This is a genomic window from Streptomyces sp. NPDC005151 (assembly GCF_053599875.1).
This window is the reverse complement of record NZ_JBSFYR010000017.1, coordinates 1-41,236: the sequence shown is the minus strand read 5'-3', so window position 1 is coordinate 41,236 and position 41,236 is coordinate 1. Positions and strand designations below refer to the sequence as shown.

The window sequence follows — 41,236 nt, the reverse complement described above, 5'->3', positions numbered from 1 at the left end:
CGACGCTGGAAACCACCACGGTCACCACCGCGGTCGCCGCCGCGGTACCCACCACGGTCGCCGCCCCGGTCGTCCCGGCGGTCGCCGCCGCGGTTGTCCCGGCGGTCGAAGTTGCCGCGGTCGTCGCGACGGTCGTCGCGCGCTGTGGGCTGCTCCGGTACGGAGACGGCGGCCTCGATCGCGGCCTCCGCCTCGGCGGCGACCTCGGCGACTGCTGCCTCGGGGTCCTCGCCCCGCTCGCGCGCGGCACGGGCGACCAGGCGGTCGGCTTCCTCGCGGAGCTCACCGGCGCGGCGCTGGACGCGCTCCAGCTGCTTGGTCAGGTCGGCGACCTCGCGCTCCGCCTGCTTGGCGGCGTTGTTCGCAGAGTCGGCCTGGACCTCGGTCAGCGAACGGGCACCGGTGATCTCGGCGACCTCCGGCTCGAAGACGCCCGCGCCCTGCACGATGTGGCGGGAGGCGTCGACGCCCGCGTCCTCCATCAGGCGGAAGATCTGGCGGCGCTGGTGCGGCAGCGCCAGGGAGACGACGACACCGGACTTGCCGGCACGGGCGGTACGGCCCGAGCGGTGCAGGTAGTCCTTGTGGTCACCGGCAGGGTCCACGTTCAGCACCAGGTCGATGCCGTCGACGTGGATACCGCGGGCGGCGACGTCGGTCGCGACGAGCGCGTTGACGTAACCCTTCTTGAAGTCCTCAAGAACGCGGGTGCGGGCGCCCTGCGTCATGCCGCCGTGCAGCGCGTCCGCCTTCACGCCCGCCTCGACGAGCTGCTCGGCGATGCGGTCGGCGCCCAGCTGGGTGCGGACGAAGATGATCGTGCGGCCCTTGCGGGCAGCGATGGCGGAGGTGACCGGCGCCTTGTCCTTCGGCTTCACGACGAGGACGTGGTGCGTCATGGTCGTGACGTTGCCCTGGGCGCTGTCGACCTCGTGGCTCACCGGGTTGCTCAGGTAGCGCTTGACCAGCGTGCCGATCTCGTTCTCCATGGTGGCGGAGAAGAGCATGCGCTGACCGCCGGCCGGAACCTGGTCGAGCAGCTCGGTGACCTCGGGCAGGAAGCCCAGGTCGGACATCTGGTCGGCCTCGTCGAGGACGGCGACCTGGACGTTCTCCAGCGAGCAGGCGCCCCGGTTGATGATGTCGCGCAGCCGGCCCGGGGTGGCGACGAGGACGTCGACACCGCGCTCCAGCGCGTAGATCTGGTTACCCATCGACGTACCGCCGCAGACGACCTTCATCTTCAGGCCGAGCACGTCGCCGTAGGGCTGCAGCGCGTCCGCGACCTGCATCGCGAGCTCACGGGTCGGGGTGAGGATGACCGCGCGGGGCTTCTTCTTCTCGGTGTGACCGCCGGCCAGCGTGGCCAGGGTCGGCAGACCGAAGGAGAGCGTCTTGCCGGAGCCGGTACGGCCGCGGCCCAGGATGTCCTTGCCGGCCAGCGCGTCCGGAATGGTCGCGGCCTGGATCGGGAAGGGCGCGGTCACACCGTTCTGCGCGAGCTTGCGGACAATGCCCTCGGGCAGGCCCAGGTCGGCGAAGGTGATGGTCGGCTCGGCGTCGGTGGCGGAGTCGGTGGTGGCCTCGGTGGAGCCGGTGACGTCGACGGACTCGGCCGTCTCGACCGGCTCGGACACCTCGGCGGCCTCGGCCACTACGGCCTCGGCTTCGGTGACAATCTCGTCGTTCTCGGGCACAACGGTGTTGTCAGAGCTGAAATTGGACATGCGAAATGCGAAACCTTCCGGAGTCTCGGCACGCGCCCATAACTCCGTGATTCGCAATTTCGACCGCCTCAATGCGGTCCAGCCACGGCAAGGGAGAGTACGCGCCACACGGCGCTCTTCTGTGTCGGCGCCGGGCAATGGGATCAAACGATCTACTACCATACGCACTCTCACCCACATCGCGCAAACCACACGCTCCGGACCACCCGCTACACCGGCCCCACCTGCGGTGATGCCTCGGGAGTCCGCAGCGCCTCCATGCCATCCGGCACACTCATCGCGTCACTGCGGAACTGCGCGGCCGGAGACGCGGAGGGCACCGGGGGCGGACTGGAGGGTTCCGGATCGGGTGAGCTCGACGGCTCCGGGGTGACCGGCGCGGACGGCCCGGAGGGCACCGACGGCTCCGCGGACGGCACCGGCTGCTGCGACCCCCCGCCCACCGGCGGGGACGGCACCGGCAGATGCCCGCCCCGGGTCGGCAACGGATCACCGGACCCCACGCCAGCATGCGCGCCACCGGGTACGACCGAGGCGCGCGCCGACGCGCTCGGGCTCGGCGATTCGGCGGCCTCCCGGTCGGAGTGCGCCTCCGCGCCCCCTCCGGTACGGGCCCGTCCCGTATCCGCCACCGTGGCGCCTTCCGGTTCACCCGACGAGCCCTTCTGCTCGGCCGACCGCGACGGGGCCGGCTTCCCGCCGTCGTCGCTGATGCTCATGCAGCCGGTGGACGCGGCAATCGTCACTGCGGTGACGGCTGCCCATCGGACAGGGGATGGCAACTGACGCACGGCGGGCACCTCCGGGAGGCGGGGAGCGAACAAGGGCGGGAACGGACGGGGGCGCTGTGCCCAACTCCCGTTGCCCCGCATGGGACACGCCCCACGCACCATCGACCCCTTCACCGTCGGCCCCTTCGCCGCTGCTCTCCCGGGCGTACTCAGCCGTAACCGAGCGCGTGCAGCCGCTCGTCGTCGATGCCGAAGTGGTGGGCGATCTCATGGACGACCGTGATTTCCGTCTCGGCCACGACGTCCGCACGCGACTCGCACATCCGCAGCGTCGGCCCGCGGTAGATCGTGATCCGGTCCGGCAGCACCCCGGCGTACCACTCACCGCGATCGGTCAGCGGCGTGCCCTCGTACAGCCCGAGCAGCTCCGGATCGCCGGGGTCCGGTTCGTCCTCGACAAACACCGCGACGTTGTCCATCAGCCGCGTCAGCTCCGGCGGAATCCGGTCCAGGGCCTCGGCGACCAGTTCCTCGAACTCTTCGCGCGTCATCTCCAGCACCCCGCCATTGTCACGTACCCCCGCCCGACCGGCCCCGGACCGCCACTCCCTGCCCTGTCCCGCATATCCCGCGCCCCCGCACGGCACGCTGCCGCTGGTTCTCGCCGGCCATGTGCACCACCGGCAGAACGAACTTCTGAAGTTCGGCACCCGGCTCAAGGTCGAGGGCTCCACCGGCGGCGGCGGACTGCGCGCCGTGCAGAACAGGAAGCCGGAGAAGGTGCGCGCCTCGGTGCTCCGTCCGGACCGCGCGACTCGCCGTCTGCAGGCCTGGGACGAGATCACGCTCGGCGGTCTCGGTCTGACGACAGCCGAGGTCAGCCGCCATCTGCCGGAAGAAGACCCGGCCGGCCCAACCCCTTCGCCTATTCGGTTTGGCTGACACCGAAACGCCGTAGTACAGTCTCGGACGTGCCCAAGGGCGCCGGTCAGGGCTTGACCGTTCTGAGACCCCAGAGGTTGAAGGAGAAGCGGAACCTCTCGAGGGGAAGCACTAGCAGTTTTGCCCTCATCGTCTAGTGGCCCAGGACGCCGCCCTTTCAAGGCGGTAGCACGGGTTCGAATCCCGTTGGGGGCACGCACAACATCATGTGTCCGAATTTTTCGGACACTGAAGCTTGGTCCTGTGGAGCAGTTTGGAGTGCTCGCCACCCTGTCAAGGTGGAGGCCGCGGGTTCAAATCCCGTCAGGACCGCTTGCAGATCGCCTCGGCGAACTGCGTGGCTGGGTAGCTCAGTTGGTACGAGCGATCGCCTGAAAAGCGATAGGTCGCCGGTTCGATCCCGGCCCCAGCCACTGCGCTGAATGCGCCCCGGACATGCCGTCCGGGGCGTTTTCGTGGTGCCTGAAATGTCTCTTCCGGCCTGTAGAAGTGCGGCTCCTAAGGGGGCTGTGCGTGCTGAAACGGTGCCGACGTGTCAGCACCGAGCTGCCGTGATTCCTGACCGCGCGGCCCCATCAGCTCCCGCACAGAACCCGCGCTGCTGCGCGTGCGGCACGTGCCACCAGGGTGGTGTTCGCCCGCTCGCGTTGGTTCACGGCCGGGCGTCGGGGCTCCTGCCCCGCCGTCAAGCGCGCAGCAGCGTGACGGTGCGCCCGGAGGGTGTCCTCTGCTGGGAGAAGGCGGTGCGCTCGTGGACCGGTGCGGCCCTGGCGCCACGCCTTCAGCTCCAGCGCCTCGCGCTGCACCGCCCGCGAACCATCAGCGGCGGTGTACGGCTGGCGGATCAGCAGGTCGACCCGGCGGCGGCCGACCCCGTGCTCCCGGTCGATGAAGCCCGCCTCGTTCACGAACCGGTGCAGGTACGCCATCATCACCAACTGGGGGCTGACGGCATGACCTGCCCGGCCGTCGGCTCGCCCGGAAGGGCTGACCTGCCGCGTCACGCGGCGGAGTCATCGTCGAGCGCCAGCTCAGCAACCCCGTTCCGGGCGGCGGCGAGGTTCGGCGCGGTGCCGACCACCTGGTAGGTGAAGTCGTCCCACTCCTCCAGGACCCGTGGCTCGTCGGGCCGGAGGTGGCCGGCGCCGCCGTGCACCGGCCGGTGACGGCGCCAGATGTCCATCGGCGCCGGATGTGTCGCACGCTGCGGACCCCGTTGCTCAATTCTGACCGGTTGGTCCCACGGCGGTCCCGGCCGCCACAGGGTCCAGTCGGCGCAACGTGGCCAGCAGGCAGAGCTGGAGGCGGGAGAGCCCGCAGTGCTTCACCCGGAGGTTTGACACATGGAACTTCACAGTACGGGTCGTGATACCCAGGTGGGTGGCGATCTCCGCATTGGTCGGCCCACCCCGCAGCAGGTCGAGGACCTTCTCCTCGGTCTCGGTGAGAGGGGGATCGAGGGCGAGCGCGCGGAGGAGTAAGTCCGCGGCTGCCGAGGTACCACCGTCCCTGTCCAGCAAGCAGTCCCCGTCCACCTGGTCAACAGAACGCATGAATCCCCCCCCGGGGTTCAATAGCCGCACGGGTGGTCAGATCCCGCACAATCCTGATGCGACTGGATCGTAACTGATCGGATCAGCCGTTGAGTTGCGCTGCGAGGCGAAGCCGGTCTTGGGTCTGTTGCTTGAACAGGGCGAGGGTCTCGGCGTGCTCTTCCACCAGAAGCTTCTCGTACGCGCTCTGCACGGCGTAGCGGATGCCGATGTAGTTGACCTGGGTCTTGCAGGCGACGTCCGCCTTGGCGATGGTGATGGCCTTAGGGCTGGAGAGCTCGCCTGCCTTCAGGCCCAGGTCCGACTGGACGTTGTCGGGACTGGAGGTGGTGAAGCCGGAATCAGCCATGCACTGTGACCACTTGGTCGTGGCCTTCCTCACCCTGGAGTCCTCCAGCGCCCTGGACTCGGCCTCACCACCCAGATTGAAGACGAAGAGGATGTCGACGGCTTCCGGATTCGGGGCGTACAGCTTCAGAGCCGACTCGCGACCGCAGCCGCCGACGGGCACTTCCTCGCCGTTGACGATGATGCCGCTGCCCGGCGCCTTCTCCGCCTCGGCCTGCGACATGGGTTCATCGGTGGGGGCAGCTGCCTTGCCCTGTGCCTTCGCCTTAGCCTCGGCAACGGGGTCCACCCCGTTGAGCACCGTCTGGCCGGTCCTGCTGAGAAGGGCTGGCGACTGTCTCGTGGCGGGTGCCGGGTCGGTTGCTTGGCGAGGGCTCGCGTAGCCGAACTGGGCGGCATCCTCCGCGCTGGCCAGCCCGAAGACCCGTGATTTCGAGTCATCCCGGCTCGGAGGTGTCGGGGCGGGGAGGGCGTACTCGAAGCCGAAGCGGTTCATGCATTGCTCGATCAGACGATTCTGGGCCTTTTTCACCTGATACTGCTGATCGGAGGTGACCTCGTATGCTGCGACAGGGAACTCCAGGCCTTCGGTGCTGCTCAATTTCTCGATGCTGCCGATGGCCGGCTCCTTTCCCGCCCCGTCGGCTGCGGTCTCCTCGCCTGCGCAGCTGCTGAGGGTCAGCGCGGCAGCGCTCACCAGACAGGTGGTAGCCAGGAGTCGGGCTGGGAGAGCCATGGCGGGGATCCTCGCGGTCGCGGTGCGGGTAGCGTGGGGGAACCGCTGTCCCGCGCGATAACGGCGAGCGGGACAGCGGGCAGTGAGAGGTCGGGCGTGTGCCGCCCGGTGCGATCTAGTAAGGGGCGCAGTACTCGACCACCCAGCAGACCGACTCGATGTTGTTCTTGAAGTTGGCGGTCGCGTTACCGACGTAATAGGCGGGAATTTTGCCGTGGTACGTACCTCCACTGTTGGGGCCGGTATGGACGTACCAGTCATCGCCGCTGCGGTTCTTGTAGGAGGCGGTGTTGTTGCCGACGACCTGTCCCTTGCCGTTGCACGAGCCAGAGCTCGGGAAGGCCTTGAAATAGTCGTTGTTGAAGTTTTGGTCCTTGTCAAACAGGTCGAAGACGCAGCCGGCCTGGTCCGAGTTGTAGTAGAAGCCAATCTCCTCTGGGTCCAGGTAGCCGTCGTAGGCGACCTGCGCGGCTGCCGCTGTGCCGGCAGTAGCCAGACCGAAGCCGCCGAGGGCGGAGACGGCCAGTGCGACTGTGGCTACGCGGCGGGTGAGGTTGGTCATGAACAGAACTCCTAGCTGCTGAGGTGTTGTTGCGTGTGCACCTGTGCGAAGTGCCGCGTTATTACAGATCATCAGGCAAGCGCCGTCTACTGTCCCTGGGGCCAGTAGACGGCGGCTCTCACCACGTGGTGGGGTCAGTCACGCTTGGACCTGTTCTGCGGCGGACGATCCCGAGGGAAGACGGCTGGGCGTGATGTGCCGCAGAGCGGCTACGCCATCCCCCTCCTCTCAGCAAAACGGAGTTACTCATGCCGTTCCCCACTCGCGTCACGCAATCACTGTGTGCAGCACTGCTAGCAGCCGCTGTCCTGGTCGGATGCGGCGGTGCCGAGGAGGACAGCGCGGGCAGCGGGAGTGATTCCAGCACGAGGCCCGCAGCGGGTGGGAAGCCCTCGGCGGCCAGTGACTCGGAACGTGACTACTACGGGTGCCTGGAGGAGAACGGGGTCAAGATCGAGACCACCTCCGACGGTGAACTCCGTGTGGTCAAGGGCGGTGGGGACGAGGCGGTGCAGACCAAGGCCGTGAAGGAGTGTGCGGATCTCCTGCCTGCGCCGGACACCCCCGAGGACGAAGGTGAGACAGCGAAGGCAGACCCGGCCTTCGTCGCGTGCATGAAGGCCGAGGGCTTCACCAAGTACGACAGGGCCAAGAATGGCGATAATGACGCCCTCATCGCGGCCCTAAAGAAGTGCAGCCCTGGCAAGAACGACGACCAGGAGATCACCGTCGGCGGCTGACCGACCCCGGTAGGACACGGTGAAGCAGGTCTGCAGGGTGCGACGAGGAAATGTGATGAAGTGACCGCACAACCGGATGCTGGGGACGAACCCGTTGTAACGACGACCCAGGAGGTCGGGGACAGTGCCGCCGCGGACGGAGGTCCCGCCAGCGGGCTTGCGCGTAGGCGCCGTTGGATTGCCGCTGTCGCGGGTGGGGCGGTGTTGCTTGCGGGGGCCGGGGTGGTGGCATCCACGCTGATCAAGTCGCCTTCGCAGGCGGCGGCGGAGGCGGGGCCGCCGGAGCGGTCGGTGTTGACGTCACCGGTGGAACATCGGGTGTTGACGTCGTCGGTGATCGTGCGCGGGCAGGTCGTTGCCGGACAGAGTGTGGATGTGGCGCCGCAGGTGGCCGGCGGGGAGGACGGTGCCGCACCCGTCGTGACCAAGTTGCCGGTCAAGCAGGGTGATCGGCTGAAGGCCGGGCAGGTGCTGCTCGAGGTCTCCGGGCGGCCGGTGTTCGTCCTGCCCGGGCGGATACCCGTCTACCGCGATCTCAAGCCCGGCGCGACGGGCGACGACGTGAGGCAGCTGCAGGAGGCGTTGCAAGACCTGGGGCACGGCACGGGCGGCGATACCGCCGGGACCTTCGGAGCAGGGACCAAGGCCGCCCTCAACGCCTTCTACGCCGGGATAGGTTACGACCCGCTGCAGGCTGTGGACGACAACGGGGAAGGGCTGAAGGCGGCCGAGGATGCGGTGACGGCGGCTGAGCGGGCGGTGGAGGAGGCCGAGGACGCCGAAGGCGAGGGGTCGGCGCGTACGGTGCAGTATGCGCGGGATGATCTGGCTGAGGCGCAGGCTGATCTGGCTGCCGCGCAGGTCGCGTCGGGTCCTCGGCTCCCGGCCGGCGAAGTGGTCTTCCTGCAGGGCTTTCCCGCCCGAGTGGATGCGGTGCCGGGGCGGGTGGGTGCGCCCGTGGACGGGACGATGCTGACGGTGTCCGGCGGGAAGCTCGCGGTACAGGCCTATCTGCAGGAGCATCAAAAGGGCCTGGTGCGCAAGGGGCAGCGGGTGCAGATCTACTCAGAGCTCTCCGGCATCAAGGCGCAGGCGAAGGTGGGTTCGCTGGCCGATTCGCTGACCGCACCGGACAGCGGCAGCGGGGGTGGCGGCGGCGAGGGCGAGCCGGGCGGTGGGGTGCCGGCGGCGCCGGGGCAGAGCGGCTATCTGCTGCGGGTCGATCCGGACAAGGCGCTGGATGCCCAGTTGGCCGGGCAAGATGTGCGGCTGACCATCGAGGCGGCCCGTACCGACGGCAAGGCGCTGGTCGTGCCGATCACCGCGCTGACCGCGGGCGCCGACGGCCGGACCACGGTCACGGTGCTCCAGCCGGACGGCGAGCAGCGTCGGGTGGAGGTGCGCACGGGCACCGCGGGCGACGGCTTCGTTGCCGTGGAGCCGGTGGGGGCTGCCCGGCTGGACAAGGGCGAGCAGGTCATCGCGGGTGTGAAGAAGGGGGCGGTGGGGCAGTGACGCCGGTCATCGAGTTCCGCCAGGTCGGCCTCACCTATCCGGGGCCGCCGCCCGTGCCTGCCCTCAAGCCGTGTGAACTGCTCGTTGAGCCGGGGGATTTCGTTACCGTCGTCGGGCCTTCGGGCTCGGGCAAGTCCACCTTCCTCAACATAGCCGGGCTACTGGACGCCCCCACCCATGGCACGTACCTCCTCGACGGCTACGACACCGGCGCGCTGTGTGACGCCGATCGAACCGCGCTGCGCGGTCGTCGCATCGGCTTCGTCTTCCAGACCTTTCATCTGCTGCCGCACCGCTCGGCGTTGGAGAACGTCACCCTGGCCATGGTCTACAACGGCGTCCCCCACGCTGAGCGGGCCCCGCGCGCCCGCGACGCCCTGGTCCGCGTGGGCCTCGGCCACCGCATCGACTCGCTGCCCACCCGGCTCTCGGGCGGTGAGCGCCAACGCGTCGCCATCGCCCGGGCGCTGGTTGCCGGCCCCTCTCTGCTGCTGTGCGACGAGCCCACCGGCAACCTCGACACCGCCAACGCCGGGGCGGTCCTGGGGCTGCTGGACGAACTGCACGCCGATGGGATGACCATCTTGCTGATCACGCACGATCTGGAGGTGGCAGCCCGTGGTGCCCGCACCGTAGTCATCCGCGACGGTGTCCTTCGTGAGCAGCAGGTGGCCGCGTGAAGCTGCGCATCCGGCGTGGACGCGCCGCCGCCGGCGTCATACCCTCCGCCTTCGCCCCCCGCGACCTGCTCGCCGAGGCCACGGCCGGGATGCTGCAACGGCCCGCCCGCTCCGCGCTGACCGCGCTCGGCACGGTGCTCGGCGTCGGCACGTTCGTGGCGATCCTCGGGCTGACCGCGACCACCTCGTCCCAGATCGACGCCCGGTTCAATGCGCTGACCGCCACCGAGGTGACGATCGAGGAGACGGTGGACGACCCCGACCAGCTCACCGGGCCCGCCTTCCCCGCGGACGCCGACGCCCGGATGCGCAGGGTGAACGGGGTCAAGGCCGCGGGAGTCTACTGGACCGTACGAGACGACCGGGCGGGCAGCGCCCGCTCCGCGCCCATCGGCGACAATGCCGGAGGCGAGCGGATCGATGTTGTCGCAGCCTCGCCCGGCGTCCTGAAGGCCGCCGTGCCGACCCTGGCCGAGGGGCGGCTGTACGACGAGCGGATGGCCCAGGCCGGCCGGGTCGCCGTGATCGGCGCAGGAACCGCGAGCCGGCTGGGCATCACCACCCTGGAGACCCATCCTGCGCTGTTCATCGGCGAAGAGTCGTTCACCGTCGTCGGCATCGTCGACGATGTGGAGCGCAAGGCCGACCTGCTGCTTTCCGTCGTCGTCCCGCGCACCACCGCCGAGCAGATCTGGGGCGCCCCCGGCCCCACCGAGTCCGGCATGCTGATCGCCACCGAACTGGGCGCCGCCCAGCAGGTCGCCGCCGAAGCGGCCACCGCGCTGCGCCCCGACCACCCCGAGTACTTCAAGGCTATCCCGCCTCCGGACCCCAAGACCCTGCGCTCGACCGTGGGCTCCGACCTGAGTCAGCTCTTTTTGCTGCTGGCCGGGATCTGCCTGATCATCGGCGCGGTCGGCATCGCCAACACCACCCTGGTCGCGGTGCTGGAGCGGACCGGCGAGATCGGGCTGCGCCGCGCCTTGGGCGCCCGCGCCCGGCACATCACCGCCCAGTTCCTGGCCGAGTCCGGAGCCCTCGGCGCCCTTGGCGGCCTGGTGGGCACCAGCCTGGGCACCGTGACGGTGGTCGCCGTCGCTCTGGCCCGGGACTGGACGCCGGTCGTGCACCCCGCAACCGTCGCCGCCGCCCCGCTGATCGGGCTGGTCACCGGCGTGCTGGCCGGCCTCTATCCGGCCTGGCGGGCCGCGCGCATCCAGCCGGTGGAGGCCCTTCGGCGCTGACCGGTGAGGCCTGCGGACCCTACCCGGAATGCCGACCGCGCCCCTGAAGGTTCTACCCTTCAGGGGCGCGCCGCACTGGCGCTTTGCTCCCGCGAGGACGGGTGGAGGTGTCCAGCTCGCTTGTCTGGCATGGCATGCCATGTAGGAGCCTTGAAGGGAAGTCGGATTTTCTCCAGCACCGATCAGCGAGCCCGTGCTGACACGTCAGCACGGGAGCTAGATCCAGCGGGATCGAGCCGGATGCAGGAGGATGAAAACGGGGGCGTTTGTCCGGGTTATCCGGCGTTTTCGCAGGTCAGCAAGGTAACGATTTCGGGTTCGAATCCCGTTGGGGGCACGCACCACCTTGTGCGACACTTAGTCGCACAAAAGCTTGGTCCTGTGGAGCAGTTTGGAGTGCTCGCCACCCTGTCAAGGTGGAGGCCGCGGGTTCAAATCCCGTCAGGACCGCTGCAGCTCGTAAGTGCTGCGTGGCTGGGTAGCTCAGTTGGTACGAGCGATCGCCTGAAAAGCGATAGGTCGCCGGTTCGATCCCGGCCCCAGCCACCACCCGAAAGCCCCGTCCACCGGACGGGGCTTTCGCCGTGTCACGCCTCTTCCCGCTCCGCGGGGTTTGCATCCCGACGGCGCCGGGCCCGCACCCCCAGAATCAGCAGCGTCACCGTCACCACCGTCACCAGCGCGGCCGCGTCCGGCACCTGCTCGCCGATCCGCTGCGCCCACTGCTCGACGGCGAACGAATTGTCCACGTCCAGCAGTCCGGGCAGCTCGGTCGTCCCGTCGTACGCCAGGAACAGTGCGCCCAGCCCGATGAAGAACAGCCCCGACAGCGCAGTGGTGGTGTGCAGCTCGAAGCGGCCGAGCCGGAAGGCACGGCCGCGCAGCCAGGCGCGGCGCCCGAGGTCGAAGCGCTCCCAGACCAGCGCCAGCAGGAACAGCGGGACCGCCATGCCCAGGGCGTAGACGGCGAGCAGCAGTCCGCCGTAGACCGGGCTGGCGCTGACCGCCGCCACCGTCAGGACGCTGCCGAGGATCGGGCCGGCGCAGAACCCGGCCAGCCCGTAGACGGCGCCGAGGGCGTAGACCGACACGACGGTCGTCGGCCGGATCCGCCCGCTGAGGGCCGCGATCCGGCGCGAGGCGAAGCCGAGGCCCACGATCTGGGCCAGGCCGAGCCCGATGATCAGCCAGCCGGCGCCGAGGACCAGCTGGTCGCGGTGGCTGTAGAAGAGCCGTCCGGCGTACGAGCCTGCGGCGCCGAGCGGCACGAGGGTGGTGGCCAGACCGGCGTAGAAGATGCCGGTACGGGCCAGCAACCGCGAGGCCGAGTCGATGGAGTAGGCGAAGAAGGCGGGCAGCAACAGGGCGCTGCAGGGGCTGACCAGGGCCAGCAGTCCGCCGAGGAAGGCGGCGAAGTAGCCGATGTCCGCTGTCACTTGTCGGCGCCCCCGGCGTCACCGGAGCCCTTGGAGCCGCTCTCTCCCTTGGCGTCCTCGGTGTTGGCGGCCTTGTCGGCCGCCGCCTGGATGACCTGCTCGAAGACCTCCTCCGGCTGCGCTCCGGCCAGCGGGCGGCCGTTGATCAGGAAGGACGGGGTGGAGCTCGCGCCGATCCCGTACCCCTCCTCCTGGTCCTTGCTCACCGCGGCGGAAGCAGCCGCGCCGTCCGCGTCGCGTACGAACCGGCCGAGGTCCCGCACTCCCGCCTCCTTGGCGAGCGCCTTCACCCGGTCCTTGCCGAAGCCCTTCTCCTTGGCCCCTTCGGTGTAGGCGGCTGCGTGGAACTGCCAGAAGCGGCCCTGCTGCCCGGCGGCCCAGGCGGCGCGCGCGACGGCCTCGGATTCGGCGCCGAAGATCGGGAAGTTGCGCCACTCGATGCGCAAGGTGCCGTCGTCGACGTACTTCTTCACCAGGGCGGGTTCGGTGTCCCGGGCGAACTTGCCGCAGTAGCCGCACTTGAAGTCGGCGTACTCGATGAGGACCACGGGCGCGTCGACCGGGCCCTGCGCGAGTCTGTCGGCGGGGTCGCGGCGGGCCAGCCTCGCCAGTTCCGGGAAGACGCCGGCGTCCGGGTCGGCGGTGACATCGGCGACCGAAGTCGAGGAGGAGGAGCCGGAGCGGTCGGCGGGGGCGGTGGCGCGGTAGGAGACGAGGCCGAGCAGCGCGGCGGCGAGGACGACACCGGTGCCGTAGAGCAGCGGCTTCCTGGACGAGGAGGTTGTGGGCGTGGGCATGGCGAGACTCCGTGCTCGTGGTGCGGGAGAGGGGAAGGGGACGACTGGGTGGCGGGCATCCCCCTAAGAGCTCACGAAATGGGCGCCCAGCTCGCGACGCCTGGCATGCACGCACCGGACGCCGCGAGCTGATCGGACTCCCATTTTGTGAGCTCCTCTAAACCCGCAGTACGGAGAGTTCCACCGGGGACGGCGCGGCAGGCTCCCGCCCGCGCAGCCTGACGCGTGCGCGCGGCTCCGCGGGCTGCTGCCCGGGAGCGGCGCTCGGACCCCATTCGGCGAGACCGGGCGCCTGGTCGTGCGCGGCACGGGCCCGGACGGGTACGCCGGGCTCGGTGCCGTCGTGCGTCGTGCCGTTGCCGCAGCCGGGCACCCCCTGACCGTCGACGGCCGGGGCGGCCACCGCGGTGCCGGAATCCCCGGACGCGGTCGCCGCCGTCACCGCCGTGGCGGGCCCGCAGAACAGCCCCAGCGCGACCGCGAGCACCGACACCAGGCAGCACCACTGCGTACGGGACACGGACGAGGGCCTTTCCACTGCGGTATGAAGATCAGTTGCCCGAAATGGTACGTGCTGTGATCAGGAGCTCCCCCGCAGTCATCGCGGCCGTGACGCAGACCGCGCGAAATAGGTTCGCCGTTCCTCGGGCCCGGGTGCGATCCTGGGAGCCGTATGTCTACTTCCTTTGCCGATCTCCAGTCCCAGTTCGGACACGTCTCGCTCCGCGACGCGCACCGACTCGGCCGCCGCCTCGAAGGGGCGCGCCGGATCCGTAAGCCCGAGGCCCGGCAGGCCGTGCTGGACGAGATCGCCACCCAGGCCGGGAAGGCAGCCGAGCGGCTCGCGGGGCGCGCCGAACGGATGCCCGCTCTCTCGTACCCGGAAGAACTTCCGGTCAGCCAGAAGAAGGACGAGATCCTGGAGGCGATACGCGACCACCAGGTCGTGATCGTCGCCGGTGAGACCGGCTCCGGCAAGACCACGCAGATCCCGAAGATCTGCATGGAGCTGGGGCGCGGCGTCCGGGGCATGATCGGGCACACCCAGCCGCGCCGGATCGCGGCCCGTACGGTCGCCGAGCGCGTCGCCGACGAGCTGAAGACCCCGCTCGGCGAGGCGGTCGGCTGGAAGGTCCGCTTCACCGACCAGGTGAACCCGGACGCGACGTATCTGAAGCTGATGACGGACGGCATCCTGCTGGCCGAGATCCAGACGGACCGCGAGCTGCTCGCGTACGACACGATCATCATCGACGAGGCCCACGAGCGGTCGCTGAACATCGACTTCCTGCTGGGCTATCTGGCCCGGCTGCTCCCCAAGCGCCCCGACCTGAAGGTCGTCATCACCTCGGCGACCATCGACCCGGAGCGCTTCGCCCGGCACTTCGGTCATGCGCCGATCGTCGAGGTCAGCGGGCGTACGTACCCGGTCGAGGTGCGCTACCGGCCGCTGCTCGAGGAAGAGGGCGAGGACTCCGACCGCGACCAGATCACCGCGATCTGCGACGCCGTCGACGAGCTCCAGGCGGAGGGCCCCGGCGATGTCCTGGTCTTTCTCTCCGGCGAGCGCGAGATCCGCGACACCGCGGACGCCCTGAACAAGAAGAACCTCCGCCACACCGAGGTGCTCCCCCTCTACGCGCGCCTGTCGCACGCCGAGCAGCACCGGGTGTTCCAGCGCCACACCGGCCGCAGGATCGTTCTGGCGACGAACGTCGCCGAGACCTCGCTGACCGTCCCCGGCATCAAGTACGTGATCGACCCGGGCAACGCCCGCATCTCCCGCTACAGTCACCGCACCAAGGTCCAGCGGCTGCCGATCGAACGGATCTCGCAGGCCAGCGCCAACCAGCGCAAGGGGCGCTGCGGCCGTACCTCGGACGGCATCTGCATCCGGCTGTACTCCGAGGACGACTTCCTGACCCGCCCGGAGTTCACGGACGCGGAGATCCTCCGGACGAACCTGGCGTCCGTCATCCTCCAGATGACCGCGGCCGGCCTCGGCGACATCGAGAAGTTCCCCTTCATCGACCCGCCGGACCACCGCAACATCCGCGACGGTGTGCAGCTGCTCCAGGAGCTCGGCGCACTCGACCCGGACGAGAAGGATCCGAAGAAACGGCTGACGCAGCTGGGGCGGAAGCTCTCGCAGCTGCCCGTCGACCCGCGCCTCGCCCGCATGGTCATCGAGGCCGACCGCAACGGCTGCACGCGCGAGGTCATGGTGATCGCCGCCGCGCTCTCCATCCAGGACCCGCGCGAGCGGCCCTCGGACAAGCAGACGCAGGCCGATCAGCAGCACGCCCGCTTCAAGGACGAGACGTCGGACTTCCTGGCGTTCCTGAATCTGTGGCGGTACATCCGCGAGCAGCAGAAGGAGCGCGGCTCGTCCAGCTTCCGCCGGATGTGCAAGCAGGAATATCTGAACTACCTGCGCATCCGCGAATGGCAGGACATCTATGCGCAGCTGCGTACGGTCGCCAAGCAGATGGACATCCACCCCAATGAGGAGGATGCGCCGGAGCAGGCGGTGCACACCTCGCTGCTGGCCGGGCTGCTGTCGCACATCGGGCTGAAGGACACCGAGAAGAACGAGTACCTGGGCGCGCGCAGCGCCAAATTCGCGATCTTCCCCGGGTCGGCGCTCTTCAAGAAGCAGCCGCGGTTCGTGATGTCGGCCGAGCTGGTCGAGACGTCCCGGCTGTGGGCGCGGGTCAACGCCAGGGTCGAGCCGGAGTGGATCGAACCGCTGGCCCAGCATCTGCTGAAGCGCACCTACAGCGAGCCGCACTGGGAGAAGGACCAGGCGGCGGTGATGGCGTACGAGCGGGTCACGCTGTACGGCGTACCGATCGTCGCCCAGCGCAAGATCAATTTCGGCCGGATCGACGCCGAGACGTCCCGCGATCTCTTCATCCGGAACGCACTGGTCGAGGGCGACTGGCGCACGCACCACCAGTTCTTCCATGACAACCGCACACTCCTCGGCGAGGTCGAGGAGTTGGAGCACCGGGCGCGGCGCCGCGACATCCTCGTGGACGACGAGACGCTCTTCGACTTCTACGACCAGCGGATCCCGGAGCACGTCGTCTCCGGCGCGCACTTCGACTCCTGGTGGAAGGACAAGCGCCGCGACGAGCCGGAGGCGCTCGACTTCGAGCGCTCGATGCTCATCAACGAGAAGGCCGGGGCCGTCACCAAGGACGACTACCCGGACTCCTGGCGGCAGGGGAAGCTCAAGTTCAAGGTGACGTACCAGTTCGAGCCCGGCGCGGACGCGGACGGTGTGACCGTCCACATCCCGCTCCAGGTGCTGAACCAGGTCACCGCCGAAGGCTTCGACTGGCAGATCCCCGGCCTGCGCGAGGACGTGGTCACCGAGCTGATCCGCTCCCTGCCCAAGCCGATCCGCCGGCACTACGTCCCCGCGCCGAACTACGCGGGCCGGTTCCTGGACCGGGCGGTGCCGCTGCAGGAGCCGCTGCCGGTCACCCTCGCGCGTGAGCTCCAGCAGATGGTCGGGGTCCCGGTCTCCGCCGACGACTTCGATCTCTCCCGGATCCCGGACCACCTCGAGATCACGTTCCGGATCGTCGACGAGCGGCGCCGCAGGGTGGCCGAGGACAAGGACCTGGAGGCGCTGAAGCTCCAGCTGCGCCCCAAGGCCCGTCAGGCCCTCTCCAGGGCTGCTGCGGCCACCGCGGGGCCCTCGGGTGAGTCCATCGAGCGTTCGGGGCTCACGGACTGGACGATCGGCACGCTGAACCGGGTCTTCGAGACCCGGCGGGCCGGCCAGCCGGTCAAGGCCTACCCGGCGCTCGTGGAGCAGGAGGGAGCCGCGGCGGGCACCGTGGCCGTACGGCTCTTCGACACCGAGGCCGAGCAGCAGCAGGCGATGTGGCGCGGCACCCGGAAGCTGATCCTGCTGAACATCCCGGTGAACCCGGCGAAATTCACCTCGGACAAGCTGACGAACCAGCAGAAGCTCGCCCTGTCCCGCAATCCGCACGGCTCCATCCAGGCGCTGTTCGAGGACTGCGCGACCGCTGCCGCGGACCGGCTGATCGGCGCCCACGGCGGGCCGGCCTGGGACGAGGAGTCGTTCCGGAAGCTGTACGACAAGGTCCGCGCCGATCTCGTCGCGCTGACCGAGCACACGGTCGCCCAGGTACAGCAGGTGCTGGCTGCCTGGCAGTCCTGCGAGCGGCGCCTGAAGGCCACCAACAGCCTGGTCCTGGTCAACAACGTCACCGATGTACGGAACCAGCTCGCCGCCCTCGTACCGCCGGGCTTCGTCACGAGGACAGGGCTGCGCAGGCTGCCCGACCTGATGCGCTACCTGGTCGCCGCGGACCGCCGGCTCCAGCAGATGCCGACAGCCGTCCAGCGCGACACCACGCGCATGGAGAAGGTCCACGAGATGCAGGACGAGTACGCCTGGCTGCTCGAACAGATGCCGCAGGGCAGGCCCGTTCCGCAGGAGGTCCTGGACATCCGCTGGATGATCGAGGAGCTCCGGGTGAGCTATTTCGCGCACGCCCTGGGCACCGCGTACCCCGTCTCGGACAAGCGGATCGTGAAGGCGATCGACGCCGCGGCTCCGTGATCGGGCGCCCCGCGGGGGCGTAACGGTCTCCCCCGCGGTAGGGAGTGGATCAGCGAGCGGCGTCATGCGGCTTCGATGGCAAGGCGGAGGACGGAATCGACGCGGAGCGTCGGTGACCGACGCTCCGCAAGCGGAGTCGCAGGGCGCCGGGAGCCCACTCCCTGTCGTGGGGGAGACCGTAAGGGAGCCACCACCAGGAGTGAAGTCGACCGGAGCCGCCAATCTCCTGTACAGTCTGGTTTCGCAGGCAGCCGCAAGGAAGCCGCGAAAACCTGGTCCTGTGGAGCAGTTTGGAGTGCTCGCCACCCTGTCAAGGTGGAGGCCGCGGGTTCAAATCCCGTCAGGACCGCAGTAACGAAAGCCCGGATCCTCTTGGATCCGGGCTTTCGCGTGTCTTGACTCCGGCAACTGCCGACGGGTACTCAGACAGCAGGGGCCGCCCCTGTTCCTCGGCGCGGGGCGGCGCGGTCCACCGGGAGGTGGCGCGGATGGCTGCGCCCGCGGCGAGGCACGAGACCCACGCGCTACTGCGCGCCCATCTGGCGGCCGCTTCCGGCTACCGGCATCTCACTCGGTACTGCCCGATCTGCCACCTGCTCCTGAGGCTCGCCATGGAGCCCGTGACAGCCTCCCGGCCCGTCCCGCCCCCCGAACCGCCCGCGTCATCCGGCAGGGCTCCAGCGGCCGTTCAGGAGGCCACCGCGCTCGCCGCCCCCACGACCGCCCCCGAAGAACAGAACTGCGCCGACAGGACCGAGGACGAAAGTCCTGCCGCCACGTGACCAATGGCGAGGACATCCGCCTCCCGGCAGTGGCAGGCTCGACCTTGGCAAGACTCGGGCTATGTGACGGGTGTCACTGAATGAGTTTTGAGAAAGGGTGACTTTACACCCTTCCTACAACTGGCGAATTTAATATGTGCAATTGCACTCCTCGGAAGACGCTTCCGCGGGGAGGCCCACGGGCAGCCCACGCGCCCCGGGCGACCCCCCGGGAGACCCGCCCGTCCGGGTCGGATGCACCCGCGCAGCACTCCACGCGAAGCCGGCGCCCGGGCCCGTCGGCCGCCCCGCGGGCACAAAAAAGATCGCGCTGGACTCGGCGGAGTCCAGCGCGATCGAACGACGTACCCCGTATTGCACAGGTATGGCGCCCGTTGGGGCGGGCGCCCGTCGTGTGGAGCTATGGGTGGGCGAACGCGGGTTGGGGGACCCGGGCAGCCCGGTTGTGACGCGGCGACAGGGGTGTGTCAGGCCTCGCTGCGCTGCTGCGGAATACCCGCAAGCAGTGCGCGGACCTCTGCCTCGCGGTACCGGCGATGTCCACCGAGCGTGCGGATGGACGTGAGCTTGCCTGCCTTGGCCCAACGGGTGACCGTCTTCGGGTCCACGCGGAACATCGTGGCAACCTCAGCCGGGGTCAGCAGCGGCTCGGCATCAGGGGTGCGAGCGGTCATGAGCGGCCTCCTCGGGAGAACCGAACCATCTCGGTTCTTTCCTCTAAATTCTGCACCTTGACCCGCGTTGCCCGAAATGGCGGACGCGGGCCGAGTCGGTTATAGGACGAACGGCTTGTCCTCGGCACTACAACTACACCATCCGTCCAGCCGCGTCGGCCAAACCGATGGAATTGCCCTCCCAGGTGTTCATCAGCGACGGAAGCCGATGGACCATGCCATAGCGGACAGTCACACCACCGTGACGATCAGTCACAGAGCGATCAGGGGCCACCAGACCCCCCATAGCGTGCAATGCAGAGCAATCCGCCCTTATTTGGACGGATGGAGTCCTCCCCGGACTCCTTGTCCTATTTTGGCACGAGGAGTGGGGAAGGGCGCAAGGGCCCAGTTAGTGCTATCCGTCACCCTTGAGGCAAAGGCCCGGTTCGGGACGTAGGTCCTAGGACCACATGAGTACGCTCCCGTCACTTTGCCCTCACCGCTCTCATGAGTCACACAGACGAGCCGCAGGGGAGACCGGTTCCTGGCCCCGCACCGCCGGACTCAGCTGGCGAACTGACGGTCCCTCACGGCCCGCCAGCGCTCCGCCAGCCGCCCGTACGCCTCACTCGCCCCTTCGGTGTCACCGGCCCGCAGCGCCGCGATGCCCTCGGCGACATCCGCGGCCGACCGGTCCCCGGCGAGCTGCTCGGCCGACAGCGCGTGCACCAGACCGCCGTAGTCGAGCTCGACCAGCGCGCGCGGATGGAACTCCTCCAGCCACCGGCCGACGTCCACCAGGCCCTCGGTCAGCGGCCCCTCGTCGACGGCCTCCCTCAGCGTCCTCAGCGACCTGGCCAGCCGGCGGCGCGCCTGCACCATCGGGGTCCGGTAGCGCAGCACCGGCGCTCCCCCGCCGTCGGCCGCCTCCGTATGCTCCCGTTCCTCGTCCGAGAAGAGGACGAACCAGCGCACCGGTACCTGCCACACCGCGGTCCGGATCCACGGCCGGGCGTCCGGATTGCGCTCCGCCCACTGCTCGTGGTCCGCGAGCGCCTGCCCGCGCACCACCGGCGGCAGCACCGCGTCGAGCACCGGGGCCGGGAACATCTCCGCCAGCTCCTCCAGCGCCAGCCAGCCGCGCAGCCGGGTCCGCCACGGACAGACGCACACCACGCCGTCCACCTCGGCGACGAACGCGTCCCCGCTCTCGTGCACCGGCACCCCGACCGGCGGGGTGGCCGCCAAGTCGGCAAGCGAACGCCGGAGTTCGTCCTGCGCCGTGGGGATGCGGTCGCGCCCCGCGTAGCGGGCCCAATGGGCCCGCTCCGGCTCCGGAAAGGCGGCCAGCGGTTCGTACACCCGGAGGTAGGACGCGTAAGGGACGAGCACCGAAGACACCACCGACATGCCTCAGATCGTGTCACGCCCGTACTCCGCCGGGGGGTGATCCTTGGCACTGGAACAGATCTACGCCCCCGTAGGACTTACGCTCGTGCCCAGTCGGACCGTCCGTGCCGGTCGGTCCGGGGCCCTCCCCACCTTCAGGAGGGCCTTCCGCCGCTTCGTACTTGGGAGTCACCACCGTGACCGATGTGACCGACGGCGTCCTGCACACCCTGTTCCACTCGGATCAGGGGGGACACGAGCAAGTCGTGCTCTGCCAGGACCGTGCCAGCGGCCTCAAGGCCGTCATCGCCATCCACTCCACCGCCCTGGGCCCGGCCCTCGGCGGCACCCGCTTCTATCCGTACGCCTCCGAGGAGGAGGCCGTCGCGGATGCGCTGAACCTGGCGCGCGGCATGTCGTACAAGAACGCCATGGCCGGTCTCGACCACGGCGGTGGCAAGGCCGTCATCATCGGCGACCCCGAGAAGATCAAGACCGAGGAACTGCTGCTGGCCTACGGCCGGGCCGTGGCCTCGCTCGGCGGGCGCTACGTGACCGCCTGCGACGTCGGCACGTACGTCGCCGACATGGACATCGTCGCCCGCGAATGCCGGTGGACCACCGGCCGCTCCCCGGAGAACGGCGGCGCCGGCGACTCGTCCGTCCTCACCGCGTTCGGTGTCTTCCAGGGCATGCGGGCCTCGGCCCAGCACCTCTGGGGCGACCCGACGCTGCGTGGCCGAAAAGTGGCGGTCGCGGGCGTCGGCAAGGTCGGCCACCACCTCGTCGAACATCTGCTGTCGGACGGCGCCGAGGTCGTGGTCACGGACGTCCGGGAGGAATCGGTACGCCGGATCACCGATCTCCACCCCGAGGTCGCCGTCGCCGCGGACACCGCCGCGCTGATCCGTACCGAAGGTCTCGACATCTACGCCCCGTGCGCGCTCGGCGGTGCGCTGAACGACGAGACCGTCCCGGTGCTCACGGCCAAGGTGGTGTGCGGCGCGGCCAACAACCAGCTGGCGCACCCGGGCGTCGAGAAGGACCTCGCGGACCGTTCGATCCTGTACGCCCCCGACTACGTGGTGAACGCGGGCGGCGTCATCCAGGTCGCCGACGAGCTGCACGGCTTCGACTTCGACCGGTGCAAGGCGAAGGCGTCAAAAATCTTCGACACCACGCTGGCAATATTCGCACGTGCGAAGGAAGACGGCATTCCGCCGGCCGCGGCGGCCGACCGGATCGCCGAGCAGCGGATGGCCGAGGCGCGGCGCGCCTGACCGCTCGTCACCGACGGTTGCGGCGCCTCACCGGGCGTCGCGGCCGTTCCTCGGACCGCTGCCCCGTCGACCGGCGAGACAAGACTCACGCCGGTCGGCGGGTCGCATGCCGAGAAGAGGTTAAAATCGCAGTTGACCAGCGAGGACGGGGCTTCTCGTTGGTCCTGTTCCGGGGCGTGTGATGCGGGCGGCGTACCGTATGGCCACGGAAGCAGGTACCGTTAAAGCCCTACGGGCACGGTCTCTCTGCCGAGAGTCCGTCCTGAAACATGAACGCGTGTCAAGACTCTGGGGCCGTCGAGCCCCGTCACCGAGGGGGTCGAGCCATGGGGCGCGGCCGGGCAAAGGCCAAGCAGACAAAGGTCGCCCGCCAGCTGAAGTACAGCAGCGGCGGGACTGACCTGTCGCGTCTGGCCAATGAGCTGGGCGCATCGCCTTCGAGTCAACCACCGAACGCAGAGCCGTTCGAGGACGACGACGAGGAAGATGACCCGTACGCACAGTACGCGGATCTGTACAACGATGACGAGGACGAGGACGAGGACGACCAGTCCGGTCCGTCGTCACAGCGCCGCGGCGCTTGACCTCGCGCTGACACATCAACCCGGTCCGGGCCTGCCCGGACCGGGTTCTGTGTTGCGCTTTTCGGGTCCCGATCGGCAGCGTGATCCTGCCCTTCGACCAAGGGCAGGACGCTCGCCGGACGGTACCGGTGCGCCCTGCCCCCGCCGCGTGTCCTACCGCGCGTACGCGCCGACCAGCTCGGCACCCGAGCCGTGCGTACCGCGGTCCGTGATCTCGCCGGCCACCCAGGAGTCGACCCCGCGGTCGGCCAGCGTCGTCAGAGCGGCATCCACGGATTCCGCCGGGACGATCGCGATCATGCCGACGCCCATGTTGAGCGTCTTCTCCAGCTCCAGCTGCTCGACCTGACCGGCCTTGCCGACCAGGTCGAAGACCGCGCCGGGCGTCCACGTGGAGCGGTCGACGGTGGCGTGCAGGGCGTCCGGGATGACCCGGGCCAGGTTGTTGGCGAGACCGCCGCCGGTGACGTGGCTGAAGCCGTGCACCTCGGTCGTACGGGTCAGCGCCAGGCAGTCCAGCGAGTAGATCCTGGTGGGCTCCAGGAGCTCCTCGCCGAGCGTGCGTCCGAACTCTTCGACGTCGCGGTCCAGGGCCCAGCCGGCCCGGTCGAAGAAGACGTGGCGGACGAGCGAGTACCCGTTGGAGTGAAGACCGGACGACGCCATCGCGATGACCGCGTCACCCTTACGGATACGGTCCGGGCCGAGCAGCCGGTCGGCCTCGACCACGCCCGTACCGGCGCCCGCGACATCGAAGTCGTCGGGGCCGAGGAGGCCCGGGTGTTCGGCGGTCTCGCCGCCGATCAGGGCGCAGCCGGCCAGCACGCAGCCTTCGGCGATGCCCTTCACGATGGACGCGACACGCTCGGGGTGCACTTTGCCGACGCAGATGTAGTCGGTCATGAAGAGCGGCTCGGCGCCGCAGACGACCAGGTCGTCGACGACCATGCCGACGAGGTCGTGGCCGATGGTGTCGTACACGCCCATCTTGCGGGCGAGGTCGACCTTCGTGCCGACACCGTCGGTGGCGGAGGCGAGCAGCGGACGCTCGTAGCGCTTGAGGGCCGAGGCGTCGAAGAGGCCGGCGAATCCGCCCAGGCCGCCAAGGCCCGCGACCTCTGGGCGCTGCGTCTTCTTCACCCACTCCTTCATCAGCTCGACGGCACGGTCGCCGGCCTCGATGTCGACGCCCGCTGCCGCGTAGGAAGCACCTGTTGTCTCAGACATTGCCTGGGATCTTTCGTGTGGAAATACGGGGCTGGTGGCAGGGCTGGTGTGCGTGGCCGGTCACGGACGACGCAGTGCGTCGGCCGCGGCGGTCGCCGCAGGGCCTGCCGCCAGCTCGGTCTCCAGCAGCTGCTTGCCGAGCAGCTCCGGGTCCGGGAGCTCCATCGGGTACTCACCGTCGAAGCAGGCGCGGCACAGGTTCGGCTTGGCGATCGTGGTCGCCTCGACCATCGCGTCGAGCGAGATGTACGCGAGCGAGTCGGCCCCCATCGACGTGGAGATCTCGTCGACCGTCATGCCGTTGGCGATCAGCTCCGCGCGGGTCGCGAAGTCGATGCCGAAGAAGCAGGGCCACTTCACCGGCGGGGACGAGATCCGGATGTGGATCTCGGCGGCACCGGCCTCGCGGAGCATCCGGACCAGTGCGCGCTGGGTGTTGCCGCGGACGATCGAGTCGTCGACGACCACCAGGCGCTTGCCCTTGATGACTTCCTTGAGCGGGTTCAGCTTGAGGCGGATGCCCAGCTGACGAATGGTCTGGGAGGGCTGGATGAAGGTCCGGCCGACGTACGCGTTCTTGACCAGACCGGCGCCGAACGGGATGCCGCTGGCTTCCGCGTAGCCGATGGCGGCGGGCGTGCCGGACTCCGGAGTCGCTATGACCAGGTCGGCCTCGACCGGGGCCTCGGCGGCCAGCCTGCGGCCCATCTCCACGCGGGAGAGATACACGTTGCGCCCGGCGATGTCGGTGTCGGGGCGGGCCAGATAGACGTACTCGAAGATACAGCCCTTGGGCTTCGCTTCCGCGAAGCGCGAGGTGCGCAGGCCGTTCTCGTCGATGGCGACGAGCTCGCCCGGCTCGATCTCGCGGACGAAGCTGGCACCGCAGATGTCGAGGGCGGCAGACTCGGAGGCCACCACCCAGCCACGCTCCAGCCGGCCGAGGACCAGCGGGCGGATGCCCTGCGGGTCACGGGCTGCGTAGAGGGTGTGCTCATCCATGAAGACGAGCGAGAAGGCGCCCTTCACCTCGGGAAGCACCGCGGCGGCGGCCTCCTCGATGGTGAGCGGCTTGCCGTCGTCGTCGGTCTGGCCGGCGAGCAGAGCGGTCACCAGATCGGTGTCGTTCGTCGCGGCGACCTGGGTGGCGCGGCCGTCCTTACGGGGAAGGTCGGCAACCATCTCGGCGAGCTGGGCTGTATTGACCAGATTGCCGTTGTGACCCAGGGCGATCGAGCCGTGCGCGGTCGCACGGAACGTCGGCTGCGCGTTCTCCCACACCGAGGCACCGGTGGTGGAGTAGCGGGCATGACCGACCGCGATATGGCCCTGGAGAGATCCCAGAGACGTTTCGTCGAAGACCTGCGAGACCAGTCCCATGTCCTTGAAGACCAGGATCTGGGACCCGTTGCTCACTGCGATGCCCGCGGACTCCTGTCCACGGTGCTGCAGGGCATACAGTCCGAAATAGGTGAGCTTGGCGACCTCTTCGCCCGGAGCCCAGACACCGAAGACGCCGCAAGCGTCCTGGGGGCCCTTTTCTCCGGGGAGCAGGTCGTGGTTGAGTCGTCCATCACCACGAGGCACACCACCGAGTGTAGGCGAGATCGACCACTGGTCCGAATTGGGGATACCCCGTCGGAACACCGGGGAAGAGGCCCGAAGCGCAGTTCCGGAGGCCGCGTGCGCGGTCACGGGCAGTGACCGAATTCGGCTGCCGGTGGGGGGCGGAGGCGGGGCAGGATCCGCCACAGGGCGTCTGAGGCCCGGCCTACCGGCGGGATACCGGCTACTTCAAGCCAGGGGGTGTCCCCGGGGGTGCCGGGCCCGGTGACGGCGCTCGGTGAGTCCGCCGACGGGACGCCGGAGGCGCTGGCCGAACGCTCGTTTCGTGGCGAGCCTCACACCGGGCGCGGGCCGCCGAGGTCGGTATGCGGCTTCTCTGCACCGGCGGTGTCACCGTCGGGTCCGCTGTGCGCGCGCCGCTGGTGCGCCGCGCGCGCGGGGTCCCCGGTGCGCCTGGCCCCGGCGTCCGGAGTGCGAGACCGGCGCATGCCGCCTTGGCAGGCTCCTGGCCCATGCAGCCCCTCGGTGACCGCTCGGTCACGGGAGCGGGCGCTGCGGCGCGGCGACTGGAAGTACTACCGGGGCAAGACACCGGCGCTGACAGCCATACGTTGTCTGAGCATGGCCATGTGACGGTACGAAGGGCCGGTCCGGTTCCCCTCAGCGGAGCAGCGGCAGCAGCTCGCCGAGATCGGCCCGCTCGCCGCCGGCACTGACCTCTGCCGCATCGAGCGCCGCCCGCCATTGCGTACGCCCGGTCGCGAGCCGGATCCAGGTCAGCGGATCGGTCTCGACGACGTTGGGCGGCGTACCGCGCGTGTGCTTCGGGCCCGGGACGCACTGGACGACGGCGAACGGCGGAACGCGCACCTCCACCGAGCCGCCGGGCGCCTTCTCCGCGAGGGCGTCGGCGAGCAGCCGGGTGCAGGCGGCGAGTGCCTGCCGGTCGTACGGGATGTCGAGACCGGTCGCCGCGCTCAGGTCGTCCGTGTGCACGACGAGTTCGACGGTGCGGGTGACGAGGAAGTCACCCAGCCGCATCACACCGACCCGGGTCGGCAGCAGCCGGTCCTCGCCCACGCCCGGCACCACCGCGTCGAACCGGTCGGCGACCTCCGCGTACAACGCGTCGAGGTCGGGACGGTCCGCGGCGAGCGCCCTGGTGTCGTCGGCGATCCGGCCGGCCCGCCCCGCGGTCGAGAACGGCCACTCCAGCAGGGAGACCTCGGGCTTGTCGCCGGGCGGCTCGGGCAGCTCCAGGTTCCGGCAGACGTTCGAGACCGCCATGGTCAGATGGGCGGCCAGCTCCCGCACCGTCCACTCCCCGAGCCGGGTCGGCAGGGCGAGCTGATCGGGCGTCAGCGTGCTGACCGCTGACCGGACATGGGCGAACTGTGCCTGTACGGCGGTGCGGGTCCGGGTGAGGTCGTAGCGGCGGGCGCGCTTCTGGGACGGCGGCATGGGAGCGAGCCTACGGGGTGTCCCCATGACGAAGCCCCCGCCCGGCGGACCGGGCGGGGGCTCAGAGCCTGTCGGGTGACCTCTGATCGGGCGGCCACGCCCTGGCACGCACGCTTCCCGCGTTGCCGAAACGCCCTAGTAGCTCCTTCCCCAAGCTCTCAGCTTCGTTCGAGCAGGGGAGACCCCATCCGAGGGCCTTCCGGCGCCTTGGAATCGCACGCACCAGACCGCATCCGCTTTCCGATCGAAGGTCACCCGACAGGCTCTCAGACGTCACGCAGTGGAACAGCGCGTCCGGCTCAGGCGAGCAGACCGGGGATCGTCGCCTCGTGGGCCGTGCGGAGCTCGCTCAGCGGGATGCTGAACTCCCCCTGGACCTCGATCTCCTCGCCGTCCACGACACCGATCCGGGTGACGGGCAGACCCCGCGCCCCGCACATGTCGTTGAAGCGGAGCTCCTCGCTGCGCGGAATCGAGACGACCGCGCGGCCCGCAGACTCGGAGAAGAGGAACGTGAACGCGTCCAGACCGTCCGGCACGACCAGCCGGGCACCCTTCCCGCCGCGGAGGCAGGACTCGGTGACCGCCTGGATCAGGCCGCCGTCGGAGAGGTCGTGCGCCGCGTCGACCATGCCGTCGCGGGACGCCGAGATCAGGATCTCGCCGAGCAGCTTCTCGCGGCCCAGGTCGACCTTGGGCGGCAGCCCGCCGAGGTGGTTGTGGACGACCTCGGACCAGGCCGAGCCGCCGAACTCCTCACGCGTGTCACCGAGCAGGTAGAGGAGCTGGCCCTCTTCCTTGAAGGCGACCGGCGTACGCCGCGTCACGTCGTCGATCACACCGAGCACGGCCACGACCGGCGTCGGGTGGATCGCCGTCTCACCGGTCTGGTTGTACAGCGACACATTGCCGCCGGTGACCGGGGTGCCGAGCTCCAGGCAGCCGTCCGCCAGACCGCGGGTGGCCTCGGCGAACTGCCACATGACGTCCGGGTCCTCGGGCGAACCGAAGTTCAGGCAGTCCGAGATGGCGAGCGGCTTGGCGCCGGAGGTGGCGACATTGCGGTACGCCTCCGCCAGCGCGAGCTGCGCACCCGTGTACGGGTCGAGCTTCGTGTACCGGCCGTTGCCGTCGGTCGCCATGGCCACGCCCAGGTTCGACTTCTCGTCGATCCGGACCATGCCGGCGTCCTCGGGCATCGCGAGCACGGTGTTGCCCTGCACGAACCGGTCGTACTGGTCCGTGATCCATGCCTTCGAGGCCTGGTTCGGGGAGGCGACCAGCTTCAGCACCTGCTCGCGCAGCTCGGCGGCGTTCGCCGGGCGGGCGAGCTTGTTCGCGTCGTCGGCCTGCAGCGCGTCCTGCCAGGACGGGCGGGCGAACGGGCGGTGGTACGTCGGGCCCTCGTGGGCGACGGACCGCGGCGGCACGTCGACGATCTGCTCGCCGTGCCAGAAGATCTCCAGCTGCGAGCCCTCGGTCACCTCACCGATGACGGTGGCGATGACATCCCACTTCTCGCAGATCTCCAGGAAGCGGTCCACGTGCTGCGGCTCGACGATCGCGCACATGCGCTCCTGCGACTCGCTCATGAGGATTTCCTCGGGCGAGAGGGAGGAGTCACGCAGCGGAACGGTGTCCAGCTCGACGCGCATGCCGCCGGAACCGGCGGAGGCCAGCTCCGAAGTGGCACAGGAGAGACCCGCGCCGCCGAGGTCCTGGATGCCCGCGACGAGCTTCTCGCCGAAGATCTCCAGGGTGCACTCGATGAGGAGCTTCTCCTGGAACGGGTCGCCGACCTGGACGGCCGGGCGCTTCGCCGGACCGGTCGACTCGAAGGTCTCCGAGGCCAGGACCGAGACGCCGCCGATGCCGTCGCCGCCGGTGCGGGCGCCGTACAGGATCACCTTGTTGCCGGGGCCGGAGGCCTGGGCCAGGTGGATGTCCTCGTGCTTCATCACACCGATGCAGCCGGCGTTGACGAGCGGGTTGCCCTGGTAGCAGGCGTCGAAGACGACCTCGCCGCCGATGTTGGGCAGCCCCAGGCAGTTGCCGTACCCGCCGATGCCCGCGACGACACCCGGGAGGACCCGCTTGGTGTCGGGGTGGTCGGCCGCGCCGAACCGCAGCGGGTCGACGACCGCGACCGGACGGGCACCCATGGCGAGGATGTCGCGGACGATGCCGCCGATGCCGGTGGCCGCGCCCTGGTAGGGCTCGATGTACGAGGGGTGGTTGTGCGACTCGACCTTGAAGGTGACCGCGTAACCCTGACCGACGTCGACCACACCGGCGTTCTCGCCGATGCCGACGAGCATCGCGTCGTTGACGGGGACCTTCTCGCCGAACTGCTTGAGGTGGACCTTGCTGCTCTTGTACGAGCAGTGCTCGGACCACATCACGGAGTACATGGCGAGCTCGGCGCCGGTGGGACGGCGGCCCAGGATCTCGCGGATCCGGGCGTACTCGTCCTCCTTGAGGCCGAGCTCCTTCCAGGGCTGCTCGACGTCCGGGGTCTCGGCCGCGTGCTTGACCGTATCCAGGCTCATGCGTTGACCAGCTTCTTGATGATCGAGGTGAAGAAACCGAGACCGTCGGTGCGACCGGTTCCGATCAGCGGCTCGACGGCGTGCTCCGGGTGCGGCATCAGACCGACGACATTGCCCGCGGCGTTGGTGATGCCGGCGATGTCGCGGAGCGATCCGTTGGGGTTCACGTCCAGGTAGCGGAAGGCGACGCGGCCCTCCGCCTCCAGCTCGTCGAGGACGCGCTCATCGGCGACGTAACGCCCGTCCATGTTCTTGAGCGGTACGGAGATCTCCTGGCCCGCGGAGTAGTCCGAGGTCCAGGCGGTCTCCGCGTTCTCGACGCGGAGCTTCTGGTCGCGGCAGATGAAGTGCAGGTGGTTGTTGCGCAGCATCGCGCCGGGCAGCAGGTGCGCCTCGGTCAGGATCTGGAAGCCATTGCAGATGCCGAGGACCGGCATCCCCGCCCTGGCCTGCTCGATGACGGTCTCCATGACCGGCGAGAACCGGGAGATGGCCCCGGCCCGCAGATAGTCGCCGTAGGAGAAGCCGCCCGCCAGGATGACCGCGTCGACCTGGTGCAGGTCCTTGTCGCGGTGCCACAGCGATACGGGTTCGGCGCCCGCGACCCGTACGGCCCTCAGGCTGTCCTGGTCGTCGAGCGTGCCCGGAAAGGTGACGACTCCGATACGAGCAGTCACTTCGGCTCCTCGGCCTTCTCCACCGTCACGGTGAAGTCCTCGATGACGGTGTTGGCGAGGAACGTCTCGGCCATCTCGTGAATGCGGCCGAGAGCGGCATGATCGACCGGCCCCTCGACCTCCAGCTCGAAACGCTTTCCCTGACGTACGTCCGCGATTCCCTCGAAGCCGAGACGGGGCAGTGCACGCTGCACCGCCTGTCCCTGCGGGTCGAGGATCTCCGGCTTGAGCATGACGTCGACTACGACGCGTGCCACTGGCACTCCCGGTGGTGGTGTGGTGCGGCTGTTTCTCCGGGGGGCTCCCCAGACCCCCGCAGGTCCCCTCAGCCTACCCGGCCAAAAATTCTACGCGGGTAGATATCACACAGGCTTGATCACGTGGAGATATCGGCCGCGACAACAGGCAGGAAAAGTCCCGCGAAGAGAAATCCTCACGGCACATACATAGAAGGTGGACACGCGGAGGCAATTGGCTGGGCTTCACAATGCGGTGCCTGTCGCTGTACAAATGATTACCGGGGAAAGCAGGATTGCCCCTAACCAGTCGACACCGGTCGACCCGCATCCGCCCAGCAGCCGGAAGGCCGGTCATCGGCGCATGCCAGACGCGCCGATGCCGTAGGAAAGGACCGATATCCGTGGCTCAGCGCGTAGTGGTCACGCTCTCCGACGACATCGACGGGGGAGCAGCGGCGGAAACGGTCACCTTCGCCCTGGACGGGAAGTCGTACGAGATCGACCTGAATCCGTCCAATGCAAAGAAACTGCGCAAGGTCCTCGCGCCGTACGTGGCGGCCGGCCGCAAGCAGACAAATGCCGGCAAGCGCGGCAAGACTCCCGTCTCGTACCGGCACATCTCACTGGCGCCCGACCCGGCGGCCGTACGCGCCTGGGCCCGCTCGCACCGGATGGAGGTGCCGGCCCGCGGCCGGATCCCCAAGAAGGTCTACGAGGCGTTCCGCGAGGCCAGTTGAACGACACCCGGCACAGGCCCCGCGGCGACACCCCGAGGCACCGACTTGCGCGACACCCCATCAGGTCGGCTAGAGTCTGGAGCACGCCGAGGGGCAAGGCCGAGGGGCCGGGCCTCAAGCAGCGTGCGGGTGTAGTTCAGTAGCAGAACATCCCCCTTCCAGGGGGAAGGCGCAGTGTGCAATTCCTGTCACCCGCTCTGCATCGCTCTTAACAACCACTCCGGTGGGTCGGGTAGAGTGGTGTTCGCACCGCCCAGTGAAAGCTGAGCGGCAGCAATGCGGACGTGGCTCAGTTGGTAGAGCATCACCTTGCCAAGGTGAGGGTCGCGAGTTCGAATCTCGTCGTCCGCTCTTGATCGAAGGCCCTGGTCGATATCGACCGGGGCCTTCGTCGTATTCCGGCACCCGTCACCCCCGACCCCGCATGACGTTTGTCATGGGCAGTGGTGACAGCTCGCACTGCTCCCCGCCGTGATCCGGCGGAAGTCTGAGGACATGACCGGCGATGAACGCGGCATCTCCTTCTCCGTGGCGCGCGGCGAGATCTTCGAGTGCGGCATCGAGGGGGTCGCCGGTGCGGGCCTGCCCGCGCCGGCGCAGTCGGCGCTCGGCTGGGTCGTACGGGAGGCGGCGCCCCATGCCGCTCGCCGACGACGAGCATCTGGTCCCGGGCGCGCCGGCCGCGCTGCTCGCGCTGGAGGACGACCTCGTCGTGGTCGCGGAGGCGGCGACCGGTCCGGAGGCGCTCGCCATGGCGCGCGCCCACCACCCCGATGTCGCGGTCCTCGATCCGGAGATGCCGCGTACGGACGGTGTGAGTGTGGCCACATCACTACGGGCTGAACTGCCCGGCTGCCGGACCATGATCGTGACGAGTCATGGCCGCCCCGGACATCTGAAACGGGCGCTCGCGGCGGGCGTGTGGGCGTTCGTCCCGAAGGCGGTCAGCGCCCGGCAGCCGGCCGGAATCATCCGTACCGTCCACGCCGGAAACCGCTATGTGGACCAGGAGTTGGCGGCCGACGCGATCTCCGCCGGGGACTCGCCGCTGACGGTGTGCGAGGCCGAGGTGCTGGAACCGGCGGCGGACGGGGCGCCGGTCGCGGAAATCGCGGAGCGGGCGTCGCCGTCGCAGGGAACCGTACGGAATTACCTCTCCGCGGCCGCTTCGAAGCTCGGCGCGGAGAACCGTCATGCGGCGGTGCGTCTCGCGCGGGAGCGCGGATGGGTATAGTAGGCATCGCGCTTCGGCGCATGCGAACGTAGCTCAGCTGGTAGAGCGCAACCTTGCCAAGGTTGAGGTCGCGAGTTCGAACCTCGTCGTTCGCTCCACAGAAGAAGGCCCCGGTCCTGTGACCGGGGCCTTCTTCATGTCCTACTGCCAGGTGCGGCCGGTGAGGAGTTCGTACGCCTCCAGGTACTTCGCCCGGGTCGCGTCGACGATCTCCTGCGGCAGCGCCGGGGGCGGCTGCTCGCTCTTCCGGTCCCAGCCGGAGGCCGGCGAGGTCAGCCAGTCGCGCACGAACTGCTTGTCGTACGAGGGCTGCGCCTTGCCCGGCTCCCAGGCAGCGGCCGGCCAGAAGCGGGACGAGTCCGGGGTCAGCACCTCGTCGGCGATGATCAGGTCCTCACCGTCGAAGCCGAACTCGAACTTGGTGTCGGCGAGGACGATGCCGCGCTCGCGGGCGATGTCGCGGGCCCGGGCGTAGACGTCGAGGGTGGTGCGGCGCAGCAGGGCCGCGGTCTCCGCACCTACCTCGCGGGCCACTTCCTCGTACGACACGTTCTCGTCGTGGTCACCGACGGCCGCCTTGGTGGCGGGAGTGAAGATCGGTGCCGGGAGTTCGGATCCGTCGACAAGCCCCTCGGGGAGGACGAGTCCGCAGACCGTACGGGACTCGTTGTACTCGACGAGGCCCGAGCCGGTGAGATAGCCGCGGGCGACGCACTCGACGGGGACCATCCGCAACGACGTGCAGATCAGCGTCCGCCCGGCCCAGTCGGCGGGGGCTCCGGCGGGGAGCTCCGTGGACAAAACATGGTTCGGGACGAGATCGGAGAGCTGGTCGAACCACCACAGCGAGAGCTGGGTGAGGACGCGGCCCTTGTCGGGGATCTCGGTGGGCAGGACCCAGTCGTACGCGGACATACGGTCGCTGGCGACCATGACGAGGTCGCCCGCCTCGTTCCGGTACAGCTCGCGCACCTTGCCGGTGTGGAGGTGGGTGAGTCCGGGGACCACCACCGGCTCGGGCTTTTCTACAAATCCGGACACGCTGCCTCCGCGTAGGTTGATCCAGGAGTCGTTCCGATTCTCCCGTATCCGGTGGGATGGGGTGGAGCGGGGGGTTGAGGACCACCCGCAGGTGACTCCGGACGGCCCTTCTCAGTCGCGTTTGCAGATGCGGTCGAGGAGATTGGCAGTGGCGCGCTGGATACGGGTGTCCACATGGCCGGGGCGGTCCAGGGCCGGGGACCAGGCGAAGGTGCCGGAGGCGAAGACGAGGGCGCCGGACGGGGCGCGGTAGAGGGACGTCTCCTGGTGGCGCGTCGCGCCTTCGCTGTCCTGGTACGGGGAGTGGGCGAGCAGAATGCGGCTGTCGTGCCCCGGGAGGGCGGTGCGCGGGAAGTAGCGGTCGGCCTCGCCGGCGACCAGTCCGTCGATCTCGTCGCCCTCGTCCGCCCCGGTCGCGTCCCAGAGCCAGTGCTCCGCGTTCCGTACGACCAGGGGGTGGGGGTCGGGAACCCGGCCCGCGTACTGGATGCCGAGGAGCTGCTGCTCGGCCCGGTCGACCTCGCGCCAGAGTGCGGGCCTGCCCGGGCCGCGGCGTTTGCGGCAGGTGAGCAGCCGGTCCGGGACACCGGACGGTGACGGGGAGAGGCTGACCTGCCAGTACATGGTGTTGGCGGAGAGGAAGACGAGCGAGGTGCCGCCGTCGCGCGCCGCCTCCACGGTGCGGCGCATCGGGACCGACCAGTACTCGTCGTGGCCCGGGAAGACCAGGCCCCGGTATCGGTCGGCGTCGATCCGGCCGGCGTGCAGATCGCGGGTGTCGGCGTACCCGATGTCATAGCCGTACCGCTCGGCCCAGCGGATGAAGTCGTAGGCATGACCGACGTGGAGGGGCAGCCCGGCGCCCGCGTACGGGCGGTCGAAGGAGACGGTGACCGCCGCGTCCTCCTCGCCGAGCAGCCGGCCCTGTTCGTCCCACGCGTGGTAGAGGCTGGCGCCGGTGCGGCCGTCCTCGGGGTAGAGGTTGTACGCCTGCCAGGTGATGTCCGGCAGGACGAGCAGCAGATCGGCCGGGTGATCGTCGCGGACGGTGAACGGGATGTGGGAGCGGTAGCCGTCGACCGTGGTGAGCACGGCGACGTAGGCGCCGATCGACCAGTAGGTGGGAATCTGCAGCCGCCAGGACTGCCACCAGTGGTGGCAGGAGACCGTGCGGTCGGCGGCGAGCGGGGCAGGCTGGACGATGCCGGAGAGCCGCGGGCTCGTGGTGATCTTGGCGGCGCCGTCGCCCCCGTAGTGACCGATCCGGTAGATGTCCACGGTGAACTGCTGCGGCGGGTCCACGGTGATGTGGAAGTCGATCGCCTCACCGGGGGCCGCGGCGCCGGTCGAGGCGAAACCCTTGATCTGGTGGTGGACGTCGTCGGCGGTACGGGTGCCTCCGCCGGTGGAGCCGCGGGCCAGGGTGGGATCGGCGTACCAGGGGACGACCTGGCCGGTGTCGTCGAAGTAGTTCTCGCTGCCGCGGAGCCAGGGCAGGGGGCCCTGGCCGAACGGATCGGAGACGGCATGCGCGAGGGCACCCGATTCCCATCGGCGAATCTGCTCCGTCCCCATGGCGCTCCCCTCCCTCAAGTCCGCCGGGACAACAGTGGTGCGTTGACTGTCGGCGTCGATCCCCAGCACATCACATAACGCATGCACTCCATCACCGTTCGTCGCGAATTGACGTGAACGGAACGCTTTCCTCCGGATCGCGGGGCCGACGAGCCCATGACCCACGGGTACGGAGCGCACCCGTGGGTCAGACGAGGCGGACAGGTTTGTCGGTGCGGACGCCCACCGAGGCGAGCCACGAACGCAGCGGTCCGGCGTCGCCGTCCTCGACCAGGCTGAGGACCGGGCTGCCCAGATCGGCCCGGCGCTCGCCGTCGACCAGCAGCGCGGGTCCGTCGAGCCAGTCCAGGCCGGGCGCCGCACCTGCCGTGTCCACGGCGGCGCAGCAGACCATCGCCGCAACATGGTCGGCGAGCAGCTCCGCACCCGTACGGGGCGGCTGGAGCGGGAAGAGCGGCAGCGGGTCGGGTCCCCAGAAGTCCAGGACATCGCCGCCGGAGGCAGTGCAGGCAGCGGAGACACCGGCCGCCGGGGGGCCCGGCGGGAGCTGCGGGGCCGCGGCCTCCTCGCGGGCCACCGCGGCACTGATCCCGGCGGCGAGCTCCTCGCTGCGGCCGCTCCGGCCGGCCAGATGCTCGACGACCCGGGCCAGTGTGGGCACGGCGACATCCACGGGATCGGCGCCGTGCGATCCGTGCGTCGCGTGGGCCCCGTCCTCCTCCGCGGCCGCCGGTGCATGCCGTACGCCGAGTGCGTCCAGGACGCGGTGCAGACGGGCCGCTTCGGTGCGCCATTTCCGGTCGACGACCTCTTCCGGGTACTGCTGCCAGTCGACCGGGGACCAGTCGGGACCGGTCTCCGCCGGGCCGCCGTGGAAGAGCCGGGCGGCCAGCAGCGAAGCGGCTTCGTCGGCCGCTCCGGGCTCCTCCAGGAGGTCGCAGGCGGGGCGCTCACCGAGCCGGGAGGCGAAGCCCTCGGCGAGCCGGTCGCGCCGGGAGAGCTCGGTGAGGGCGGAGACGATGCCGGCGTCGAGCCGGGACGGCCAGCGGCCCATCCGCCAGGCGGGCAGCGCGACCCGGGTGAGCAGCCGGTCCCAGCCCGCGTAGGCGAGGCCGACCTGCTCCTGGGCGACGATCCGCAGCCCGTAGTCCACAGCCTGTGCACGCTCGGACGCGGCGGCGGCGACGGCCCGCTCCATCGCTGCGGCATGACCACGACAGGTGCGGAGCAGCAGTCGTGCGATCCCGCCGACGAAGCGGCGGGGCACCCTGCGCAGCGCCGCGAGCGGTCCGGGCACGGGGGTGTCCGCGTCGGCGACCGCGCCGTCCAGCCCCCGTACGAAACGGCGGGCGGCGGCTATGTCGGGATGGGCGGAGGGGCCCGTGCCCGCGACGACCGGGGCGAGCACCGCCCGTAGCTCCGCGACCCGCATCCACCACAGGAACGGCGAACCGATGACGAGCACGGGCGCCGCCTGCACGCCATGACGGCGGCCGCCGGAGACGGCGGGCCGGCCCGCGGAGCCCCCAGCGGGCTGCGCGGCGGGGTGGGTGCGGTCCTCCAGCCAGCTGTCGCAGTCGGGCGTGAGGGCTATGGCCGACGGCGCGGGGACGCCGAGCCGGTCGGCGAGATCCCGGACCAGCCGGTAGAGATCGGGGGCGGCCTGCTCGCTGAGCGGGACCGTAGGACTGACCGCAGGTCTCGCCCGCACGATCGCGACCGACACCGCGACGGCGCCCAGCAGCACGAGCACGGCGCAGGCCGTCACCGCCCAGCGCACGGCGTACCAGCCGCCACCGCCGATACGGCCCTGCGCACCCGCGACAAGCAGCACGACGGCGACCGCCGCCGGCAGCAGGGCCGCGGCCGTTGCCCTGCTGCGAATGCGCAGCAGGGCGAGAGCTCGGGCGCGCGCAGCCTGCGCGCCCAGCTCCTCACCAGTACCGGTACCGGACACGGCCGGACGTCACCCCCTCTGCCCCCGCGGCGGTATTGCTCACTCCCCCACTGTGGCACCCGTCACAGACATCGCAATGCCGGTGGGCCAAGTGCCGGAACGCTTGCGCCGCACCCTAGTTGGGGCCTCGGCGGGCGTCATCCGGATAGCCCAGCCGTCACTCGATGGAATGGCTTTGGGTAAAGGTGCTGACGCGCCGGTACCCATAGGGCAAGGGCATGACGTCGCCCCCTCGGGTCCGAGGCCTGAGAGCCTGTCGGGTGACCTTCGATCGGAAAGCGGACGCGGTCTGGTGCGTACGATTCCAAGGCGCCGGAAGGCCCTCGGATGGGGTCTCCCCTGCTCGAACGAAGCTGAGAGCTTGGGGAAGGAGCTACTAGGGCATTTCGGCAACGCGGGAAGCGTGCGTGCCAGGGCGTGGCCGCCCGATCAGAGGTCACCCGACAGGCTCTGAGGGGGCGAAATGGAGGTACCGGACCGGCCGGTCAGGCTTCGGCGGCCTTTCGGGCGATGTCCGTACGGAACTGCGAGCCGTCGAGCCGGATCCGGGCGGCCGCCGTGTAGGCGCGCTCCCGGGCGGTGGCGAGGTCCTCGCCCGTCGCGGTCACGGACAGCACCCGGCCGCCCGCGCTGACGATCGTGTCGCCGTCGCGCCTGGTCCCGGCGTGCAGGACGTACGCGTGCGGAGCGTCCTGCGCCGCAACGTCGTCGAGGCCGCCGATCGGGTCACCCGTCCTCGGGGTGTCCGGGTAGTTGTGCGAGGCGATGACCACGGTGACCGCGGCGGCGTCGCGCCACCTGAGCGGGGGCAGCTCGTCCAGGGTGCCGTTGGCGGAGCCCAGCAGAACACCGGCCAGCGGGGTCCTCAGCCGGGCCAGGACCACCTGGGTCTCCGGGTCGCCGAAGCGGGCGTTGAACTCGATGACCCGGACGCCCCGCGAGGTGATCGCGAGTCCCGCGTACAGCAGCCCGGAGAAGGGGGTGCCACGGCGGCGGAGCTCGTCGACGGTCGGCTGCAGGACCGACTGCATGACCTCGTCGACCAGCTTGGGGTCGGCCCACGGCAGCGGGGAGTAGGCGCCCATACCGCCGGTGTTCGGGCCCTCGTCGTTGTCGAGGGCCCGCTTGAAGTCCTGGGCGGGCTGGAGCGGCAGCACGGTGGTGCCGTCCGTGATCGCGAAGAGGCTCACCTCGGGGCCGTCGAGGAACTCCTCGATGACCACGCGGTCGCAGGCCAGCGCGTGGGCGCGGGCCGCCTCGACATCGTCCGTGACGACGACGCCCTTGCCCGCGGCGAGTCCGTCGTCCTTGACGACGTACGGGGCGCCGAAGGCATCGAGGGCCGCGTCGATCTCGGCGGGGGTGGTGCAGACATAGCTGCGGGCGGTGGGGACACCGGCCCCGGCCATCACGTCCTTGGCGAACGCCTTGGAGCCCTCCAGCTGGGCCGCCTCACCGGACGGGCCGAAGCAGGGGATGCCTGCGGCGCGGACGGCGTCGGCGACCCCGGCGACAAGCGGCGCCTCCGGGCCGACGACCACCAGCTCGGCGCCCAGTTCGGTGGCGAGGCGCGCGACGGCGGCGCCGTCGAGTGCGTCGACCGGGTGCAGTTCGGCCACCTCTGCGATGCCGGCGTTGCCGGGAGCGCAGTACAGATCGGTGACGTCGGGGTCGAGGGAGAGAGAGCGGCACAGGGCGTGTTCGCGGGCGCCGCCGCCGATGACGAGGACCTTCACGGGGTGCAGCCTAGCCGCCGGGGGCCGGGGGCCTTGACGGGCGCCGCTCCGTGGACACCCCGTGGAGCGGCTTGCGGACCGCTACTCGTTGGTGAACTCCTCGACGACCGTGGCGCCCAGCTCCCGGACGATCAGGTCGTGGCCGGAGAGGGCGGAGTCGACCAGGTCCGGGTCGTCCGCCTCGGGGGTGTCGTCCTCGGGCGCGACCGAACGCGGCGGCTCGGGGGCATGGTGCGGCTGGGGTGCGGGCGCCGCGGCGGGTGCGGGACCGGTGCCCGGCTGCTGGTGCGGGGCCGGCGCGGGCGCGGGCCGGGACTCGTACTGCTGCGGGGCGGGCGCGGCCGGACGCTGCGGTGCGGCTGCGGCGGAGGGCCGGCCGCCGCCGGTCTGCGGAGGCTGCCCCGCGCCGCCCGACGGGTCGACGATCGCCTCGACCTTCCACTGCATGTTGAACTGCTCGGCGAGTGCCTGCTTCAGCACGTCCTCGCTGCCGCTGCTCGTGAAGTTGTCGCGGGCGCCGGCGTTGAGGAAGCCGATCTGCAGGGTGGTGCCGTCGAACCCGGTGACCTGCGCGTTCTGGCTGAGCAGGATCCAGGTGAACCGGCGCCGGTTCTTCACGGCCTCCAGGATGTCGGGCCACATGTTCCGCACCTGTGCGGCGCCCTGAGCCATCCCCGGACTCGGCTCGGCCGCACCGGGTGCGGGCGCGGCGGCGGGCACGGGAGCGGGGGCGGGGGCCGCAGGCGTGACGGGGGCGGGTGCCTGACCGGGGGCGGAGGCGGTCGGCCAGCCACCGGGACGGCGCCCCGGCTCCGCCGCGGCCGCGGCGGGCCAGGCCCCGGGACGCTGACCGCCGGAGGGAACCTCGGCGGGCGGCTGCGGTGCGGGGGCGGCGGGTGCCGCGTACTGCACTGGCTGCGCAGGCGCGACCGGTGCCGCGGGCGCGGCGGGCACGGGCGCGGCCTCGGGTGCGTCCCCCCGCACCGCGGCCCGCGCCGGAGCGACGCCGCCGCCCGGCGGAACCATGGCCACGGGCGCATGCGCCTCCGCCTCCCGGCCCGGTACGTACCCCATGGCGGGCCCGGCTCCGGCGGTCGCGAACGAAGCACCGCGCTCCAGCCGGTCCAGCCGGGCCTGCAGCGAACGCTCGTCGTCGAAGGCAGCGGGCAGCAGCACCCGGGCGCAGATCAGCTCGACCTGGAGACGCGGCGAGGTGGCCCCGCGCATCTCCGTAAGCCCTTCGTTGACGAGGTCGGCGGCGCGGCTCAGCTCTGCGGCGCCGAAGACGGACGCCTGGGCCTGCATCCGCTCGACGACGTCGGCGGGTGCGTCGATCAGCCCCTTCTCCCCGGCGTCCGGCACGGCGGCCAGGATCACCAGGTCGCGCAGCCGCTCCAGGAGGTCGGCGACGAAGCGCCGCGGGTCGTTGCCGCCCTCGATCACCCGGTCCACGGCCTCGAAGGCCGCGGCCCCGTCGCCCGCCGCGAACGCGTCCACGATGGAGTCGAGCAGCGAGCCGTCCGTATAACCGAGCAGCGAGGTCGCCATGGCATAGGTCACACCGTCGTCGCCCGCGCCGGCCAGCAGCTGGTCCATGACGGACATCGAGTCACGCACGGAACCGGCGCCGGCCCGCACGACCAGCGGCAGGACGCCGTCCTCGACGAAGCTGTTCTCCTTGCCGCAGACCTCGGCCAGATATTCGCGCAGCGTCCCCGGCGGTACGAGGCGGAACGGGTAGTGGTGCGTACGCGACCGGATCGTGCCGATGACCTTCTCGGGCTCGGTGGTCGCGAAGATGAACTTGAGATGCTCCGGCGGCTCCTCGACCACCTTCAGCAGGGCGTTGAACCCCGCCGGGGTGACCATGTGCGCCTCGTCGATGATGTAGATCTTGTAACGACTCGACGCGGGCCCGAAGAACGCCTTCTCCCGCAGATCACGGGCGTCGTCCACGCCACCGTGCGATGCGGCGTCGATCTCGATGACATCGATCGATCCCGGCCCGTTGCGCGCCAGGTCCCGGCAGGACTGGCACTCCCCGCACGGCGTCGGCGTGGGGCCCTGCTCACAGTTCAGACAGCGGGCGAGGATCCGCGCGCTGGTCGTCTTCCCGCAACCACGCGGACCGCTGAACAGGTACGCGTGATTGACCCGGTTGTTCCGCAGGGCCTGCTGCAGCGGGTCAGTGACATGCTCCTGCCCAATGACCTCGGCGAACGACTCGGGGCGGTAGCGGCGGTACAGCGCAAGGGACGACACACATACGAGGTTATCGGGGCGGACTGACAACCGGCCCCGGACCGGGGACACCACCGGGGAAGGAGCGGCCGCGGAGGCTCGGAAGCCGCGGGAATCGACGCCACGGGCCCGAACACGCAAGGGCCCCCCACGCACCCGCCAGAGCCAACCTACCCTTGCTGCCTTCCGGCCCTGGGGGAGTTCAGTCAGATAGCGCCACGTGAGGGGCTGATGCCCACCTTAGCCGATCCCCACCCGGTCAGGTCCACCCGCCCTCCCTCCCGACCCCTCTCCGGGGAACGGGTTCGCGAGCACTCCTCAACGTCTTGTATTGTTTGCCGCGGAGGATTCGCCTAGTGGCCTAGGGCGCACGCTTGGAAAGCGTGTTGGGGGCAACCCCTCACGAGTTCGAATCTCGTATCCTCCGCCATTGCTCTCACCGGGCAATACGTCGAAGGGCCCCACCGCTTGCGGTGGGGCCCTTCGACGTTGGTGGTCTCAGTTGCTGGCAGGGACGGGTTTTCCTTGGCCGCTGCCTGGCTGCCTCCGGTCCGCGACATCGTGCCCACCGCCGGCCGAACCCAGCTTCTTTCGGCGAATTCGAGGGGTCGTTGCAACACGTGGTCGGTTGATCAGGCTGCGAGCAGTTTAGACAGGCGCTCGGCTGGGGTTTCCCAGCCGAGCGTTT

The 41,236-nt window shown here is 69.9% G+C and carries 34 protein-coding genes, 10 tRNA genes, 1 other RNA gene and 1 pseudogene; 22 read left to right on the top strand and 24 right to left on the bottom strand.

Annotated features, from left to right (window positions below; translation table 11 throughout):
* On the bottom strand, positions 1 to 1,727 hold a 1,727-nt coding region (locus ACWD6R_RS12545; RefSeq protein WP_451818655.1), incomplete at its 3' end, for a DEAD/DEAH box helicase.
* Between the two features lie 258 nt (positions 1,728 to 1,985).
* Here ACWD6R_RS12545 and ACWD6R_RS12540 point away from each other — a divergent pair.
* Entirely contained in the window at positions 1,986 to 2,513 is a 528-nt protein-coding gene (locus tag ACWD6R_RS12540) for a hypothetical protein (protein WP_451818654.1), read from the top strand.
* 154 nt (positions 2,514 to 2,667) lie between these two features.
* On the opposite strand, the gene ACWD6R_RS12535 is transcribed toward ACWD6R_RS12540, so the two are convergent.
* Positions 2,668 to 3,018 carry a metallopeptidase family protein gene (locus tag ACWD6R_RS12535; protein ID WP_451818653.1) on the bottom strand — a complete coding sequence of 117 codons (351 nt, stop codon included), beginning with the start codon at positions 3,016 to 3,018 and terminating at the stop codon, positions 2,668 to 2,670.
* A gap of 82 nt (positions 3,019 to 3,100) precedes the next feature.
* Between ACWD6R_RS12535 and ACWD6R_RS12530 the strand changes: the two are divergent.
* The 4 genes and pseudogenes from ACWD6R_RS12530 to ACWD6R_RS12515 form a co-directional block, all read left to right on the top strand.
* Positions 3,101 to 3,400, top strand: a pseudogene (locus ACWD6R_RS12530) (hypothetical protein); the annotation flags it as partial.
* A 122-nt stretch (positions 3,401 to 3,522) separates the two neighbouring features.
* Positions 3,523 to 3,595 (top strand) — tRNA-Glu (locus ACWD6R_RS12525).
* 42 nt (positions 3,596 to 3,637) lie between these two features.
* A tRNA-Asp gene (locus ACWD6R_RS12520) sits at positions 3,638 to 3,712 on the top strand.
* Positions 3,713 to 3,739: 27 nt separating this feature from the next.
* A tRNA-Phe gene (locus ACWD6R_RS12515) sits at positions 3,740 to 3,813 on the top strand.
* Between the two features lie 162 nt (positions 3,814 to 3,975).
* On the opposite strand, the gene ACWD6R_RS12510 is transcribed toward ACWD6R_RS12515, so the two are convergent.
* The 5 genes from ACWD6R_RS12510 to ACWD6R_RS12490 form a co-directional block, all read right to left on the bottom strand.
* Positions 3,976 to 4,404, bottom strand: a complete 429-nt coding sequence (locus ACWD6R_RS12510) for a hypothetical protein (RefSeq protein ID WP_451818652.1) — start codon at positions 4,402 to 4,404, stop codon at positions 3,976 to 3,978.
* Entirely contained in the window at positions 4,401 to 4,583 is a 183-nt protein-coding gene (locus ACWD6R_RS12505) for a DUF6087 family protein (protein ID WP_451818651.1), read from the bottom strand. Before ACWD6R_RS12505 ends, ACWD6R_RS12510 begins: the two co-directional genes overlap by 4 nt.
* A gap of 37 nt (positions 4,584 to 4,620) precedes the next feature.
* A complete protein-coding gene (locus tag ACWD6R_RS12500) occupies positions 4,621 to 4,953 on the bottom strand; it encodes a helix-turn-helix domain-containing protein (protein ID WP_451818650.1) in 333 nt (110 codons plus the stop codon).
* Positions 4,954 to 5,035: 82 nt separating this feature from the next.
* Positions 5,036 to 5,998, bottom strand: a complete 963-nt coding sequence (locus tag ACWD6R_RS12495; RefSeq protein ID WP_451818649.1) for a hypothetical protein — start codon at positions 5,996 to 5,998, stop codon at positions 5,036 to 5,038.
* Between the two features lie 154 nt (positions 5,999 to 6,152).
* The gene (locus ACWD6R_RS12490) at positions 6,153 to 6,599 is read right to left on the bottom strand and encodes a hypothetical protein (protein WP_451818648.1); all 447 of its coding nucleotides are present in this window, start codon (positions 6,597 to 6,599) and stop codon (positions 6,153 to 6,155) included.
* A gap of 248 nt (positions 6,600 to 6,847) precedes the next feature.
* On the opposite strand from ACWD6R_RS12490, the gene ACWD6R_RS12485 reads away from it, so the two are divergent.
* The 6 genes from ACWD6R_RS12485 (at position 6,848) to ACWD6R_RS12460 (ending at position 11,327) form a co-directional block, all read left to right on the top strand.
* Positions 6,848 to 7,339 carry a hypothetical protein gene (locus tag ACWD6R_RS12485; protein ID WP_451818647.1) on the top strand — a complete coding sequence of 164 codons (492 nt, stop codon included), beginning with the start codon at positions 6,848 to 6,850 and terminating at the stop codon, positions 7,337 to 7,339.
* A 201-nt stretch (positions 7,340 to 7,540) separates the two neighbouring features.
* The gene (locus ACWD6R_RS12480; RefSeq protein ID WP_451818646.1) at positions 7,541 to 8,854 is read left to right on the top strand and encodes a peptidoglycan-binding protein; all 1,314 of its coding nucleotides are present in this window, start codon (positions 7,541 to 7,543) and stop codon (positions 8,852 to 8,854) included.
* On the top strand, positions 8,851 to 9,534 hold the full coding sequence (locus ACWD6R_RS12475; RefSeq protein WP_451818645.1) for an ABC transporter ATP-binding protein: 684 nt from the start codon (positions 8,851 to 8,853) through the stop codon (positions 9,532 to 9,534). Before ACWD6R_RS12480 ends, ACWD6R_RS12475 begins: the two co-directional genes overlap by 4 nt.
* A complete protein-coding gene (locus ACWD6R_RS12470; protein WP_451818644.1) occupies positions 9,531 to 10,778 on the top strand; it encodes an ABC transporter permease in 1,248 nt (415 codons plus the stop codon). Before ACWD6R_RS12475 ends, ACWD6R_RS12470 begins: the two co-directional genes overlap by 4 nt.
* A gap of 375 nt (positions 10,779 to 11,153) precedes the next feature.
* Positions 11,154 to 11,228, top strand: a tRNA-Asp gene (locus ACWD6R_RS12465).
* 22 nt (positions 11,229 to 11,250) lie between these two features.
* Positions 11,251 to 11,327: transfer RNA gene (locus tag ACWD6R_RS12460), tRNA-Phe, on the top strand.
* A gap of 38 nt (positions 11,328 to 11,365) precedes the next feature.
* On the opposite strand, the gene ACWD6R_RS12455 is transcribed toward ACWD6R_RS12460, so the two are convergent.
* The 3 genes from ACWD6R_RS12455 to ACWD6R_RS12445 form a co-directional block, all read right to left on the bottom strand.
* Complete coding sequence (locus ACWD6R_RS12455) at positions 11,366 to 12,214, bottom strand: cytochrome c biogenesis CcdA family protein (protein WP_451818643.1); 849 nt, start codon at positions 12,212 to 12,214, stop codon at positions 11,366 to 11,368.
* Positions 12,211 to 13,011: a DsbA family protein gene (locus tag ACWD6R_RS12450; RefSeq protein ID WP_451818642.1), complete on the bottom strand. Its 801-nt coding sequence runs from the start codon at positions 13,009 to 13,011 to the stop codon at positions 12,211 to 12,213. Before ACWD6R_RS12450 ends, ACWD6R_RS12455 begins: the two co-directional genes overlap by 4 nt.
* A gap of 157 nt (positions 13,012 to 13,168) precedes the next feature.
* Positions 13,169 to 13,531 (bottom strand): hypothetical protein, encoded by a 363-nt coding sequence (locus ACWD6R_RS12445; protein WP_451818641.1) that lies wholly within the window; start codon positions 13,529 to 13,531, stop codon positions 13,169 to 13,171.
* A gap of 153 nt (positions 13,532 to 13,684) precedes the next feature.
* Between ACWD6R_RS12445 and hrpA the strand changes: the two genes are divergently transcribed.
* The 3 genes from hrpA to ACWD6R_RS12430 all read left to right on the top strand — a co-directional run bounded on the left by hrpA (position 13,685) and on the right by ACWD6R_RS12430 (position 18,399).
* Positions 13,685 to 17,617: an ATP-dependent RNA helicase HrpA gene (gene hrpA / locus ACWD6R_RS12440; protein ID WP_451818640.1), complete on the top strand. Its 3,933-nt coding sequence runs from the start codon at positions 13,685 to 13,687 to the stop codon at positions 17,615 to 17,617.
* Positions 17,618 to 17,891: 274 nt separating this feature from the next.
* A tRNA-Asp gene (locus ACWD6R_RS12435) sits at positions 17,892 to 17,966 on the top strand.
* A 139-nt stretch (positions 17,967 to 18,105) separates the two neighbouring features.
* Positions 18,106 to 18,399 carry a DUF6274 family protein gene (locus tag ACWD6R_RS12430; protein WP_451818639.1) on the top strand — a complete coding sequence of 98 codons (294 nt, stop codon included), beginning with the start codon at positions 18,106 to 18,108 and terminating at the stop codon, positions 18,397 to 18,399.
* Between the two features lie 467 nt (positions 18,400 to 18,866).
* Here ACWD6R_RS12430 and bldC read toward each other — a convergent pair whose 3' ends face one another.
* Together bldC and ACWD6R_RS12420 are read right to left on the bottom strand one after the other, a co-directional pair.
* Positions 18,867 to 19,073, bottom strand: a complete 207-nt coding sequence (gene bldC / locus ACWD6R_RS12425) for a developmental transcriptional regulator BldC (protein ID WP_003949541.1) — start codon at positions 19,071 to 19,073, stop codon at positions 18,867 to 18,869.
* 546 nt (positions 19,074 to 19,619) lie between these two features.
* Complete coding sequence (locus ACWD6R_RS12420; RefSeq protein WP_451818638.1) at positions 19,620 to 20,465, bottom strand: hypothetical protein; 846 nt, start codon at positions 20,463 to 20,465, stop codon at positions 19,620 to 19,622.
* 176 nt (positions 20,466 to 20,641) lie between these two features.
* Between ACWD6R_RS12420 and ACWD6R_RS12415 the strand changes: the two genes are divergently transcribed.
* Together ACWD6R_RS12415 and ACWD6R_RS12410 are read left to right on the top strand one after the other, a co-directional pair.
* Positions 20,642 to 21,724 (top strand): Leu/Phe/Val dehydrogenase, encoded by a 1,083-nt coding sequence (locus ACWD6R_RS12415; RefSeq protein WP_451818637.1) that lies wholly within the window; start codon positions 20,642 to 20,644, stop codon positions 21,722 to 21,724.
* A gap of 326 nt (positions 21,725 to 22,050) precedes the next feature.
* Positions 22,051 to 22,308, top strand: coding sequence for a DUF3073 domain-containing protein (locus ACWD6R_RS12410; RefSeq protein ID WP_030929682.1), 258 nt, complete (start codon positions 22,051 to 22,053; stop codon positions 22,306 to 22,308).
* Between the two features lie 153 nt (positions 22,309 to 22,461).
* Here the strand turns inward: ACWD6R_RS12410 and purM are convergent, their stop codons facing one another.
* The 6 genes from purM to purS form a co-directional block, all read right to left on the bottom strand.
* Positions 22,462 to 23,535 (bottom strand): phosphoribosylformylglycinamidine cyclo-ligase, encoded by a 1,074-nt coding sequence (gene purM, locus ACWD6R_RS12405; protein WP_451818636.1) that lies wholly within the window; start codon positions 23,533 to 23,535, stop codon positions 22,462 to 22,464.
* 60 nt (positions 23,536 to 23,595) lie between these two features.
* A complete protein-coding gene (gene purF, locus ACWD6R_RS12400; RefSeq protein ID WP_451818635.1) occupies positions 23,596 to 25,122 on the bottom strand; it encodes an amidophosphoribosyltransferase in 1,527 nt (508 codons plus the stop codon).
* Between the two features lie 639 nt (positions 25,123 to 25,761).
* Entirely contained in the window at positions 25,762 to 26,562 is an 801-nt protein-coding gene (locus ACWD6R_RS12395) for a sterol carrier family protein (RefSeq protein WP_451818634.1), read from the bottom strand.
* A 299-nt stretch (positions 26,563 to 26,861) separates the two neighbouring features.
* Complete coding sequence (gene purL, locus ACWD6R_RS12390; protein WP_451818633.1) at positions 26,862 to 29,111, bottom strand: phosphoribosylformylglycinamidine synthase subunit PurL; 2,250 nt, start codon at positions 29,109 to 29,111, stop codon at positions 26,862 to 26,864.
* Positions 29,108 to 29,788: a phosphoribosylformylglycinamidine synthase subunit PurQ gene (purQ, locus tag ACWD6R_RS12385; protein ID WP_358858228.1), complete on the bottom strand. Its 681-nt coding sequence runs from the start codon at positions 29,786 to 29,788 to the stop codon at positions 29,108 to 29,110. The genes purL and purQ overlap by 4 nt, the downstream gene beginning before the upstream one ends.
* Positions 29,785 to 30,045, bottom strand: coding sequence for a phosphoribosylformylglycinamidine synthase subunit PurS (gene purS / locus ACWD6R_RS12380; RefSeq protein ID WP_451818632.1), 261 nt, complete (start codon positions 30,043 to 30,045; stop codon positions 29,785 to 29,787). The genes purQ and purS overlap by 4 nt, the downstream gene beginning before the upstream one ends.
* A gap of 383 nt (positions 30,046 to 30,428) precedes the next feature.
* On the opposite strand from purS, the gene ACWD6R_RS12375 reads away from it, so the two are divergent.
* The 5 genes from ACWD6R_RS12375 (at position 30,429) to ACWD6R_RS12355 (ending at position 32,096) form a co-directional block, all read left to right on the top strand.
* Complete coding sequence (locus tag ACWD6R_RS12375; RefSeq protein WP_451818631.1) at positions 30,429 to 30,764, top strand: histone-like nucleoid-structuring protein Lsr2; 336 nt, start codon at positions 30,429 to 30,431, stop codon at positions 30,762 to 30,764.
* Between the two features lie 125 nt (positions 30,765 to 30,889).
* Positions 30,890 to 30,961 (top strand) — tRNA-Gly (locus tag ACWD6R_RS12370).
* 81 nt (positions 30,962 to 31,042) lie between these two features.
* A tRNA-Gly gene (locus tag ACWD6R_RS12365) sits at positions 31,043 to 31,115 on the top strand.
* A 286-nt stretch (positions 31,116 to 31,401) separates the two neighbouring features.
* Positions 31,402 to 31,998, top strand: a complete 597-nt coding sequence (locus ACWD6R_RS12360; RefSeq protein WP_451818630.1) for a response regulator — start codon at positions 31,402 to 31,404, stop codon at positions 31,996 to 31,998.
* A gap of 22 nt (positions 31,999 to 32,020) precedes the next feature.
* Positions 32,021 to 32,096, top strand: a tRNA-Gly gene (locus ACWD6R_RS12355).
* A 43-nt stretch (positions 32,097 to 32,139) separates the two neighbouring features.
* Here the strand turns inward: ACWD6R_RS12355 and ACWD6R_RS12350 are convergent.
* The 6 genes from ACWD6R_RS12350 to ffs form a co-directional block, all read right to left on the bottom strand.
* Positions 32,140 to 33,039, bottom strand: a complete 900-nt coding sequence (locus ACWD6R_RS12350; protein ID WP_451818629.1) for a phosphoribosylaminoimidazolesuccinocarboxamide synthase — start codon at positions 33,037 to 33,039, stop codon at positions 32,140 to 32,142.
* Positions 33,040 to 33,150: 111 nt separating this feature from the next.
* On the bottom strand, positions 33,151 to 34,614 hold the full coding sequence (locus ACWD6R_RS12345; RefSeq protein WP_451818628.1) for a N,N-dimethylformamidase beta subunit family domain-containing protein: 1,464 nt from the start codon (positions 34,612 to 34,614) through the stop codon (positions 33,151 to 33,153).
* 187 nt (positions 34,615 to 34,801) lie between these two features.
* Entirely contained in the window at positions 34,802 to 36,571 is a 1,770-nt protein-coding gene (locus ACWD6R_RS12340) for a hypothetical protein (RefSeq protein ID WP_451818627.1), read from the bottom strand.
* Between the two features lie 485 nt (positions 36,572 to 37,056).
* The gene (gene purD / locus ACWD6R_RS12335) at positions 37,057 to 38,307 is read right to left on the bottom strand and encodes a phosphoribosylamine--glycine ligase (protein ID WP_451818626.1); all 1,251 of its coding nucleotides are present in this window, start codon (positions 38,305 to 38,307) and stop codon (positions 37,057 to 37,059) included.
* An 81-nt stretch (positions 38,308 to 38,388) separates the two neighbouring features.
* Entirely contained in the window at positions 38,389 to 40,569 is a 2,181-nt protein-coding gene (locus tag ACWD6R_RS12330; RefSeq protein WP_451818625.1) for a DNA polymerase III subunit gamma and tau, read from the bottom strand.
* Positions 40,570 to 40,685: 116 nt separating this feature from the next.
* An RNA gene (ffs, locus tag ACWD6R_RS12325) (signal recognition particle sRNA small type) lies at positions 40,686 to 40,780 on the bottom strand.
* A 110-nt stretch (positions 40,781 to 40,890) separates the two neighbouring features.
* Between ffs and ACWD6R_RS12320 the strand changes: the two genes are divergently transcribed.
* Positions 40,891 to 40,978 (top strand) — tRNA-Ser (locus ACWD6R_RS12320).
* Positions 40,979 to 41,236 lie beyond the last annotated feature (258 nt).

Excerpts from the sequence above, each read along its gene's own strand:
- ACWD6R_RS12410 (WP_030929682.1), top strand. The coding sequence starts at position 22,051 with ATGGGGCGCGGCCGGGCAAAGGCCAAGCAGACAAAGGTCGCCCGCCAG.
- ACWD6R_RS12490 (WP_451818648.1), bottom strand. The coding sequence starts at position 6,599 with ATGACCAACCTCACCCGCCGCGTAGCCACAGTCGCACTGGCCGTCTCC.
- ACWD6R_RS12505 (WP_451818651.1), bottom strand. The coding sequence starts at position 4,583 with ATGGACATCTGGCGCCGTCACCGGCCGGTGCACGGCGGCGCCGGCCAC.
- ACWD6R_RS12360 (WP_451818630.1), top strand. The coding sequence starts at position 31,402 with ATGCCGCTCGCCGACGACGAGCATCTGGTCCCGGGCGCGCCGGCCGCG.
- ACWD6R_RS12395 (WP_451818634.1), bottom strand. The coding sequence starts at position 26,562 with ATGCCGCCGTCCCAGAAGCGCGCCCGCCGCTACGACCTCACCCGGACC.
- purL (WP_451818633.1), bottom strand. The coding sequence starts at position 29,111 with ATGAGCCTGGATACGGTCAAGCACGCGGCCGAGACCCCGGACGTCGAG.
- hrpA (WP_451818640.1), top strand. The coding sequence starts at position 13,685 with ATGTCTACTTCCTTTGCCGATCTCCAGTCCCAGTTCGGACACGTCTCG.
- ACWD6R_RS12485 (WP_451818647.1), top strand. The coding sequence starts at position 6,848 with ATGCCGTTCCCCACTCGCGTCACGCAATCACTGTGTGCAGCACTGCTA.
- ACWD6R_RS12345 (WP_451818628.1), bottom strand. The coding sequence starts at position 34,614 with ATGGGGACGGAGCAGATTCGCCGATGGGAATCGGGTGCCCTCGCGCAT.
- ACWD6R_RS12420 (WP_451818638.1), bottom strand. The coding sequence starts at position 20,465 with ATGTCGGTGGTGTCTTCGGTGCTCGTCCCTTACGCGTCCTACCTCCGG.
- ACWD6R_RS12500 (WP_451818650.1), bottom strand. The coding sequence starts at position 4,953 with ATGCGTTCTGTTGACCAGGTGGACGGGGACTGCTTGCTGGACAGGGAC.
- ACWD6R_RS12540 (WP_451818654.1), top strand. The coding sequence starts at position 1,986 with ATGCCATCCGGCACACTCATCGCGTCACTGCGGAACTGCGCGGCCGGA.
- bldC (WP_003949541.1), bottom strand. The coding sequence starts at position 19,073 with ATGACCGCTCGCACCCCTGATGCCGAGCCGCTGCTGACCCCGGCTGAG.
- ACWD6R_RS12430 (WP_451818639.1), top strand. The coding sequence starts at position 18,106 with ATGGCTGCGCCCGCGGCGAGGCACGAGACCCACGCGCTACTGCGCGCC.
- purM (WP_451818636.1), bottom strand. The coding sequence starts at position 23,535 with ATGTCTGAGACAACAGGTGCTTCCTACGCGGCAGCGGGCGTCGACATC.
- ACWD6R_RS12450 (WP_451818642.1), bottom strand. The coding sequence starts at position 13,011 with ATGCCCACGCCCACAACCTCCTCGTCCAGGAAGCCGCTGCTCTACGGC.